The sequence below is a fragment of the Methyloversatilis sp. RAC08 genome, assembly GCF_001713355.1.
In the GTDB taxonomy this organism is placed as follows: Bacteria; Pseudomonadota; Gammaproteobacteria; order Burkholderiales; family Rhodocyclaceae; genus Methyloversatilis.
In genome coordinates this window covers 3,470,511-3,527,735 of the sequence record NZ_CP016448.1, presented here as the reverse complement: position 1 = coordinate 3,527,735, position 57,225 = coordinate 3,470,511, and the positions used below count along the sequence as shown (strand labels likewise).

The 57,225-nt window shown below is 62.8% G+C and carries 53 protein-coding genes and 1 pseudogene (2 of these 54 running past the window's edge); 6 read left to right on the top strand and 48 right to left on the bottom strand.

Annotation, left to right across the window (positions count from 1 at the left end; translation table 11 throughout):
- The 6 genes from BSY238_RS16005 to BSY238_RS15980 form a co-directional block, all read right to left on the bottom strand.
- A protein-coding gene (locus BSY238_RS16005) for an EAL domain-containing protein (RefSeq protein WP_069040022.1) crosses the window boundary here: on the bottom strand, positions 1–1,210 show its start. It extends 2,138 nt beyond the left edge of the window; the window shows 1,210 of its 3,348 coding nt (coding positions 1–1,210); it begins with the start codon at positions 1,208–1,210; its stop codon lies beyond the left edge, outside the window.
- A complete protein-coding gene (locus tag BSY238_RS16000; RefSeq protein WP_069040021.1) occupies positions 1,210–1,653 on the bottom strand; it encodes a response regulator in 444 nt (147 codons plus the stop codon). Before BSY238_RS16000 ends, BSY238_RS16005 begins: the two co-directional genes overlap by 1 nt.
- Positions 1,650–4,670, bottom strand: coding sequence for a PAS domain S-box protein (locus BSY238_RS15995; protein WP_223300173.1), 3,021 nt, complete (start codon positions 4,668–4,670; stop codon positions 1,650–1,652). Before BSY238_RS15995 ends, BSY238_RS16000 begins: the two co-directional genes overlap by 4 nt.
- Entirely contained in the window at positions 4,667–5,602 is a 936-nt protein-coding gene (locus BSY238_RS15990) for an ABC transporter substrate-binding protein (protein WP_223300172.1), read from the bottom strand. The genes BSY238_RS15995 and BSY238_RS15990 overlap by 4 nt, the downstream gene beginning before the upstream one ends.
- 146 nt (positions 5,603–5,748) lie before the next feature.
- A complete protein-coding gene (locus BSY238_RS15985; RefSeq protein ID WP_069040019.1) occupies positions 5,749–9,036 on the bottom strand; it encodes a PAS domain S-box protein in 3,288 nt (1,095 codons plus the stop codon).
- Positions 9,020–10,141: a response regulator gene (locus tag BSY238_RS15980; RefSeq protein ID WP_083224075.1), complete on the bottom strand. Its 1,122-nt coding sequence runs from the start codon at positions 10,139–10,141 to the stop codon at positions 9,020–9,022. The genes BSY238_RS15985 and BSY238_RS15980 overlap by 17 nt, the downstream gene beginning before the upstream one ends.
- 368 nt (positions 10,142–10,509) lie before the next feature.
- Here BSY238_RS15980 and BSY238_RS15975 point away from each other — a divergent pair, with 368 nt between their 5' ends.
- Entirely contained in the window at positions 10,510–11,511 is a 1,002-nt protein-coding gene (locus tag BSY238_RS15975) for a PEP-CTERM sorting domain-containing protein (protein WP_069040018.1), read from the top strand.
- Positions 11,512–11,610: 99 nt separating this feature from the next.
- Here BSY238_RS15975 and BSY238_RS15970 read toward each other — a convergent pair whose 3' ends face one another.
- The 11 genes from BSY238_RS15970 to BSY238_RS15925 all read right to left on the bottom strand — a co-directional run bounded on the left by BSY238_RS15970 (position 11,611) and on the right by BSY238_RS15925 (position 21,878).
- Entirely contained in the window at positions 11,611–12,393 is a 783-nt protein-coding gene (locus BSY238_RS15970) for a 3-hydroxybutyrate dehydrogenase (RefSeq protein WP_069040017.1), read from the bottom strand.
- 40 nt (positions 12,394–12,433) lie between these two features.
- Positions 12,434–12,946, bottom strand: coding sequence for a nucleotidyl transferase AbiEii/AbiGii toxin family protein (locus BSY238_RS15965; RefSeq protein ID WP_236952601.1), 513 nt, complete (start codon positions 12,944–12,946; stop codon positions 12,434–12,436).
- A 34-nt stretch (positions 12,947–12,980) separates the two neighbouring features.
- Entirely contained in the window at positions 12,981–13,802 is an 822-nt protein-coding gene (locus BSY238_RS15960) for a type IV toxin-antitoxin system AbiEi family antitoxin domain-containing protein (protein ID WP_069040016.1), read from the bottom strand.
- Between the two features lie 85 nt (positions 13,803–13,887).
- Entirely contained in the window at positions 13,888–14,106 is a 219-nt protein-coding gene (locus BSY238_RS18195; protein WP_083224074.1) for a hypothetical protein, read from the bottom strand.
- A 36-nt stretch (positions 14,107–14,142) separates the two neighbouring features.
- Positions 14,143–15,039, bottom strand: a complete 897-nt coding sequence (locus tag BSY238_RS15955) for a hypothetical protein (RefSeq protein ID WP_069040015.1) — start codon at positions 15,037–15,039, stop codon at positions 14,143–14,145.
- A complete protein-coding gene (locus BSY238_RS15950) occupies positions 15,039–16,136 on the bottom strand; it encodes a hypothetical protein (protein ID WP_069040014.1) in 1,098 nt (365 codons plus the stop codon). Before BSY238_RS15950 ends, BSY238_RS15955 begins: the two co-directional genes overlap by 1 nt.
- 709 nt (positions 16,137–16,845) lie before the next feature.
- The gene (locus BSY238_RS15945; RefSeq protein WP_069040013.1) at positions 16,846–17,655 is read right to left on the bottom strand and encodes an abortive infection family protein; all 810 of its coding nucleotides are present in this window, start codon (positions 17,653–17,655) and stop codon (positions 16,846–16,848) included.
- 19 nt (positions 17,656–17,674) lie between these two features.
- The gene (locus BSY238_RS15940) at positions 17,675–19,636 is read right to left on the bottom strand and encodes a DUF3732 domain-containing protein (RefSeq protein WP_069040012.1); all 1,962 of its coding nucleotides are present in this window, start codon (positions 19,634–19,636) and stop codon (positions 17,675–17,677) included.
- Positions 19,633–20,121, bottom strand: coding sequence for a three component ABC system middle component (locus tag BSY238_RS15935; protein WP_069040011.1), 489 nt, complete (start codon positions 20,119–20,121; stop codon positions 19,633–19,635). Before BSY238_RS15935 ends, BSY238_RS15940 begins: the two co-directional genes overlap by 4 nt.
- Positions 20,118–21,341 (bottom strand): ABC-three component system protein, encoded by a 1,224-nt coding sequence (locus tag BSY238_RS15930; protein WP_069040010.1) that lies wholly within the window; start codon positions 21,339–21,341, stop codon positions 20,118–20,120. The genes BSY238_RS15935 and BSY238_RS15930 overlap by 4 nt, the downstream gene beginning before the upstream one ends.
- A 306-nt stretch (positions 21,342–21,647) precedes the next feature.
- Positions 21,648–21,878 carry a hypothetical protein gene (locus BSY238_RS15925; RefSeq protein WP_223300170.1) on the bottom strand — a complete coding sequence of 77 codons (231 nt, stop codon included), beginning with the start codon at positions 21,876–21,878 and terminating at the stop codon, positions 21,648–21,650.
- Positions 21,879–21,963: 85 nt separating this feature from the next.
- Here BSY238_RS15925 and BSY238_RS15920 point away from each other — a divergent pair.
- Positions 21,964–23,493, top strand: a pseudogene (locus BSY238_RS15920) (IS3 family transposase).
- A gap of 234 nt (positions 23,494–23,727) precedes the next feature.
- Here the strand turns inward: BSY238_RS15920 and BSY238_RS18840 are convergent.
- A complete protein-coding gene (locus BSY238_RS18840) occupies positions 23,728–24,186 on the bottom strand; it encodes a tyrosine-type recombinase/integrase (RefSeq protein ID WP_223300169.1) in 459 nt (152 codons plus the stop codon).
- A 299-nt stretch (positions 24,187–24,485) separates the two neighbouring features.
- On the opposite strand from BSY238_RS18840, the gene BSY238_RS18450 reads away from it, so the two are divergent.
- Positions 24,486–24,704, top strand: coding sequence for a hypothetical protein (locus BSY238_RS18450; RefSeq protein ID WP_150123959.1), 219 nt, complete (start codon positions 24,486–24,488; stop codon positions 24,702–24,704).
- Positions 24,705–24,728: 24 nt separating this feature from the next.
- Here the strand turns inward: BSY238_RS18450 and guaA are convergent, their stop codons facing one another.
- Positions 24,729–26,333: a glutamine-hydrolyzing GMP synthase gene (guaA, locus tag BSY238_RS15910; RefSeq protein ID WP_069040008.1), complete on the bottom strand. Its 1,605-nt coding sequence runs from the start codon at positions 26,331–26,333 to the stop codon at positions 24,729–24,731.
- 126 nt (positions 26,334–26,459) lie between these two features.
- The gene (gene guaB / locus BSY238_RS15905; RefSeq protein ID WP_069040007.1) at positions 26,460–27,920 is read right to left on the bottom strand and encodes an IMP dehydrogenase; all 1,461 of its coding nucleotides are present in this window, start codon (positions 27,918–27,920) and stop codon (positions 26,460–26,462) included.
- A gap of 116 nt (positions 27,921–28,036) precedes the next feature.
- Between guaB and BSY238_RS15900 the strand changes: the two genes are divergently transcribed.
- Complete coding sequence (locus BSY238_RS15900) at positions 28,037–28,477, top strand: DUF4124 domain-containing protein (protein WP_069040006.1); 441 nt, start codon at positions 28,037–28,039, stop codon at positions 28,475–28,477.
- 34 nt (positions 28,478–28,511) lie between these two features.
- Here the strand turns inward: BSY238_RS15900 and BSY238_RS15895 are convergent, their stop codons facing one another.
- Entirely contained in the window at positions 28,512–28,847 is a 336-nt protein-coding gene (locus tag BSY238_RS15895; RefSeq protein ID WP_069040005.1) for an RnfH family protein, read from the bottom strand.
- A 1-nt stretch (position 28,848) separates the two neighbouring features.
- Positions 28,849–29,289, bottom strand: a complete 441-nt coding sequence (locus tag BSY238_RS15890) for a type II toxin-antitoxin system RatA family toxin (RefSeq protein WP_069040004.1) — start codon at positions 29,287–29,289, stop codon at positions 28,849–28,851.
- A 102-nt stretch (positions 29,290–29,391) separates the two neighbouring features.
- Here BSY238_RS15890 and smpB point away from each other — a divergent pair, with 102 nt between their 5' ends.
- Complete coding sequence (gene smpB / locus BSY238_RS15885) at positions 29,392–29,838, top strand: SsrA-binding protein SmpB (RefSeq protein ID WP_069040003.1); 447 nt, start codon at positions 29,392–29,394, stop codon at positions 29,836–29,838.
- 163 nt (positions 29,839–30,001) lie between these two features.
- The gene (folK, locus tag BSY238_RS15880) at positions 30,002–30,550 is read left to right on the top strand and encodes a 2-amino-4-hydroxy-6-hydroxymethyldihydropteridine diphosphokinase (RefSeq protein ID WP_069040002.1); all 549 of its coding nucleotides are present in this window, start codon (positions 30,002–30,004) and stop codon (positions 30,548–30,550) included.
- Between the two features lie 2 nt (positions 30,551–30,552).
- Here folK and BSY238_RS15875 read toward each other — a convergent pair whose 3' ends face one another.
- From BSY238_RS15875 to BSY238_RS15750, 26 genes are all read right to left on the bottom strand, one after another.
- The gene (locus tag BSY238_RS15875) at positions 30,553–31,101 is read right to left on the bottom strand and encodes an NUDIX domain-containing protein (RefSeq protein ID WP_069040001.1); all 549 of its coding nucleotides are present in this window, start codon (positions 31,099–31,101) and stop codon (positions 30,553–30,555) included.
- Positions 31,101–32,582, bottom strand: coding sequence for an NADH-quinone oxidoreductase subunit NuoN (gene nuoN, locus BSY238_RS15870; protein ID WP_069040000.1), 1,482 nt, complete (start codon positions 32,580–32,582; stop codon positions 31,101–31,103). The genes BSY238_RS15875 and nuoN overlap by 1 nt, the downstream gene beginning before the upstream one ends.
- Positions 32,583–32,594: 12 nt before the next feature.
- Entirely contained in the window at positions 32,595–34,073 is a 1,479-nt protein-coding gene (locus BSY238_RS15865) for an NADH-quinone oxidoreductase subunit M (protein ID WP_069039999.1), read from the bottom strand.
- Between the two features lie 103 nt (positions 34,074–34,176).
- On the bottom strand, positions 34,177–36,264 hold the full coding sequence (nuoL, locus tag BSY238_RS15860) for an NADH-quinone oxidoreductase subunit L (protein WP_069040742.1): 2,088 nt from the start codon (positions 36,262–36,264) through the stop codon (positions 34,177–34,179).
- Between the two features lie 5 nt (positions 36,265–36,269).
- Positions 36,270–36,590 carry an NADH-quinone oxidoreductase subunit NuoK gene (gene nuoK, locus BSY238_RS15855; protein WP_069039998.1) on the bottom strand — a complete coding sequence of 107 codons (321 nt, stop codon included), beginning with the start codon at positions 36,588–36,590 and terminating at the stop codon, positions 36,270–36,272.
- Between the two features lie 17 nt (positions 36,591–36,607).
- Positions 36,608–37,210, bottom strand: coding sequence for an NADH-quinone oxidoreductase subunit J (locus tag BSY238_RS15850; RefSeq protein WP_069040741.1), 603 nt, complete (start codon positions 37,208–37,210; stop codon positions 36,608–36,610).
- Between the two features lie 70 nt (positions 37,211–37,280).
- Complete coding sequence (gene nuoI, locus BSY238_RS15845) at positions 37,281–37,769, bottom strand: NADH-quinone oxidoreductase subunit NuoI (protein WP_069039997.1); 489 nt, start codon at positions 37,767–37,769, stop codon at positions 37,281–37,283.
- A gap of 10 nt (positions 37,770–37,779) precedes the next feature.
- The gene (gene nuoH / locus BSY238_RS15840; RefSeq protein ID WP_069039996.1) at positions 37,780–38,847 is read right to left on the bottom strand and encodes an NADH-quinone oxidoreductase subunit NuoH; all 1,068 of its coding nucleotides are present in this window, start codon (positions 38,845–38,847) and stop codon (positions 37,780–37,782) included.
- Positions 38,847–41,174, bottom strand: coding sequence for an NADH-quinone oxidoreductase subunit NuoG (gene nuoG, locus BSY238_RS15835; RefSeq protein ID WP_069039995.1), 2,328 nt, complete (start codon positions 41,172–41,174; stop codon positions 38,847–38,849). The genes nuoH and nuoG overlap by 1 nt, the downstream gene beginning before the upstream one ends.
- Entirely contained in the window at positions 41,168–42,502 is a 1,335-nt protein-coding gene (nuoF, locus tag BSY238_RS15830) for an NADH-quinone oxidoreductase subunit NuoF (protein WP_069039994.1), read from the bottom strand. Before nuoF ends, nuoG begins: the two co-directional genes overlap by 7 nt.
- Positions 42,499–42,981: an NADH-quinone oxidoreductase subunit NuoE gene (gene nuoE, locus BSY238_RS15825; RefSeq protein WP_069039993.1), complete on the bottom strand. Its 483-nt coding sequence runs from the start codon at positions 42,979–42,981 to the stop codon at positions 42,499–42,501. Before nuoE ends, nuoF begins: the two co-directional genes overlap by 4 nt.
- 33 nt (positions 42,982–43,014) lie before the next feature.
- A complete protein-coding gene (locus BSY238_RS15820) occupies positions 43,015–44,268 on the bottom strand; it encodes an NADH-quinone oxidoreductase subunit D (protein WP_069039992.1) in 1,254 nt (417 codons plus the stop codon).
- A complete protein-coding gene (locus BSY238_RS15815) occupies positions 44,261–44,863 on the bottom strand; it encodes an NADH-quinone oxidoreductase subunit C (protein ID WP_069040740.1) in 603 nt (200 codons plus the stop codon). Before BSY238_RS15815 ends, BSY238_RS15820 begins: the two co-directional genes overlap by 8 nt.
- Before the next feature lie 5 nt (positions 44,864–44,868).
- A complete protein-coding gene (locus tag BSY238_RS15810) occupies positions 44,869–45,345 on the bottom strand; it encodes a NuoB/complex I 20 kDa subunit family protein (RefSeq protein WP_018411439.1) in 477 nt (158 codons plus the stop codon).
- 51 nt (positions 45,346–45,396) lie between these two features.
- Positions 45,397–45,753 carry an NADH-quinone oxidoreductase subunit A gene (locus BSY238_RS15805; protein WP_069039991.1) on the bottom strand — a complete coding sequence of 119 codons (357 nt, stop codon included), beginning with the start codon at positions 45,751–45,753 and terminating at the stop codon, positions 45,397–45,399.
- A 146-nt stretch (positions 45,754–45,899) separates the two neighbouring features.
- Positions 45,900–46,265, bottom strand: coding sequence for a preprotein translocase subunit SecG (gene secG, locus BSY238_RS15800; RefSeq protein ID WP_069039990.1), 366 nt, complete (start codon positions 46,263–46,265; stop codon positions 45,900–45,902).
- Between the two features lie 9 nt (positions 46,266–46,274).
- A complete protein-coding gene (gene tpiA / locus BSY238_RS15795) occupies positions 46,275–47,030 on the bottom strand; it encodes a triose-phosphate isomerase (protein WP_083224073.1) in 756 nt (251 codons plus the stop codon).
- A 91-nt stretch (positions 47,031–47,121) separates the two neighbouring features.
- Positions 47,122–47,907 carry a phosphate ABC transporter ATP-binding protein PstB gene (pstB, locus tag BSY238_RS15790; RefSeq protein ID WP_069039989.1) on the bottom strand — a complete coding sequence of 262 codons (786 nt, stop codon included), beginning with the start codon at positions 47,905–47,907 and terminating at the stop codon, positions 47,122–47,124.
- 34 nt (positions 47,908–47,941) lie between these two features.
- Positions 47,942–48,865 (bottom strand): phosphate ABC transporter permease PstA, encoded by a 924-nt coding sequence (pstA, locus tag BSY238_RS15785; RefSeq protein WP_069039988.1) that lies wholly within the window; start codon positions 48,863–48,865, stop codon positions 47,942–47,944.
- A 3-nt stretch (positions 48,866–48,868) separates the two neighbouring features.
- Positions 48,869–49,825: a phosphate ABC transporter permease subunit PstC gene (gene pstC / locus BSY238_RS15780; RefSeq protein ID WP_069039987.1), complete on the bottom strand. Its 957-nt coding sequence runs from the start codon at positions 49,823–49,825 to the stop codon at positions 48,869–48,871.
- A gap of 91 nt (positions 49,826–49,916) precedes the next feature.
- The gene (locus BSY238_RS15775) at positions 49,917–50,915 is read right to left on the bottom strand and encodes a PstS family phosphate ABC transporter substrate-binding protein (protein ID WP_069039986.1); all 999 of its coding nucleotides are present in this window, start codon (positions 50,913–50,915) and stop codon (positions 49,917–49,919) included.
- A gap of 113 nt (positions 50,916–51,028) precedes the next feature.
- Positions 51,029–52,300, bottom strand: a complete 1,272-nt coding sequence (locus BSY238_RS15770; protein WP_069039985.1) for an O-acetylhomoserine aminocarboxypropyltransferase/cysteine synthase family protein — start codon at positions 52,298–52,300, stop codon at positions 51,029–51,031.
- A gap of 135 nt (positions 52,301–52,435) precedes the next feature.
- Positions 52,436–53,791 (bottom strand): phosphoglucosamine mutase, encoded by a 1,356-nt coding sequence (glmM, locus tag BSY238_RS15765; RefSeq protein WP_069039984.1) that lies wholly within the window; start codon positions 53,789–53,791, stop codon positions 52,436–52,438.
- Positions 53,792–53,804: 13 nt separating this feature from the next.
- Positions 53,805–54,662, bottom strand: a complete 858-nt coding sequence (gene folP, locus BSY238_RS15760; RefSeq protein WP_069039983.1) for a dihydropteroate synthase — start codon at positions 54,660–54,662, stop codon at positions 53,805–53,807.
- 61 nt (positions 54,663–54,723) lie between these two features.
- Positions 54,724–56,610 (bottom strand): ATP-dependent zinc metalloprotease FtsH, encoded by a 1,887-nt coding sequence (ftsH, locus tag BSY238_RS15755; RefSeq protein ID WP_069039982.1) that lies wholly within the window; start codon positions 56,608–56,610, stop codon positions 54,724–54,726.
- A gap of 103 nt (positions 56,611–56,713) precedes the next feature.
- On the bottom strand, positions 56,714–57,225 hold the 3' portion of the coding sequence (locus tag BSY238_RS15750) for an RlmE family RNA methyltransferase (RefSeq protein WP_069039981.1). It continues 121 nt past the right edge of the window; 512 of the gene's 633 nt are visible here — the last part of the coding sequence; its start codon lies beyond the right edge, outside the window — the gene reads right to left on this strand; it ends in the stop codon at positions 56,714–56,716.

Below are 57,225 nucleotides of genomic sequence, written 5' to 3'. Positions count from 1 at the left end.
CTTCGGCACGCGCCTCGCCGATCAGCGCGACGCGCTTGTCGGCGCTGACATCGGTCCAGGAGCCCACGAATTCGGCACCGGAATCACCGCTCTGGCCAACCCGTCGCAACTCGTCGCGGACCCAGATTTCGCTGCCGTCACGCCGCCGGAATCGATATTCGAGGCTGAGCTGTCCGTCCAGCAGGAGACCTTCGGAGCGCGCCAGCGCTGTATTCCGGTCCTGCGCATGAAGGCCGGCCTGCCACCAGCCTGGCGCCAGTACTTCGGCCACCGTATAGCCAAGAATGCGGGTCACGTTTTCGCTGACCCATGACGACTGGTACTCGCCGTCCTGCTCGCGCAGGCTGTAGACGATGGTCGGACTGGCCGCGAGCAGTTGCGACATGCGCTGGTTGGTGGCGTTGAGACGTTCGCTCTCAAGCACCAGCTCGGCCCGGCGATGGACTTTCTCCAGCGTGGCCGGCAGCTCGAACAGATAGCCGGGATGCTTGACCAGATAGTCGTCGACACCCAGATGCAAGGCGCTGGATGCCAGCTGCTCGCTGTCCTGACCCGCCAACATGACGATGGGGAGGGACAGCTGGCGCTCGCTGCGGATCAGCTTCACGAGGTCGAGCCCTGTCGTTTCATCGGGCAGCGCGTCGATCAGCAGCACGTCGAAAGTCGCTTCGGCTTCCGGGCCGGCTTGCAGCCGGCTGATCACCGCATCGGTGCCGCCGGTGCTTTCCAGCCGGATCTGCGGCGCATGCTTGAGGAGGTGACCGCGCATCAGTTCCACATCTTCAAGGCTCGATTCGGCGCACAGCACGCGGATCGGCCGGTCGCACCGCGCCGACATCGAACGGTGCCTGAGCAAGGCGGCGTCAAGCACGCGCGGCAACCGTTCGAGGTAGGAGCCGGACTTGATGAGGTAGTCGTCGGCACCCGCCTTCAGCGCGGCAATCGCCGAACTGCCGTCGCCCGACCCGGTCAGCACCACCACCGCGACCGGCAGGGCGTGTTCCCTGATGTGAGCCAGCAATTCGAGCCCGCTGCCGTCGGGCAGCTTGAGGTCGGTCAGCAGCAGGTCGACACCAGCCCGGGCGAGACGCTGACGCGCGTCCTCCAGCGTGGGCACGATTTCTATGTCAAGTACGCTGCCGCTGCGGCGCAGCGCACGCTGCGTCAGATCGGCATCAAATTCCGAATCTTCTGCGTAGAGGATGCGCATCAGATCGGCGGCTGGTTGAGTTCGAACCAGTATCGTCCGATCTGGCCCGCCGCTTCGACGAAACGATCAAAATCCACCGGCTTGACGATGAAGGAATTGACGCCCAGCGAATAGGCATCGAGCAGGTCACGGTGTTCCGCCGACGAACTCAGCATCACCACCGGAATGCTGCGATGCACCGGATGGCGCTTCAGCTGGCGCAGCACCTCGAAGCCATTGACGCCCGGCAGGTTGATGTCGAGCAGGATCAGCGCAGGCGGCGGCTCGCCCTTGTCCCAGCGCTGCATGAAATCGAGCGCCGTTTCGCCATCCCGCGCCACGCTGACCGGACCGGCCAGCGGGTCGCGCGCGAAGGCGCGGCAGGTCAGATCGATATCGACCGGGTTGTCTTCGACCAGCAGGATGGGCGGGGCCGCTGACGGCTGACGGGTCGCGAGATTCATGCCGGAAACTCCAGATGGAAGGTGGCACCCTCGCCCGGTGCGCTTTCTGCCCAGACGCGGCCGTCCATGCGCTGCATGGCCTTGCGCACCAGCGCAAGGCCCACCCCGGTGCCCGAGAAATCTTCGTTGCGGTGCAGGCGCTGGAAGATTTCGAATATCCGCTCGTGGTATTTCATGTCGAAGCCGATGCCGTTGTCGCGCATGCTCAGATGCGCGCGCCCGTCCTGCACGACCGCATGCAGCGTGACGATGGCCGGATCGGCATCGCGACTGAACTTCAGCGCGTTGTCCAGCAGGTTGCGAAGCACCATTTCGACTCCCTGATGATCGGCTCGTACGGTAATGGACGGTACCTCACCCACGATCTGCACCGAAGCCGCTGCGATTTCGTCGCTGCGACGGTTCAGCACACTGCGCATGACCTCGCCGAGGTCGACCCGGCTCGCCTCGAGCGAACGCCGCTCCATGCGCGAGTAGGCCAGCAGATCCTCGATCAGGGCATGCATCTGGCGTGTGCCGTTGCGAATGTTGGCGAGGAAGCGCTGCCCCTGTTCGTCCAGGCGGTCGCCGTAATCCTCGAGCAGGATCTTGCTGTAGCCATCGATGCCGCGCAAGGGCGCCTTCAGGTCATGCGACACGGCGTACGAGAAGGATTCCAGCTCCTTCATCGCATCGGACAGCGCCTGCGTGCGCTCGGCGACACGCTGTTCGAGGTCACGGTTGAGCTCGCGCAGGGTGTCCTGCGTTTGACGAAACTCGGTGATGTCGCGGGCGATGCCGAGCACACCGACCAACGTGCCGCCGGCATCGTGCATCGGCGTCTTGATGGTTTGCAGCAGCACCCGCTGCCCGGTGTCCTGCATGGTCACCCATTCTTCGTTCACGCTTTTCTGACCGGAGCGCATCGCGCGTTCGTCATGGCTGCGGAAGAAGTCGGCCTCTTCCTTGCTGAACACGTCGTAATCGGTCCGGCCGAGCAGTTCGGCTTCGGCCCGGCAGCACAGACGCTCGAACTGCCGATTGCAAGACAGAAAAATGCCCTCCGGAGATTTGAGCCACACCAGATCCGGCAGCGTGGCAAACAGCGTCCGCAGGTGGGTACGCTCCTGCTCGACCGCAAGTTCGGCCTTGCGGCGAGCGGTGATGTCGACGTCCATGCAGACCATGATCGGTTCCTTGTCCAGCCCGGGGATGCTGAACAGCGTCGCTTCGATCCAGCGCGGCGAGCCGTCGCGATGTCGGACCAGATACTCGGACGGTCCGATCGACTGTCCGCTGTGCACGATCTGCGCAAACGAGTCGCGGAAAGCGTCGGCCTCTTCCTGCGTGTGCATCAGGGTGTCGATGCCGCGCCCGATCGCCTCGTCCGGATGCCAGCCGTACAGCCGGGTCGACCCACTGTTCCAGTACAGCACACGGCCTTGTGCGTCGAACCACTGAACCGCCACATTCGGTGCCTGTTCCAGCGTCGCGCGCAGGCGCTCCTCGGACGCGCGCAAGGCCTGCTCGGCTTCGAACTGATACGTGACGTCGAGCAGCGTTCCGACGTACGTAATGACGCCTCCGTCATCGTCAGGCACCATTTGCACGCTGGGCCGCAGGTGGCGCACAGGCCCGATATCCGGCGAAGTGCGATAGACATGGAGCGGCACTTCGGTCGCGCCCTGTGCGAGCAGGCCCATCACGCCAGCCACCCGATCACGGTCATCCGGGTGCAGCCTGTTCAGGAACTGTTCGGGTTCGGGAACGCCATCAGCTGGATCGAGACCGAAAAACGCATGCATCTGCTCCGACCACCAGCCCCCGCCGCTGGCCACATGAAACTCCCAACTGCCCAGGCCCGCGATGTGCTCGGCTGCGCTCAGGCGGTTCCGCTCCAGCTTGAGCGCCTGTTCCGCCTCGCGCCGCGCCGTGATGTCCTGGATGACCGCGAGGTGGTAGTCCGGTTCGGCTCCGGGCGCCCACAGCGGCGACACGCTCAGCGCGACCCAGATGACGCGACCGTCCTTGTGGAACACCCGCTTCTCGATCGAGAACTCGCGGATCTCACCGCTCTTTAGCGAGTCGAGCAGCGCCAGATTGCGCGGGAGATCCTCCGGATGCGTGACACGCATGACATCCAGGCTACGCATTTCAGCGTCGTCGTAGCCCATGATTTCGCGGTATTTGCGGTTCGCCGACATGAAGTGGCCGAGACGGCTGTCGATGCGCGCCACACCCACGCCCACCTGTTCGTACATCGCGCGGAACAGCCGCTCGCTGTCCAGCAACGCAGCATGCTGCGCCTGCAGCCGCACCGCCATGTCATTGAATGCGGAACCGATCTCCGCAAGTTCGTCGCGCCCGCCGAGATCGACGCGGGTGTCGAGCCGGCCCTGTCCGAACGCCCGCGCAGCGTTGGTCAGCTGCGCAGCGCGACGGAACCAGATCAGGTGCAGGAACAGCGACAGCAGCAAGGACCAGCACAGGATCAGCACCGCATGCCGCCACAGTTCGACCCGGCTGGCATGCAGTCGCTGACTGAACGGCTGGGTGAGGTCCGACCGCACGAAAAGCTGGTGGCCGCCTTCAAGTGCCATCAGGCCGGTCAGCGCGGTGCGCGAGGCATCCACCTGCACCAGCAGCGAGTTGTCGGGCGCGCGCGGCGCATCCAGCAGCGCCGCGCCGCCGCGTGTGTCGGCCGCGAGGATGTCCGACAGCGACTGCCCCAGGTCGGCACGCGCAAGCGAGCCGATGACGCGCCCGCCCGGGGCGGTCAGGTAGGCGTGCGTCAGGTGTGGACGCAGGCCCAGTTCGGCGACGGCACGGCGCAGCTGCAACGGCCTGTTCTGCACGATGAGCTGATCCAGATTCGACTGTTCGATGCCCAGCCGCTCGACCAGCAGCTGTTGCTGCTCCTGTTCCACGCGCAGGCGGTAGTCCGCCCGCTGCAGCATGTGGTCGAGACCGACCATCACCAGCGCCACCACGGTGATGAGCAGCGGCACCAGCGTGCGGGCGGGCAGGCGCAGCGTCATGGCCGTTGCCTCGCCGCCAGAACATCCGCCGCAACGCGGCCGTCGAACAATTTTGTCCAGTCGGGCTCAGCCATCACGCGCTGACTGGCCTTCAGGTCGGCCATCAGCTGTCCGAGCGCCAGCACGCGGGCCTCGGGCACCGCATCGAACAGCACCACGCTGTCTTCCAGCGCCAGCAGGCGGACCTGGCCAAGTGCGCGAAGGTAGGACGACGTGTCCAGATCGGTGCCGGCCGCCAGCGTGCCCGCGGCCGCCTCCGGCTGCGCCAGCAGCGCCAGCCGGCCGTCCTCGAAGGCGCGCAGCAGGGCGCGTGCCTGGGCTGGCCGGGCACCCAGCGCGTCACTGCGGATCACCAGCACGTCGACCACCTCGCCCGGCATGTCGGCGCTGTCGAGCAGCACGCGGTAACCGGCTGCCACGAGGCTGGACAGGACTGGCTCGAAGGTGATGACCGCATCGACACGACCGCGTGTCAGCGCAGCCTCGTGTTCGACCACCGGCAGCATGAAGAGCGACAGCGCATCGCGCTGCAGGCCGCCCGCTTCGAGCAGGCGCTGCAACATGACGTCGGCCAGCGCGCCGTTTTCCATGCCGATGCGCGCACCTTTCAGTGCAGCAGCACTCGCGAAACCTGGCTGCGCGACCACCGCGTCGGCCCCCTTCGACAGGCTGAGGATGGCCATGACCTTGATGTCCACGCCCGAACTTGCCAGTTCGATCGCTTCCGCCAGCGTCAGGCCGGCCGCGTCAAGCAGCCCGTTGCGCAGCTGCCGCGCACTTTCGCTGCTCGATTCGAGTTCGACGATGCGCAGGTCGGCCGGATCGGTCAGACCGCGCTCGCGCGCCAGAATGAGCGGATCGTAGCCCAGCCATGGATTGAGGCCGACCCGCAACGGCAGGTCTGGCGGCCCGCTGCATGCAGCGAGCGCCATGCAGGCAACCAGCAGAATGATGGATCGAGACACTACGCGAAGGCGCATTTCGGAACGGGCAGTTTGCTGGCCAGGAAGAGAGGGATGGCTTACAAATTCTTACGTTGGACAGGTCACAGTGTGCCGCGTTTCCTGCAATTTGCCACTCAGGCCGGGTTGCGTTGGCTCAATTTCTGCGCCGTCAGCAATGCGGCGTCGTAATCGAACGCAGACAGCTCGCGCAGCAGGCGTCGTCCGGGCTCGCCCAGTGCATCGATCACCGACGACGATTCCCGCGCCAGCACGCGGGCTCGCGTGTCACCCGCTTCAAGCAAGGGCAGCAGAATCTCGAGCAGGCCGCGCAGCGCCTCCGGGTCGGGGTCGCCCGCCGATTCGACAGGTGCTGCAGGCGCACCGCGCGGCCCGCGCGCATCGAGCCAGCGCAGCAACATGCCGTAGAAATCGACCGGTTCGACCGGCTTGGAAATGAAATCGTCCATGCCGGCATCGGCACAGGTGCGCCGGTCTTCATCGAAGGCATTGGCGGTCATGGCGAGGATGGGCACAGCGCTCCAGCCGGGCAACCGGCGCAGGCGGCGCGTTGCCTCGACACCGTCCATGCGCGGCATCTGCATGTCCATCAGCACCAGGTCGTAGCGCGTTTCGCGCCCCCGCTCCACAGCCTGGACGCCGTCCTCGGCAATATCGGCGACCAGGCCGGCTTCCTCCAGCAGGGCCAGGGCCACCTCGCGATTGATGGGGTTGTCTTCGACCAGCAGGATGCGCGCATCGGCATAGCGCGTGCGCAAGCGTGCCGCGGCATCGTCCGGCTTTTCGCTCGCCGCGGGCGCAGAAGTCTGGCCGCGGTGCAGCGCCAGCCGGGCGGTGAACCAGAATGTGCTGCCCTGGCCCGGTTCGCTGGTCGCTCCGGCGTCGCCACCCATCAATCGGGCCAGCTGGCGCGTGATCGCAAGACCGAGGCCGGTGCCGCCGTAACGGCGGGTGGTGGATGCGTCGGCCTGTTCGAAAGTGCGGAACAGCCGTCCGAGCTCCGCCGGTGCAACGCCGACACCGGTATCGCTGACCTCGAACCGGATCATCACCGTGCCGTCGACCTGTTCGGCGCCCTCGTCCACCGGGTGGGCGGTCAGCGTGATGCCGCCACGCTCGGTGAACTTCACTGCATTGCTGAGATAGTTGAGCAGGGCCTGACGCAGGCGGATCACGTCGCCGACCAGCAGCGGCGGCACGCCTTCGCTGCTGACGTGCAGGTAAAGACCGCGTTCGAGCACGCGCTCGAGCAGCATGGAGCGCATCTGGTCGAGCAGCGAATCGATGCAGAACTCCACCGCTTCGAGCTTGAGCTTGTCGGCGTCGATCTTCGACAGATCGAGCACGTCGTCGATGATGTGGCGCAGATGGCTGGCCGCATCTTCGATCTTGGTCAGCCGCTCGCGCTGCACGGCATCGAGCCCGGAACGCGACACCAGATGGGCGAGGCCGATGATGGCGTTCATCGGCGTGCGGATTTCATGGCTCATGTTCGCGAAGAACAGGCTTTTCGACCGGTTGGCCGCTTCGGCAACCTCTTTCGCGAGCGCCAGTTCCGAAGTGCGGCTGAGCACCAGTTCCTCCAGCCGGTTGCGGTGGCGCTGCAGTTCTTCCTCCATGCGCTTGCGTTCGGAAATGTCCTGGGCGACGGTGACGTAGTGGCTGATGTGCCCGTCCGGCTGACGGATCGGCGTCATGCCCAGGAATTCGAGCGCTTCCCGTCCATCCGCGCGACGCACCGTGAATTCCCCCTGCCAGGCCCGCCCCTCGTCAAGTGCCAGCCACATCGCGCGCGTCTGGTGCGCGTCATCTTGATCGGACGGCAGGTACAGCGTACGCAGGTCGCGCCCGATCAACGCGCGGCGCCCGAGCCCTGACAGTTTCAGGTAGGCGTCATTCACATAGGTGACACGCCCGGCCGAATCGGTGATGACGATGCCGGCAGGATTCTGCTCGACCGCCTGCGACAGCATGTGGATCGACTGTTCTGCCTGCTTGCGGTCGGTCACGTCCTGCAGCGTGCCGCGCAGGCGAACCACCCGGCTGCCGTCGCTGACCGGGGAACCGACAGCCCGCACCCACTTGCGGCGACCGGTCGCGCTGGTCATTTCCAGTTCCAGATCATAGGGCTGCGCCGTGTCGATCGCCGAGCGGATGGCCGATTCGAGGCGGCGGCGATGCTCGCCGTCGAAGCGTTCAAGACCGTTCGCCAGCGTAGCTTCGTCGCCCGGAGCGATGTCGTGGATGCGCATCACCTCGTCGGTCGACGTGACCCGCCCGCTCGCCACGTCCAGTGACCAGGCACCGATATGTGCCATTTCGCCCATTTCGCGCAGCAGCTCCTCCCTCTCCTTGAGGGCGCTGGCAGCCACCGTGCGCTCGGTGATGTCGGCCAGGATGCAGTGCGTGCGCACGAAACGCTTCCTGGCATCTGTCTGCACCCGACCCACCAGCCACGCGACCACCTCATGGCCGTCCCGATGCTGCAGGTGCACTTCGCGCTGAACATGCCCCTGCTGCAGAAAGGCGGCGAAGCTGCGCGCGAAGCCGTCGCGTGCCGAGGGCGCCCAGAAATCACTGAAACACCGGCCCATCAGCGCCTCGGGCGCATGGCCGATCAGGTCGCACAGCACCGGATTGACATCGATGAAACGGCCTTCGCCGTCCAGTGACTGATAGGCTACCGGCGACTGTTCGAACAACGAGCGGAAGCGGTGTTCGCTGTCGCGCAGCGCGTCTTCGGTGCGGATGCGGTCGGTGATGTCGCGTGCCACACCATACAGCCCGATCACGCGGCCTTCGGCATCGTGCATCGGCCCCTTGGTGCTGAGGAAGACACGTTCGCCATCGGCGGTGAGCAGCCGCTCCTCGAATCGTATGACCCGATTTTCCTGCATCACCCGGCGGTCGTTCTCAATGACCTGACGCGCTTCGACCGGCGGGTGCACCGAATGGTCGTCGCGACCGAGCACGGCGGCTTCGGTCGTATTCAGCAGACGACAGGATTCCGGATTGAACAGCACATAGCGCCCGTCGGTGTCCTTGGCGAACATCGGGTCGGACGAACTGCTGACGAAGGAATCGAGCAGCGCCATGGCCTGCCGGCGCTCGGTCTGCAGCCGCATTTCGCGTTCGAGAACGTCCAAAGTCTGGCTGACCAGGCGGCGCATCAGCAGATACAGCGCCCCGGTCGTGACGGTGACGAAGAACCACCCCTTCAGAATGCTGAAGCGGGTGCGCACGGCGCCATCGGGCGTGACCATTTCAAGCGCCTGGTCGGACAGCAGTATCCACAGCCCCGACACGATCAGATAGCCGAGCACGACGTTGAGCACGCCCCGACTGGCGCGCTGTCGGGCCAGGGCCAGGTCCTGCCGCACCACCTGGTCAGCGACTGTCGGCATGACGCTGTGCGATGTCGACGAAGTCGTCGTAACGGGCGACGAAAGCGTCCGCTACGTCCGGATCGAAGTGGGTGCCGCGTCCGGCGACGATTTCGCGCTTCACCCGGTCGGCCGGGAAGGACGCCTTGTACACGCGACAGGTGCTCAGCGCATCGAATACATCGGCCAGCGCCATCAGGCGGGCCGATACCGGTATCGCCTCACCGGCCAGCGCGTCCGGATAGCCGCTGCCATCCCAGTGCTCGTGGTGCCAGTGCGCGATTTCCTTGGCCAGCGACAGAAAGCCGAGCGGTGCGTCGTCCGCTGACCCACTGCTTTCGCGCTCGGCCCGGTCGATCGCCTGCGCACCGAGCAGGGCGTGCGTCTTCATCACCGTCCATTCGTCCGCATCGAGCTTGCCGCGCTTGTGCAGGATATGGTCGGGAATGCCGACCTTGCCGATGTCGTGCAGCGGTGCCGAACGCGCCAGCAGATTGATGTAGGCCGGCGTCAGCGTGAGTGCGAAGCGGGGATGCGTGGAAAGCTGTTCGGCCAGAACGCGCACGTAGATCTGCGTGCGCAGGATGTGCGCACCGGTCTCCTGGTCGCGCGTTTCGGCCAGTTCGGCCAGCGCGCGGATGCTGACCGCCTGGATGCGGTCATTTTCGGTCATCCGCCGCGCAACCTCCTGCTCCAGCCAGGTGTTCTGGTCACGCAGCAGGTCGCGCGCCATCCTGGCCTGAAGCTGGGTGCGCACGCGTGCCAGCACGACCAGCGGCTTGAGCGGCTTGGCGATGTAGTCGACCGCACCGCGCGCCAGGCCGGCCTCTTCGTCGCCCGCGCCGGCAAGTGCGGTGACGAAAATGACCGGGATGTCGCGTGTTGCCGGGTCGGCACGCAGCGCGTCGAGCACGGCATAGCCATCCATGCCGGGCATCATGACGTCGAGCAGGATCAGTGATGGCGCATCCGCGTCCTGCGCAAGCCGCAGCGCCGAGCGCCCGTTGTTTGCCGCCTTCACGCGATACCCCGCCGAGCGCAGCAGGCCATCCAGCACTTCAAGGTTTTCCGGCATGTCGTCGACGATCAGGATGCTTTTCGCATCCGGTGCACCTGTTTCGCTCATGTGACAGGCAATGATGTGACAGGCTGGCTAGCTTGCACCGCGATGGCGCCGGTACGCAACCCGAAATCCGCCGGGAAACCCGTAGTTTTCCTTTTTTACAGAAAACGATTGCCCGACACGACAGCATGGCAGTGCCCTGCACGAGCCGGGCCGGGCCGACCGGTGCGCGGGGTGTCGGAACGCTTTACAGCGGACCGCCTGCTTGACGGCATTACAAATTCCCTCGTACGCAAAGCATTGAAAACCATGGCTGGCCGGCACGCCTGGCGCACATCTTGCTGCAGGGCGGACGTCGCCCGCAGATGCATGACTGCCGCGCCCAAGCCAGGTTTCTGCCCCCGCATGGATCAAACAAAAGGAGCTTTCCAATGGTTTCCCGACGCCCCTCCCTGCATCTGACCGGCCTGCTGATCGCGCTGGCCGTCATCCCGTTTTCCGCCAGTGCCGCAACGCTGGTGCAGCGCGGCCCTGACACGGCGCCCGGCACGGTCCAGACGGTGCTCGGCAGCGGACTGCAGTCGCTCAATCTCGACGGCACGCCATTCATGTCCGCAGGCGGGGTCACCATCGTGTCGAAGTCCCAGGCCAATGACAGCGACGGTGTCATCCGCGTATTCAGCGAAGTCGATTCGCGCGGTGTGCCGGGCATTCCGGATGCCCTGATCGGCAATGCCCTCGGTCAGGTGCAAACGACGGCAGCGGTGGTCGGCGATGTAGCGGGGGGCGCGGTCGATGTGACCTTCGTGTTCAACTTCGACGGCGCCTTTCACACCTACAGCGGCAATGTGTTTCACCTGCTGGGGGCGACGCTGACCGTCGCCCTGCCCTCTTCGACGGTGGCATTCACCAATGTCGAATACGCCGCAGCGATGGATTTCCGCACCGACCTGCTCGATGCCGAGGCGGTCAACGTGTCCGGCAGCACCGTCAAGCGCTACTTCGAGCCCGGCTTCGTGCAGGTGGTCGAGGATTACGACGGCGCGAGCTACACGGTCGGCAGCCAGGCCATGGACAACGTCGCAGGCGAACTGCGACTGACGATGAGCCTCCTTCCGGGCCAGAACTTCCAGCTGATCGCCAACCTGTTCACCCAGGTTTCGCCCGAGCCGCTGATTCCGGTCAGCGGACCGCTCGATTACAGCCAGTCGTGGGGCGCGGTCGACGGCTTCAATACCGGCACGCTGAGCATCCTGCTGCCGCAGGGCTATGCGCTGACCGGCGACGCCGGCCTGCTGACCAACCCCGCCGTCACGGCGCCGATCCCGGAGCCGGGCACCTGGGCGATGCTGCTGGCGGGACTGATGACGCTGTGGAGTGCGGGCGCGCTGCGCACGCGGTCACGGCGCTCCTTGAGCCCGGGCCATCGCTGAACCGGAGTCGCCGCACACAGGCCGGGTCTGCATTGCGCATCGATCGGCAACGAACGCTTTCTACGCTGGCGTCACCGGGTCAGCGCGCCCGCCGAGCGCTCAATGCGCCGTCCAGCCGCCATCCACGGGAAGCACAGCGCCGGTGATCGAGGCGGCATCGTCGCTGCACAGGAAGCACGTCAGCGCAGCGACCTGCTCGACCGTCACGAACTTCTTGGTCGGCTGTACCGCCAGCAGCACGTCGCGGACGACCGCCTCGACGCTGATGCCGCGAGCCTTGGCGGTGTCCGGGATCTGCGCGTCGATCAGCGGGGTCCGCACGTAGCCCGGGGCGACCGCATTGACGGTGATGCCTGCTTCGGCCACTTCGAGCGCCACCGACTTGGTGAGCCCGGCCACGCCGTGCTTGGCCGCGACGTAGGCCGACTTGTAAGGACTGGCCACCAGCGCATGCGCGGAGGCGATGTTGACGATGCGGCCGAAACCCCGGCTCTTCATGGCCGGCAATGCAAGCCGCGTGGTGTGGAAGACGGCCGTCAGGTTGATCGCGAGAATGGCATCCCACTGTTCGACCGGAAACTCATCCACCGGCGCCACATGCTGAACACCCGCATTGTTGATCAGCAGATCGATGCAGCCGAACTCCGCCAGCGCCCCGGCCATCATGGCCTCGATCGCTTCGGGCCAGCGCATGTCCGCACCGTCGTAGCGGACCCGGACGCCGTAACGCTCGGCGAATTCGTCCTTCAGACGGTCCATCGCGGCCGGATCGCCGAAGCCATGGAGAATCACGTTGGCGCCCTGCGCAGCCAGGCCGTGAGCGATGCCCAGGCCGATGCCCGAAGTGGAGCCGGTAACGAGTGCGGTCTTGTCCTTAAGCATGGCGTGGGTGTCCCGGTGAAGTGAAAGAAACGTGCGCCGGTCAGGCGACACTTGAGGCTACGCTGGCGCGTGCCTTCTGGGATACAAGTAAGTAGGAGGCCTGAGCTTCACGCTGGCCTGTCCGATCACCCTGTGCCGGTCGGCACAAGGCCATCATCCTGCAATCCATGTCTTGGTCTCCGATGCGAAATCGCGCCCTGGGACGCACCACCATGTTACGCACGGGATGCACCGAACCGCGCATGACCGGCGTTGTCTCGATCTGCACACGCGCACGACCGCGACTGGCCACCAGGCGCGTGACGCCTGCACCCTCGCCTGCTGACAACTGCACCTGCAATTGCAGGGGCCGAGCGCGCAGACTGTCGGCCAGCCGCCCGAGCGCTTCGGCGATCAGCATTGCGTCTTCGACATAGTCATTCACCGGCAACCAGGCCAGATCAATATCTACCGACAACCGCGGCAGGTCGTGCTCGAACAGATTGATGGCCGTACCGCCCTTGAGCGCGAATCGCGGCTCCTGTGCCAGCACCGGAAGGATTTCGACCAGCAACCGGACCCGGTCGTTATAGCGCCGGTCCCACCGATCAAGCCAGGTGCTCATCGAGATCTCCCGGCAAGGTGATGTGGTAGGTCGGATGCAGGCGACCGCCAGGCACCAGCGCGCGCTTTCCCCGGCCCAGATCGACGCCCTCCAGCGGCACATGCGGCAGCCACGCATGCCGATGGCGCTCGGCCAGCGCCAGGAAAACCCGTTTGGCCTTGATGCTGCGGCAGTGACGCAGCAGCAGACCAACCCGCTGCGGCCGCAGCGTAGTCATGGCCTGCATCAGCGCATCGGCCTCGTAGACCGACGTTGCATCCGCGATGCCATCGCACAGCTCCAGCATGGCGCGCTCGGGCGTAGAGCAGACGAGCGCGCCGGTGCCCGGTGCGGCCTGATGCCACGCCAGCCCCTGCCCGGACAGCGCCTCCTCGGACACTTGCGCTGCGAACGACACCAGCGGCAGATCGAACGCCCCCTTGCCCAGGAATTCGAAACGCTGCGCCAACGGCAGCTTGCCAAGCCAACCCGGTGGCCGCTCCGGCCCATACAGCGTGATTGTTCCGGCATCGCCCAGACGCAGGTAGTGCTCATGCCCCTGCAGGCTCAGCGCGAAGCGGCCGCCGACATGCAGCGGCATCTCCTCACCGACCTGCAAGCTGCGCACCACACCCTCCCACTGCAGGTGGCCGCCCTTGCGCAGGTAGACGCCGCGTACCGGCGACACCAGCCAGCCGCTGCCCACATAGCGCGCGACGAGGCTGTTGGAGTAGCCATGCGCCCGCAGCCAGCGACTCGATATCAGGCGCGTGTCGCTCAGTTCAGCCAGCAGGCGGTTCAATTTTCCTGACTTTTGATCACTCATGGTGCTCAAAATACAGGCTTAGTGAACTTTCGCCAATGCCTGAAGGTTTGGTCACTAGTAAAAATGATCACTCATAGTGATCTTTTTAAAACGACAATAAACCACACGCGGCGTATCGGTGGAGGCCTGACTTAACCCGACGGGCTCCGCGAAAAACGGGGCGATTCAGCTTGTCGCTGCCGGGCGGGAAGATGCCGGCTGGTTCACCCGCTCCGACCAGCAAGCCAATCCGTTTCCGCCCCTGGGCAATGATCTGCCGCAGACTGGCCATGTATTGATCGGGATTGTGGATGCTGACTGTCATGGGCTACTCCTCTTATGCGTTCTTCTACTTGATCGTTTATCCGATTCGAGCAAGGAGTTGCTCAATCAAATCGCTCGCCTGCCGCTGCCGCAACGCCCTCGCCTCACGCTGCTCCGGCTCATCGTCCTCACCCAGCTCGAACTTGGCTACCGATACTGGGCCGTCCTTTCGATAGCCCTCGGTCTTTTCGTCGCCCGCGAAGCGGCTGCGCAGGGTCGCCAGCGAGGCTTCGACCACGGCACTGTGTTTGCCTGCAACCTCCTGACGAAAAGCCGCGGCTGCCGCGTCCAACCCTTCGGGTGCGTGCTCGATGCAATAGATCAGGTCATGCGCATCCTTGCGCTCGAAGCGCTGATCGAACGCAAACGACTTCAAGCACGTAAAACTGACCAGGTTGGCGTGCTTGACCTTCTCGGTTGCCACGCCGTTGCCGCCAAGCAGTTCGGCCTGGATCTCGGTGACCTGATGGAGGTCAAAGACGATCGACGAATGCGGGATGTTTAACGCCGAGATCGTGCCCTCGGTCGGCAGCGGCTGCACCTTGCCGCCGGCGATATCAGGTGCATCTGCGAGCAACTCCAACACCATAAGTGCACCGTGTTCGGTGCGAGCTTGCCAACGCCAGGAGAGCTTCTTACCGGCGTCATTTTCGGCGCGCTCGAAGCCCATCTTCTTGAGGTTGTCCTCTAGCGTGTGATACGCCTCGGTGTCAGCGAGGATCTGCAGGTCGATCACGATGTCGACATCGAGGGTGCCCGCATGCGCTGGGACTGCGGGCGGTCGAGCGGCGACCAGGTACCTCGGGGTGAGGCCGCCGACCAGGTAGACCGAGTCCTTCCACGGCCCCAGTCCGCGCAGCAACGTCACGAGGACGCGTTCGCAATCGAGCGTGTACCGGTCGCTGTAGCCGTCGAGCGTTGCGGGTTTGGCCATCAGAAGCCGATCCTTTCCTTGCGTAGGTGCTCGGCCATTTCCTTGGAGCGGCCTTCACCGCGCAGCAGATCGAGATAGACCTGTACCGGGCTGGCCAGCCATATGCCGCCGACTCGTTCGCGAAAGAGCAAGTCGCCGGGCGACTTAGCTTCGATGATGGCCAGGTTGGCGCCTTCGTCGACCACACGTGCGCCCAGTTCACCCATGGCCGCATCGGCGTTGGAGCCGCTCAGCAGCCGGGCGCGCACCTGGGAAACGCCGGAGAGGAATGGGGAATAGCGCTGTGCCGCGGCTTCGTGACTGATCGCGTATCCGGCTTCATGGGCGTCGAAGACTTCGCCGACCCGCTCCAGCAACTGGTCCGCTTTAGTGCCCGGCACGTAATAGCGACGAAGGTTCGCGGGGCGGATCGATGCGAGTTGCTTCACCCAAGCATCCAGCAGAGCTGCGGGCTCGCGAAGATGGCGTTCCTTGCTCGGCCCTTGCCCGCGCGACACCAGCCAGTCGAAACGCTCAAGCTCCGTCAGCACCTGGGAGGCTGTGGCAGGTGACACCATTGCCCGTTGGGCCAGTTCCTTTACGCCGAACCAGTCCTGATGTTGGGCCAGCACGGCGTGAAGCACTTGCGCGCGTCGCCCGGAAAACAGGGACCGAACCGACTTTGCGAGGGTCTTTGGCGGAGGCTTGTCGATGTAGAAGTAGGCCCCCGGCGCAGGCAAATACATGCTGCCGCCGCTGTCGTAGTACCCGACGTGCTCATCTCTGAGCAGTTCCTTGGCGCCGGGGGAGATGGACTCGGCGACCAGTAGTGACAGTGGTTCCTTGCCGTGCCCCCTGAGCCGGCCGTAGCTGGCCTCTCGGAGCTGCCAGATCATCTGCCGAACGTCTCGCGGATACACAGCCTTCTTGGCCTCCACCAGCAGGATGAAGGACTTGCCCGCTACCTGCAGGTCGATCTGCGCGTCATGCCTGCGATCGGCGGTCGAACCGATAGGCTCCAAATGATCCAGGTCTGCATGCACCTCCGGCAGCTCTCGGAGGGCGTCGAGGAACTGCGTGATCAGCTGCCGTTCGGTCAGAGAAGACTCGAGCATCATGGGTCTAGCGGTTGTTTACTGTGCAGTAAATAAGCCGATTTTAGTGAACATTCGGCGTTTCGACAATATTTACTGCGCAGTGAATAAAGCGCTGCTGCTCTACGAGACCATGTCGAAGCGCCTGGACTTCCCCAAGCGTCACCCGGCATGGCCGGGTCGCGCTGTCGTGCTGCGCATCGAACCGCCCATGGCGTCTCGCCCCTTCGGCTCCCATCGCTGACGCCTTCGCGCGAGCCCGCGCTGCGCTTGCCAATCCGGCAACGGAGCGTGGCGGGTGGGCTAGCTTGCTGTTCCCTTCTACTTACCGAGTCGTGAAGGTCTGATACAGGCGCACGTCACTCCCATTCCATCATCAACAGGCCGTCCAAGCCCGCATGGTTAAAGGACTTGGCTGTGATCAACATGGGTCTGTACCGTCGCTTTTACCGTCAGGAACGCAGATCTTTTGCTGGCGCGGGAGATGGAGCGATTTGCGGGGAAGCGACGTTTTTGACTTCATCATCAATCCAGCCAAAAGATACCGAAGAACGTCGCAGCTTGTCATTACTAGGTGTCATTTTCTGCTCGAATCTCGCGTGTGGCGCCAGCGAGACCCAGGTAACTCAGGTAACGCGATCAACTGCCCTTGAACCAGATCCTCTGTTGACGTCGACGGCACCAGCTGCTCACATGGCGTCCGCCTAATCCATTGCCCTGTGCCGCTGGCCGTTCAAACCCTCCGAATCGCGCCGAGCCAGCGCTCCATCACGAAAATCACGACGGTGTGCGATGCATAGACAGCCAAACGCGCCTCAGACGCCACGATTCTGGGCGGCTCGACGCCGCGTCCATGTGCCGACCCAATGTGAGTCCTGTAAGCGCCAACGCCATCGACGATGGAAGCAAGGCCTTGCAAGATTCTTTTTTGGTCATCTTGCAGGGTGCGATCAATGTTCAGGCCAAGATGCTGCTGCACCACTTTCCAAAGCGGGCCGATGGTCTGAACGGTTGGCATGTCCAACTGGCGCGTCTCGATGTAGGTCTTGCACAGCGCTTCAATGATGGCACTGGATGCCGTGATCGCCGCGTGCGGATCGCGATCAACTTGGGAGATGGCACGTTCGAACTCTGCTTCGATGGACGAAAAGTCGCCCGCCTTGAAAAAATCTGCGAGTGACTTTGCAGCCGGGCTCGCCCCTCCCAGAGTGATGAACCCGTTCATCTGATAGGTCAACTGGTTCTTGGCCAAGCTGGCTCGGATGCGCTCCTGGCCGGGGCCAATCTTCTGATCCCAGTCGTTGGGCTCCAGGTCCATGAACTTCTGGATGACCTGGCCAAGCACTCGCATGGGATCGGCGGTGGGATCATCGTTGCAGCGTCGAAGCCAACTGCTGCACTTCGTTTCGCAGTTTCCTTCGGGCACGCCTCCCGGAGCACCACTCTCCATAAACAGGGAGTTCAGTGTCGAGTGGCTGTAGTAGTGCTCGGCGAGAACAGACGAAACGGCACCAATGACGGAGTTCGGAATCTTGGTCGTCATGCCTCTTCCCTACTTCTGGTCACGACGATGACCGTGGCAGCAAAGGCCAGTCTTCCGGTACCAGTGCTGGAGGCTTCGTCCAAGGCTGCTCAACCAAAGCATCCTGGAACCATTGATCTCGAAGGTTCGCGTGTTCGGTCACGATGAGTTGAAAGCCAGGCACGTCATCCTGCGTGAATTTCAGCAACAGTTCGAATAATCGGCGCACCGCCGCCAGATCGGCGTCCGCTTCCGTTTTCTGAACAGACCCATCTGCTTCCTGATAGACCTTCTCCGACGGGAAATAAACCTGGGTTGGCTGGTCAATGAGCAGAAACTGAGGAATCGGGCAGTTATTCTCCGCGGCGAAGAGATGCAGAGCCAACAATGCCGAGAGGTGATATGCCAGATGATTCTCACCGCCGCCGGTTCGACTCATCGGTACCGGACGATCTGGACGATCAAAGACGATGGTGAGATGGTTGAGATCGAGCCGTGCGGGGAAGGCACTGAACTCCGCTTCGAAGGTCTGGATGTAGCGTGACACCTGCGCCGAGATGTTGTTCAAGATGGAAATCAGTCGGTCATGGCTGTCGTCGGCGCCAACTTTTTTCTCCAGTTCTTCGACCTTGAACTTAAGGCGGCGCTGCTCTGCCTCACGCGAGGCAAGCTCCGCATTGGGGACGAGGTTCTCTAGAAACAGGCTAACGCGACCAACAACCCGTGCAGCCGCATTGTTGCGCGTCCCCATTTGCGCAATCACTTCATTCGCGGCGATCGCCGCTGATAGTTCGGCTTCCTTGCTCTTGATCGCGTCTACGACTTCTCGCACCTTGTCATCCTGTTCGGCCAGGTAAGCCTCCAGCTTGGGGCGTTGCCCGGCCACGATGCTCATCTCCTCATCGAGCGTCGTCAGTTCGTTGAGAAGCATTTTCGCGACAGGAGACTCCAAGGCCAAATTCGCTTCGCAGAATGGCCATTGCCATTCACCCGTCTCAGGGTTTTTGGGAAGAGCTTTGATGGAAGCGAGCCGATCTTTCTGCTCGAGCGCCTCGCTCTCAAAACCGCCGGCCTGCTTCGAAAACTGGCGAGCGGCATCAATCTTGGACTGAACCTCGCGTCGATCCTTGCGTAGCTGGCCGATCTCCTCTTCGAGCCGAGAAATTCGGTGACCGTCGTCCTCGGGAATCGAGGCTGGCTTCCATTCCAAGGCAGTACGCAAGGCGTCGATCACACCATCAGCCCCCGCCTGTTGGTTCTCCAGCCCAATGATGCCGACTGTCTTGGCCTCCGAGAAAAGACCGATGCCCTTTTGCTGGGACGTGTCTATGTCGTCGCGGGCTTGCTCCAGTAGCTTGGCGTTGAGCTTCAGTTCCCGCTGGGCAGCGCGCAGCTTGACTTCCAGTTCGTACCGATCACTGGAAGAAATGCCAAGAAGTATCGGCAACGTGTCGCGGATTGCCTGTGGCTGAAACCCTTCATTCTGGCGATAGAAAAGCTGATCCTTGTTCGCGACAATGCCTTGCTTCTGGAAGAGGTAGTAGTAGGTGTGTTTGACGTTCGCGTCATAGCTCTCTCGGCTATGCTCAATCGCGACATCGGTTCGATTTTCAGGAATGCCGAGCAACCGTGACAGCAGTGCAACCACCGCATCGTCATCGGTATTGACCACCAGATCCTTGAAATCAGGGGCTGCCAGCTGACTTCCCCGTCGCTGCATGGCGGTGCTACAACTCGTCCCACCAGCTGTTGGCGTGGGCTTCGCGATCAAAACCTGTTCCTGGGGGAACTGATAGATCACAGCGAACCAAGCCACTTTGTCGCGAATGATGCCTTCGGGGACATTGAAGGTCGAGCGCCCCATGCAGTATTCAACAATCTCAGAGAGTGCTGATTTTCCGGTGGAGGAGCGCCCGGTGATGACGTTCAGGCCATCCACCTTGAACTGAAGATCTCGACGCTGGCCGTCGTGGCTGTAGATATGAATCGACTTGATCTTCATGGGCGTATTCCAAAGGTCGTGTACACCGTCACGCGGTCTGCGATGCGGGCAAATTCTTTTCCAACGATGCGTGCCACACGCTGGCAGGAAACCGATTCGTCAGTCCCTGTCACCGACTTTCGAACCCGGCCCGGTACGGTCTTCAACCGGCCATCCTGCGATACGACAAAACATCCCCGCTCCATCAGCAAGCCGAAAGCCTCCAGTGCGAATGGCAACATGTCGCTGGTCCGCGCGGCGAAGCCGACCAGTAGCTGAGGATTCTTCTCGACGATTTTCAGCAGATAGCTGCGAGAGTTTCCCGCGATCACTTGACGAGCGTCTTTCTGCAGACACAGCGGTAACACGAGCAGTGCGAGAGAAAATGGCATGCCATCTGGGTTCTCTTCCTCATAGCCCAGCAATGCTCTGAACAACACAAGGCCACAGAAGGCGGGATTGAAAAGATTTCTGACTTCGAATGGCCGTTGATCCCATCGTTTCATTCCACAGCTCCCAACACCTGACGGACACGATCAAGGAAGCGGGGATGCCAGTACACCCTTGGAAGCGGCCGGCTGTTTGCAAGAATATGAAATCCTCCACGGACCACGTAGGGTTCCGTCACGCGCTCCCTGATGCGAAGGCTGCTGCTGTTGCCACTCTCCAGGTCAACCCAGCGATACAGTGCTTTGCCTGCGTCCAGAAGAACCGCATCGGCGCTTTCTTCATCGAGTTCTTCGAACACCACGTCCCGATAGCGGCTCCATTCATCGACAAGGCGGTCTTCGTACTCTTCCATTTCCCCCGAAATCAGGAGGCTCTCGCGAGCCCAGGAAGATCGCTGCTCGAAAGCCCGGTAGTAATCGAGGATAGCGTTGCGGATGCGGTTGGAGGCAACACCAATTTCTCGCAGTTGCACAACGAAAAGCCGTGGATCGTTGTCTGCGTCGATTTCTCCAGCCGGCACCTTCCCTCTGAATGTGATCGGGAGGTTGTCTGATTTGTACTCCTCGGCAAATGAGGAAAGCTTGTCTGAGACCTCGTAGCCGAAGATTGGCTCGGTGCGCTTTCCGACCAGCAGATTGACGATGGTGTCATTCCACCAACCTTCGAGACGCTCAAAGATGGCATCTCGGTTGTCACGTTGGATGCTTCGCATGTGCTGGTCTTTGATGATTGATGGCACATCCTCGATGCGAGGTCCGCCATCAAAGATCACGATGCGCGAGAGAAAATCTTCTTGCTCGTCGTCGTTGAGCTTGTGAAACTCTTCGGCGATTGAACTGATGAGTTTCGATTCGGTCTTGGCAAGGACATCGGACGCGATTTTTGACAGCGACGTAGCCTCGCTGCTTTCCGAAGGCGCTTCCAACAGGAAGCGCTGCAAGAAGGACGTGCTTGAAACAGTGCCGGTCGAAAACAAAAAGAAGCGAAGGCTGGCCTCGCTACGTCCATCGCGGTTGTAGCGGACCAGCCAGATACGGACGGACTTCCAGAAATCCGTGGACAGGTCCGTCAGGCGATCGCCGACCCCTTTGTGCTTGAGAGAGGCCAGGGTCTTGACACCATCCTTGTCGATGAAGTCAAGGTCATCGTCCTTTTCAATCAGGATCGACGTACTTTCCGGCAGTTGCAAAAGCTTCAGCAGACCGAAGCGAGGCTGATAGATGTATCCCAAGCCTTGCTCGCCCGCGGCGTATTGATCGGCGGAAGCCTCGGCCATACTCAAGTCCCCATGTCGATTTTTCTGTCAATTGAACTGCCGGTGGCACTTTCTCTAAGAGGGTAAGCCAGCCATCGACACATCCGTGATGTCTCGCTGAGCTGTCACTGACTGGGGCCTTGTCCCCTTACGCCGCATGCCCTGCGGCGACCCCTGAAGAATAGTAACAAAAAGATTTTTCGGTCCCCAGGCGCATCAGCTCGGGCACAGACAATTGAATTTGACGGAGCCGAACTGTGTACCCGAGCGGCGCGCCGTCGGGCTCGGGGGCTGCCGGGCTTTCATCGCGATGCAGCGCCAATAGAACTAAACCTTCCAGTGGGTCTGGTAGTTGGGGCCGTCAGAAAGAGGCTTCGCGCTCGGCGGGAAGACTTGAATGGTCAACGGGATGGGGAAATCGGCGCCGATGATCGCAGCCTCTCCGGGCTTCAGATTGGGCAGAAACGAAGATGCCGATCGGTCGATTTCGCCGCATGCGCGTTCGACAACCTCGCGGTCCCGATCATTTGTGAGGCGATGCACCACGAGTGTTCCCATCTGACTCAGAACACTATTGACGACCACCCAGAATTGACCCACTGGGGGGGCGGACGAATTCTTGGACTACCTTGGAGGGTAGTTCATGTATTCATACGAGGACCGGCTTCGGGCCGTGCAGCTCTACATCAAGCTGGGCAAGCGGGTCGGCTTGACCATTCATCAGCTCGGCTACCCGACGAAGAACGCGCTCAAGAGCTGGTATCGCGAGTACGAGCAGCGACTCGACTTGCCCGCCGGCTACGTTCGCCCGCCGAGATACTCGCAGGCGCACAAGGAGCGAGCCGTCGAGCACTACCTGGAGCACGGCGGCTGCATCGCGGCCACGATTAAGGCGCTGGGCTATCCCTCGAGGTCGTTGCTCTCTGCATGGCTCCAAGAAATGCATCCGCACAGTCGCACGCGCGCCGTTGGTCGATCCCCGGCGCTGACGCCTGAAGCGAAGCAGTCCGTTGTCATCGCCTTGTGTATGCGACCAGCAAGCGCACAGGCTGTGGCTGATGATCTAGGCGTGTCTCGGGGATCACTGTACAAGTGGGCGAATCAGTTACTCGGCCACGAAGCATCCGCACCCATGAAGCACCAGCAAGAAGCCCCGGCAGATTCTGATCGCACCGAACTGCAACAGCAGCTTGAGACGCTTCAGCGAGACATCAGGCGCCTGCAGTTCGAGAAGGACGTGCTGAAGAAGGCGAACGAACTCCTAAAAAAAGAACTGGGCATCGACCTGCAGCACCTGACGAATCGGGAGAAGACGCAGCTGGTTGATGCCTTGAAACAGGCCTACACGCTGTCTGAACTGCTCTGCGAAGTAGGCTTGCCACGCAGCTCCTACTTCTACCATCGGGCCCGCCTCCAGGTGGCCGACAAGTACGCCGAGGTACGTCAGTCCATGACGGACATCTTCGAGCGCAACTACCGCTGCTACGGATACCGGCGTATCAAGGCCTCCTTGAGCGTTCAGTCCGTCAACATCTCGGAGAAGGTCGTGCGGCGCCTGATGAAGCACGAGTGCCTGGTTGCCGCGACGAGCAAGCGTCGTCGATACGGCTCGTACATGGGCGAGATCAGTCCGGCACCCGAGAACCTGCTCAACCGCGACTTCAGCGCCGGTGCACCGAACGAGAAGTGGCTGACCGACATCACCGAGTTCCAGATCCCGGCGGGCAAGGTGTATCTGTCGCCAATCATCGATTGCTTCGATGGCATGGTCGTCAGTTGGTCCATCGGCACGCGACCGGACGCCGAATTGGTCAACACGATGCTGGACGCCGCCATCGAAAGGTTGCTGCCAGCGACGATCGCCCTCTGGTGCATTCCGATCGTGGCGGCCACTATCGGTGGCCAGGCTGGCTGAGCCGGATCGCTGAGGCGAAGCTGGTTCGCTCGATGTCGAGAAAGGGGGGGCTCGCCAGACAACGCCGCATGCGAGGGCTTCTTCGGTCGTATGAAGACCGAAATGTTCTTCCAGCGCGATTGATTATCGACGACCATCAACGAGTTCGTTGTGGCCTTGGACGCCTACATCCGTTGGTACAACGAAGCGCGGATCAAGATTTCACTCGGCGGCCTTAGCCCCGTCGGGTACCGCAGGAGCCTGGGGATCGCGGCTTAATCCGTCCAAGAATTCGTCCGCACCCCCCCCTGCCCTGCGGTCCTGGCGTCTCGCCCCCTTCGGGCTTCCATCGTTCCCTCGCTCCGCTCGGCTGACGCCTTCGGCCCGGCTTCCAGCTTCGGGCCTGCGCGCTTCGCTTGCGTGCGGTCGGCACAAGAGGATGGCCATTGCTAGTCCATCCGACTTCCCTGAACGCATCACCTTGCGCCCCTTCACCCGTGACTCCGAAATCGTCTAGGTCACGTTCTCGAAATCAACCTCGGTCCACCAAGTCGCTTCGATCAGTACGCTCTTGCGCACCAGCGTCAGCACGATCATGCGCAACGCCAGGCGGATGGTCGGATATATCACCACCGACTCCATCTGCCGATACAACAAGCGGATCTCCATCGGTGACATCCCCCGTTCCTTGAGCACGAAGGTCTCGATGGGAGCCGCGCCAATGCCGTCAGCCGGGTTGTCCTCCTCCTCGCCCCGCAGGATAGCGAAGGCATCGATCTGCTTCACGATGTCGCGGACATGCAAGACGGTGGCAGGTGCGCCAAGCGCCTTTCCCTTGCCACGCAAGGCGGGGAGGTCATCGGCGCCGGTATCGTTGAGCAGCCGGTTCTTGAACGCCGGCAGGATTTCCCGATCGAGGGTTCTCTTGCGCGTCGCGCGCGTATGTCGCCCATTTTTTCGCTGGCAAGCCATCGGGCGGTCATTCAGCCGAAGTTCTTGCAGCCGTCAACCGGCGATGCTCGCGTTGTTTCTCGTGCGCCGGGGACTTGCCTTGGGCGCCGGCCTTCTTGGCGTCGCCCAATTTTTCACGTGCCGAGGCCAGCGAGATGCCCGCTTTCCCTTAACGGCCGATGGTCAGAGTTTCCTGCCGGCCATTGAGACGACAATCGTAACGGAAGGCGACGGTACCGACGGGCGATACCGACTCGCACATGCCATCTCAGTCGGAATCCTAGCAAGTCAATGACTTAGGATTGAGGTCGCGTAACGCGATGTCGGTAAGCATCGAGGTTTTTCCCCCTGTTCCTGACGGCTTTTTCCGTCAAGTGCCAGGAGACCTGCTTATGGCTGGAAAGCCGCATGAAACAGGCTTTTCAGAGGAGATACATACCGTCGAAGACCTGTTTGGTCTCGATAGTAAACGGGAGATTCTTCATCCGACCGTCAGTTCTACCGCCAACCTGAGTGAGGTGCTGGCCGGCGATAGTTGACGATAGTCCCCAGAAAACGTCAATTCACTCCCACTCAATCGTCGCCGGCGGCTTGCCCGAAATGTCGTACACCACCCGATTGATGCCGCGCACCTCGTTGATGATGCGGTTGCTGGTGCGGCCGAGCAGGCTGTGCGGCAGCTCGGCCCAGTGGGCGGTCATGAAGTCCTGCGTCTGCACGGCGCGCAGCGCGACGACCCACTCGTAGGTGCGGCCGTCGCCCATGACGCCGACCGACTTCACCGGCAGGAACACCGCGAAGGCCTGGCTGGTGAGGTCGTACCAGCTCTTGCCGCTGGCCGGGTCGATGGTGTTGCGCAGTTCTTCGATGAAGATGGCGTCGGCGCGGCGCAGCAGGTCGGCGTACTCGCGGTGGATTTCGCCGAGTATGCGTACACCCAGGCCCGGGCCGGGGAAGGGGTGGCGATACACCATGTCGCGCGGCAAGCCGAGGGCCACGCCCAGTTCGCGCACTTCGTCCTTGAACAGTTCGCGCAGCGGCTCGAGCAGCTTGAGGCCGAGCTTTTCCGGCAGGCCGCCGACGTTGTGGTGCGACTTGATCACGGTCGCCTTCTTGCTCTTGGCGCCGCCGGACTCGATCACGTCCGGGTAGATGGTGCCCTGGGCGAGGAAGGACGCGCCTTTGTGTCCGTCGCCGCCCGCCTTCAGCTTCGCCGCCTCGGCCTTGAACACTTCGACGAATTCGCGGCCGATGATCTTGCGCTTGGCTTCCGGATCGCTGACGCCCTTCAGGTGACCGAGGAACTGGTCGGACGCATCGACGTGGATCACCCGTGCGTGCAGCCGGCCGACGAACATGTCCATCACCATCTGGCCTTCATTGAGGCGCAGCAGGCCGTGATCGACGAATACGCAGGTGAGCTGGTCGCCGATCGCGCGGTGGATCAGCGCCGCCGCGACCGATGAATCGACGCCGCCGGACAGGCCCAGGATGACTTCTTCGTCGCCGACCTGTTCGCGGATGCGCGCGACCGCCTCTTCGATGTAGTCGCCCATGATCCAGTCGGCGGCGCAGCCGCAGACGTCGATGACGAACTTGCGCAGGATGTCGGCGCCGCGCGCCGTGTGCGTCACTTCGGGGTGGAACTGCACGCCATAGAAACGGCGGTCTTCGTCGGCCATGCCGGCGATCGGGCAGCTGTCGGTGGACGCCATCAGCTTGAAGCCGGGCGGCAACTCGGTCACCTTGTCGCCGTGGCTCATCCACACCTTGAGCATGCCGTGGCCCTGCTCGGTGCGGAAATCCTCGATGCCGTCGAGCAACTTCGTGTGGCCGCGCGCGCGCACCTCGGCGTAGCCGAATTCGCGCACCGTGCCCGCCTCGACCCGCCCGCCCAGCTGCTGCGCCATGGTCTGCATGCCGTAGCAGATGCCCAGCACCGGCACGCCCAGCTCGAAAACCGCCTGCGGCGCGCGGTCGGTCTCTTCCTCATAGGCCGACATGTGGCTGCCGGACAGGATGACGCCCTGCGCACCGAAGCCGCGCACGAAGTCGTCGCTGACATCGGCCGGGTGGATTTCACAATAGACATGCGCTTCGCGCACACGGCGCGCGATGAGCTGGGTGACCTGGGAGCCGAAATCGAGGATGAGGATCTTGTTGTGCATTTCAGACCAGATGCAAGATTCAAGTGACAAGATTGAAGAAAAAACGGCAGGTCACGCGACCCGCCGGGAAATGGCACGACTCAGTTTGCAAGGCGCATCTTGCGACTTGCATCTTGAAACTTGCATCTATTCAACGTGATAGTTCGGCGCTTCCTTGGTGATCTGCACGTCGTGCACATGCGACTCGCGGATGCCGGCCGACGTGATTTCGACGAACTGCGCGGTGCTGCGCATCTGGTCAACCGTCGAGCAGCCGCAATAGCCCATCGACGCGCGCAGACCGCCCATCAGCTGGGTGATCACATTGACCACCGGGCCCTTGTAGGGCACACGGCCTTCGACGCCTTCGGGCACCAGCTTGTCGGCGTTCGACGCCGGATCCTGGAAGTAGCGGTCGGCTGCACCCTGCTGCATCGCGCCCAGCGAACCCATGCCACGGTAGGACTTGTACGAGCGGCCCTGGAACAGTTCGATTTCGCCCGGTGCCTCTTCGGTGCCGGCCAGCAGCCCGCCCAGCATGACTGCGTTGGCGCCGGCGGCGATGGCTTTCGAAATATCGCCGGAGTAGCGGATGCCGCCATCGGCGATCATCGGTACATCGGTCGACGCCAGCGCGGTCGCCACGTTGTCGATCGCGGTGATCTGCGGCACGCCGACACCGGCGACGATGCGCGTGGTGCAGATCGAGCCTGGGCCGATGCCGACCTTGACGCCGTCGGCCCCCGCGTCGACCAGCGCGCGAGCCGCGTCGGCTGTGGCGATGTTGCCGCCGATCACGTCCAGATGCGGAAAGGTGCGCTTGACCCAGCGCACGCGGTCGAGCACGCCCTGCGAGTGACCGTGCGCCGTATCGACGACGATCACGTCAACGCCGGCTTCGGCCAGCGCCGCAGCGCGCTCTTCGGTGCCTTCGCCGACGCCGATGGCCGCGCCGACGCGCAGCCGGCCATGCGGGTCTTTGGCGGCCAGCGGGTGTTCGGTCGACTTCAGCATGTCCTTGACCGTGATCAGGCCGCGCAGCGTGTCGTTTTCGCCCAGCACCAGCACGCGTTCGAGGCGGTTGCGGTGCATCAGCGTGCGCGCTTCGTCGAGCGAAGCGCCTTCATGCACGAAGATCAGGCGTTCGCGCGGCGTCATGATGCGCGCCACCGGCTGGTCGAGATTGGTTTCGAAACGCAGGTCGCGGTTGGTCACGATGCCCACCACACGCGGGCCGTCGAGCACCGGAAAACCGGAAATGCGGTGACTGCGTGTCAACCCGAGCAGCTCGCGAACCGTCATGTCCGGAGAGATGGTGATCGGATCCTTCAGCACGCCGGCTTCGAACCGTTTCACCTTCGACACTTCAGCCGCCTGCATTTTGGCCGTCATGTTCTTGTGAATGATGCCGAGGCCGCCTTCCTGTGCCAGCGCGATCGCAAGACGCGCTTCGCTGACGGTGTCCATCGCGGCCGACAGCAGGGGGAGATTGACGTGGATGTTGCGGGAAATACGGGTACTGAGGCTTACATCGCGTGGCAGAACACTCGAATGTGCCGGCACGAGCAGCACATCATCGAAGGTCAGCGCCTTCTGGATAACACGCATGACTACTTTCCAATCTGTCAAAAACGTATTATACGCCGCTCGACGCAGCTGGCTGCAGCAGGCGCCTGCGGCGATCACCGCATTGCCTTCACTCATTCCGGGCAGGAGTTTCTGACGTGTATTTCCGACTAGTCCTGATCGCCCTGACGTGCTTTCCGCTGCTCGCGACTGCACAGGTCTATCAATACAAGGATGCAAAAGGCAATCCGGTGTTTTCGGACAGCCCGCCGCCGGGTGCGAACGCGATCCGCAAGGACGTGAAGGTCGCACCTCCCTCAGCCGACACGTCCAACGGCAACCTGCAGGAAAAGCTGCAGGGCTTCCAGCAGCGACGCGAAGCCGCCGCGGCAGAGGAATCCAAGGCGGCCAAGGAAAGAGCAGAGAAGGAAAAGGCCGACGCCAACTGCACGCGCGCCCGCAACAAGCTGGCGGCGCTGCAATCCGGTCAGCGCATCGTGCGCTACAACGCGCAGGGCGAACGCGAATTCATCGACGACGCGACGCGGGCGACGGAAACCGCCGAAGCACAGCAGTCGGTGTCGGAGTGGTGCAGGTAGCGGTACAGGTCATGCGGCGTGCCGGAGGCGGCGCTCAGGCAGCCGGCTCTGCCTCGCCACCCCGCTCGCCACCGCCCTTCTTCAGCACCTTGCCTTCGGCTGCGCGCTGACGGCGCACTTCCTTCGGATCGGCGATCAGCGCGCGGTAGATTTCCACCCGGTCACGATCGCGCAGCAACTGATCCGGCTTGACCAGCTTCGCGAACACCCCCAGCTTGTTGCGCGCGAGATCGATGTCCGGATACTTCTGCAGCAGGCCGGACGCTTCGACCGCCTGCACGGCAGTGGCCCCTTCGGGCAATTCGATGGTCACGAGGTCCTGCCGCTCGGGCAAGGCGTAAATGACCTGGACGCGGATGCTTGCACTCACGTCAGGCCACCTTTCCGTAGATGCGGTCCGCCTGCTTCACGAAAGCCTCGACGAACGTATTGGCGATATGACTGAACACCGGGCCGACCACCTTTTCGATCAGGCGACTGGAAAACTCGTAACGCAGGTTGAATTCGATCTTGCATGCCGCATCGCCCAGCTGCGTGAAGGCCCAGGTGCCGTCGAGCGACTTGAAGGGCCCTTCGACCAGCCGTATGGTCATGCTGTGCGGGAAGATCTTGGCGTTGGCGGTCGCGAAATGCGCCTTCACGCCGTGGTAGTTGATGTCGATGCGCGCACGCGTCAGCGTATCGGTGCGTTCGATGACTTCACTGCCGCCGCACCAGGGCAGGAACTCGGGGTAATGCTCGACACCGTCGACCAGCCTGAACATCTGTTCCGCGCTGCGCTCGATGAGCACGGTTTTTCGGACTTCGGCCATGTCTTCAGAAGGTAAAATCGCAATTCTAGCTGTGCGGCGTCCTCTCGCGCAGCCTCTCGTTCAAGCCACTGCAGCAGATTCCCCGGTCACCGGTTACCCGACATGAGCATCGCCGAAAACAAGAAAGCGTTTCACGACTACTTCATCGAAGAACGCTTCGAGGCCGGACTGGTGCTGGAAGGCTGGGAGGTCAAGGCCATCCGCGCCGGCCGCACGCAGCTGAAGGAAGCCTATGTCGTGCTGAAGGGCGAAGAGGTGTTCGTGATCGGCATGCATGTATCGCCACTGCTGTCTGCGTCGACCCACATCCATCCGGACGCGACGCGCAGCCGCAAGCTGTTGCTGCACGCCGAACAGATCAGCAAGCTGATCGGCCTGGTCGAGCGCGCCGGCTACACGCTGGTGCCGCTGAACCTGCACTACACCCGCGGCCGCATCAAGCTGGAAATCGGGCTGGCCAAGGGCAAGAAGCAGTTCGACAAGCGCGAAACCGAGAAGGAACGCGACTGGGAGCGAGAAAAGGCGCGCCTGATGCGCTCGCGCGTGTGACACCACGGCGGCGGTGCGCCTGTTCGGTGGCAGGCTGATCCGCACGCCGGCTTCAGCGCCCCGGCGCCGGAGCAGCCTGGTGTCGCCGCGGGTGAGCCAGCCGGGCTGCAGCACGCAGCGGTGCTAAAGTCCGTCGATACGTTGAACCTGAAAAGAACACGCCATGAGCCGCGACAGCATTGCCCACATCGGTCTGGGCAGCAATCTCGCCGATCCGGAAGCGCAGGTGCTGGCCGCCTTCGATGAAATCGCCGCCACCCCCGGCATCACGCTGGAGCGTCGTTCGTCGCTGTACCGCACGGCGCCGATCGGCTACGACAACCAGCCCGACTTCATCAACGCCATTGCGCGTGTGCGCACGACACTCGAACCACAGGCGCTGCTGGATGCACTGCTCGGCATCGAACGCACGCACGGTCGCGTGCGTGAGTTCCTGAACGCGCCGCGCACCCTCGATCTGGACGTACTGCTGTACGACGACCGGCAGATCAGCACCGACACGCTGAACGTGCCGCATCCGCGCGCGCACCTGCGTGCCTTCGTACTGCTGCCGCTGCTGGAAGTGTCACCCGAGCTGGAGATTCCGGGACTGGGTCCGGCAAGTGCGTTTCTGGCGCACTGCCAGGATCAGCCGATATCGCGCATTGCCGATGCGATGATGGTGCGGCTTGCCGTCGGCAGCGTGGTGCCGACCGCCGCTCAGGGTTTCTGACCTCAGAACCCCTGCCTGAACACCCGCTGGGCCCAGATCAGGGCCGACAGCGTCTTGGCATCCGTCAGTTCGCCGCGCCAGACAGCCGACATCGCGGCTTCCAGCGACAGCGGAATCACTTCCAGAAACTCGCCTGCGTCAAGATTGGCGCCGACATGGCGCAGACCACGCGCGAGGAAGATTTCTATCCGTTCGTCCGAGTAGCCGATGCACGGATGCATCGTGCCCAGATGCGACCATTCGTCGGCTTCGTAACCGGTTTCCTCGCGCAGTTCGCGCACAGCCGTCTGCTCGGGCGGCTCGCCCGGATCGATCTTGCCGGCGGGAAATTCGATGAAGGTGCAGCGCGGGCCGTAGCGGAACTGGCGCTCGAACAGCATGTTGCCGTCCGGCAGCACCGCGATGATCACCACCGCCCCGGGGTGGCGGATGTATTCGCGCACCGCCTGCGTGCCATCCGGCAGCGCCACCTGATCCTGATAAACCTTGAGCAGCACGCCGTCGTACACCTGACGACTGTCCACCGTGGTTTCGATCAGGGGATCCTTCATTACTTCAGCGTCTGCCCCAGTGCGGAGGCACACAGCGAAAGCAGGGACTGCGGCATCAGGCCGATCAGCGCGATCGCGAGTGCATTGACCGACAGCAGCGCGCGCATTTCGGTCGATGCCACGATGGGTGCTTCATCCTGCGGCGCATCGAAGTACATCAGCTTGACGACGCGCAGATAGAAATAGGCACCGATCAGCGACATCATCACCGCGAACACGGCGACGTACAGATAACCCGCTGCGACGACCGCCTGCAGCACGGCCAGCTTGGCGAAGAAGCCGATGAAGAACGGGATGCCGGCCATCGAGAACATGACCATCATCATCACCGCGGCGAACCACGGGCTGCGCTTGTTCAGCCCCTTCAGGTCGTCCAGTTCCTCGGCTTCGACCCCGGCACGGGTCAGCAGCAGCAGCACGCCGAAGGCGGCGGCGCTCATCAGCACATAGGCGATGGTGTAGAACATCGCGCTGCCGAAGGCGTACGAAAGATGGATGTCGCCGGACGCGCGCAGCTCGATGACGCCGCTGACCAGACCGAGCAGCATGAAGCCCATGTGCGAAATGGTCGAATAGGCCAGCATGCGCTTCAGATTGGTCTGTGCGATGGCGACGATGTTGCCGAGCGCGATCGACAGCACCGCCAGCAGCATCAGCATCTGCTGCCATTCATCGGCCAGCGTCGGCAGTCCGTCGACCAGCAGGCGGATCGCCATCGCGAAACCGGCCAGCTTGGGCGCCGAACCGATCAGCAGCGTGATCGGCGTCGGCGCACCGTGATAGACGTCGGGAATCCACATGTGGAACGGCACGGCGCCGATCTTGAACGCGAGGCCGGCGACCAGGAACACGAGGCCGAAGCGCAGCACTTCCATATTGGTGGTCGGGTCGGACAGCTTGCGCGCGATGGCCGATATCTCGAGCGTGCCGGTCGCGCCATACACCATCGACATGCCGTAGAGCAGCAGGCCCGAAGACAGCGCACCGAGCACGAAGTACTTCATCGCCGCTTCGGTCGAACGCGCCGAGTCTCGATCAAGCGCCACCAGCGCATACAGCGCGAGCGACAGCAGTTCGAGGCCGAGATAGAGCGTCAGGAAGTGATTGGCGGAAATCATCACCTGCATGCCCAGCGTGGCGAACAGCACGAGCAGGTAGTACTCGCCGCGTTCCATGCCGCGCACTTCGAGGTAACCGCGGCTGTAGATGACGACTGCGAACACCGTCAGATACAGGCAGCTCTTCAGCACGTCGGACAGCCGATCGTCGACGAACATGCCGCTGAAGGTCAGCGTCGTGTCCGCTCCGGCCGTCGCGACCTGGATGACGAAGGCGCCGACCAGTGTGCTCAGCGTGAGGATGTAGGGCAGCCAGTTCTGGCGCTCGGACTTGAACAGGTCGGCGAGCAACACGACGCAGGCCATCACCAGCACGAAGATTTCGGCCGATGCGGGATAGAGGTCAGGCAGTGGGAAGTTCATTCTGTGTGTCCGTCAGAGCTTGCCAACGGCAACGTGTCCCAGCAGCTGGTTCACGGTCGCGTGCATGATTTCAGTCACCGGTTGCGGCCAGATGCCCATGGCCAGGGTGCATGCGGCAAGAACGCCGAGGATCAGCATTTCGCGGGCGTTGATGTCTTTCAGTTCGGCAACATGGCTGTTGGCGACCGCGCCGAAGATGACGCGCTTGTACATCCACAGCGTGTAGGCCGCGCCCAGGATCAGCGTGGTGGCGGCGGCGAAACCGGTCCAGAAGTTGAACTGCAGCGCGCCGAGCACCACCATGAATTCGCCGACGAAACCGGACGTCGCCGGCAGACCGGCGTTGGCCATCGCGAACAGCAGGAAGAAGGCGGCAAACTTGGGCATGGTGTTCACGACGCCGCCGTAGTCACCGATGTTGCGGGTGTGCATGCGGTCGTACAGCACGCCGATGCACAGGAACATCGCTGCCGAAACGAAGCCGTGCGAAATCATCTGCACCAGCGCGCCCTCTACACCAAGCGGATTGAAGATGAAAAAGCCCAGCGTGACGAAACCCATGTGCGAAATCGACGAGTACGCGACCAGCTTCTTCATGTCGGTCTGCGCCAGCGCAACCAGCCCGATGTAGATCACCGCGATCAGTGACAGACCGATGACGATGGGCGCGAAGTGGGTTGCTGCATCCGGCACGATGGGCAGCGAGAAGCGCAGGAAACCATAGGCGCCCAGCTTCAGGCCGATCGCCGCCAGCACCGCCGAACCGCCGGTCGGCGCCTCGACGTGGGCGTCCGGCAGCCAGGTATGCACCGGCCACATCGGCACCTTCACCGCAAAGCTCGCGAAGAAGGCCCAGAAGATCAGCGATTGCGCCGCCATCGCCAGCGGCTCGCGGTGCCAGTCGAGGATGCCGAAGCTGCCGCTCTTGTGGAACAGGTAGAGCAGTGCGATCAGCATCAGCAGCGAGCCGAGCAGCGTGTAGAGGAAGAACTTGAACGCGGCGTAGACGCGGTTCTTGCCGCCCCAGATGCCGATCACCAGGTAGAGCGGGATCAGCGACGATTCGAAGAAGACGTAGAACAGGATGCCGTCGAGCGACGAGAAGATGCCGTTCAGCAGGCCCGACATGATCAGGAAGGCCGCGTTGTACTGCGACACCTTGGTTTCGATCACCTGCCAGCCCGCCATGATCACCAGCAGCGTGATGAAGCTGTTCAGGATGACGAAAGGCATCGAAATGCCGTCGACACCGAGGTGGTAGTTGATGTTGTAGTCGCGCACCCACGGCATCAGCTCGACGAACTGCATCGACGCACTCGATGGATCGAAGCCGGTGTAGAGCGGAATCGTGATCAGGAAGCCGAAGATCGCGGTCACCAGCGCGATCAGCTTCGAGAACGCGACGTTGCGGCCATCGCCGCTGGCCAGCACCAGCAGGCCGCCAGCAATCGGCAACCAGATGGCGAGACTGAGAAGGGGAATATCGGTCATTTCTTTATTTGTCTGGCTTGCTCAACGACCGGTCCGGCCGGCTGTGCAGAAGCACTCCCTTGAATCACACGCAGCAGGCGGCAGCTGCACCGCCCGCACCCCATCACTTGAAGCCCAGCCTCCACAGCAGCAACAGGCAGACGCCGATCACCATTGCAAAAGCGTAGCGGTAGATGTAACCGGTCTGGATGCCACGCGCCAGGCGCGCGAAGGCGCCGACGGCCGAAGCGGAGCCATTGACCAGCACGCCGTCGATCACGGTGCGATCACCGGCGGCCCACAGTCCGCGGCCGAGCGCACGCGCGCCGCCGGCAAACACCACTTCGTTGAACTTGTCGAAGTAGTACTTGTTTTCGAGCAGCGTGTTGATCGGGCGGAAGATCGGCGCGACGCGACCCGGCAGCGACGGCATCGCGATGTACATGATCCAGGCCAGTACCACGCCACCCAGAGCCAGCCAGAAAGGCAGCGCGGTCACACCATGCAGTGCCATGCCGGTCGCGGTGGTGAAGTGCTTGCCAAGTTCGGCCAGCGTGTCGTGTTGCGGCAGCACTTCGACGACGCCGGAGAACCAGTCGCCGAACAGCATGGGCTGCACCGTCCAGAAGCCGATGCCGACCGACGGAATCGCCAGCAGCACCAGCGGCAGCCACACCACCCAGGGTGACTCGTGCGGCTTTTCGCCCGGTGCCAGGCCGTGGTGTTCATCGGCGTGATCGTCGTCGTGCGCCGCGTGATCGTCACCGTGAGCCGCATGGGCGTGATCATCCTTCGCGGCGTGCGCCGCCTTCGCGTCGTGCGCAGGCGCGTCGTGATGGTCGTGATGCGCCTTGCCGAAGTTTTCCGGACCGTGGAATACGCGGAAGTACATCCGGAACGAATAGAAGGCGGTCACGAACACACCGGCGACGACGCAGAAGTAGGCATAGCCCGCACCGGGGATGGTCGAGAAATGCACCGCCTCGATGATGGAATCCTTCGAGTAGAAGCCGGACAGGAAGGGCACGCCGATCAGCGCGAGCGAACCGAGCAGCGACGTGAACCAGGTGATCGGCATGTACTTCCACAGGCCGCCCATGTTGCGCATGTCCTGATCGTGGTGCATGCCCATGATGACCGAGCCGGCACCGAGGAACAGCAGCGCCTTGAAGAAGGCGTGCGTCATCAGGTGGAACACCGCCGCCGAGTAGGCCGACACACCGAGCGCCACCGTCATGTAGCCGAGCTGCGACAGCGTCGAGTACGCGACCACGCGCTTGATGTCGTTCTGGATGATGCCGAGGAAGCCCATGAACAGCGCCGTCGTCGCGCCGATCACCAGCACGAAGGACAGTGCGGTCTCCGACAGCTCGAACAGCGGCGACATGCGGGTCACCATGAAGATGCCGGCCGTCACCATCGTCGCCGCGTGGATCAGCGCGGAAATCGGCGTCGGGCCTTCCATCGAATCCGGCAGCCAGACGTGCAGCGGAACCTGGGCCGACTTGCCCATCGCGCCGATGAACAGGCAGATGCACACGGCCGTCAGCAGCGGCCAGTCGGTGCCGGCCACCGTCATCGCGACCAGTTCCTCGCGCTTGGCGAACACTTCGGCGTAGTTGAGCGTGCCGGCGTAGGCGGCGATCAGGCCGATGCCCAGCAGGAAGCCGAAATCGCCGACGCGATTCACCAGGAAGGCCTTCAGGTTGGCGTAGATCGCGGTCGGGCGCTTGAACCAGAAGCCGATCAGCAGGTAGGACACCAGACCGACCGCCTCCCAGCCGAAGAACAGCTGCACGAAGTTGTTGCTCATGACGAGCATCAGCATCGAGAAGGTGAACAGCGAAATGTAGGAGAAGAAGCGGTTGTAGCCGGGGTCTTCCGCCATGTAGCCGATGGTGTAGAGGTGCACCATCAGCGACACGAAATTGACGACCAGCATCATCATCACGGTGAGCTTGTCGATCTGGAAACCGATTTCCATCGTCAGGCTGCCGCTGGTCGCCCAGGTGTAGAGCGCACCGTTGAAACTGTTGCCGGCCTGCACGTCCTGGAAGATGACCCACGACGCGACCAGCGACACCGCGACGCCGAGGATGGTGACGCTGTGTGCCACCCAGCGCGGGATGACGCGGCAGAACAGACCGGCGATGATCGCGCCGATCAGCGGTGCGAGCGGGACGAGCAGATAGAGCTTTTGCATCGAGGTCATGTCGCTCAACCTTTCAGGCTGTCGAGATCATCGACGTGGATGGTGTTCAGGTTGCGGAACAGCACCACGAGGATGGCCAGCCCGATCGCGGATTCCGCGGCGGCTACGGTGAGGATGAAGAAAACGAAGATCTGGCCGGACGGGTCGCCCAGGTAATGCGAGAAGGCGACGAAATTCATGTTCACCGCCAGCAGCATCAGTTCGATCGCCATCAGCAGCACGATGAGGTTCTTCCGGTTCAGGAAGATGCCGACGACGCTGATCGCGAACAGCAGCGCACCGAGCACCAGGAAGTGGGACAGCGATAGGGAGAGCAGTGATGTCATGTCGTGCGCTTCGTTTCTCAGTCTTTTTCGGCCGGCATCGACACCAGGCGGATGCGGTCCTCGCGGCGCACCGCGATCTGCTTCGCCGGGTCCTGGAACTTGGTGTCCTTGCGCTTGCGCATCGTCAGCGCGATGGCGGCGATGATGGCCACCAGCAGGATGACCGCCGCCAGCTCGAACGGATACACGTACTCGGTATAGATGAGCCGGCCCAGTTCCTTGGTGTTGCTGTAGTCGGCCGCCGGGGCTTCCGGCGCCGGCGCTCCGGCCGCCGAGAAGTAGCGTGCGCCGAGCACCGCGACCATTTCGGCCAGCATCAGGCCGGCGACGATCAGGCCGGGCACCAGATTTGCCCAAAAGCCTTCGCGCAGGCGCTCGATGTTGATGTCCAGCATCATCACGACGAACAGGAACAGCACCATCACCGCACCTACATAGACCAGCACCAGCGCGATGGCGAGAAACTCGGCGCGCAGCAGCATCCACACGCCACCCGCCGTGAAGAAGGCCAGCACGAGATAGAGCGCCGCGTGCACCGGGTTGCGCGCGGTGATCACGCGCAGCGACGCCAGCACCAGAATCGTGGCGAGAAAGTAGAAGACTGCAGTATGGAAATCCATCATCTATATATGTCGTTTTTATCCGTTCCCTGAAGTACCGCCCGCGCAACGGCGCGCGGACCGGCACCCGTCAGCGGTATTTCGCGTCCGCTTCCCTGTCGCTGGCGATCTGGCCTTCATAGCGGTCACCGACCGCGAGCAGCATCTGCTTGGTGTAGTAAAGGTCGCCGCGCTTCTCGCCGTGGTACTCGAGCACGCGCGTTTCGACGATGGCATCGACCGGACAGGCTTCTTCGCAGAAACCGCAGAAGATGCACTTGGTCAGATCGATGTCGTAGCGCGTGGTACGACGCGTGCCGTCGTCGCGCTGGTCGGATTCGATCGTGATGGCCATTGCAGGGCACACCGCTTCGCACAGCTTGCACGCGATGCAGCGCTCTTCGCCGTTGGGGTAGCGGCGCAGAGCGTGCAGGCCGCGGAAACGCGGCGACTGCGGCGTCTTCTCTTCCGGAAACTGGATGGTGATCTTGCGTGCGAACAGGTGACGGCCGGTCAGCGCCATGCCCTTCAGCAGTTCGGTCAGCATCAGACCGCCAAACATGTCTTTCATCGATCCCATGACGCGTCCTTCACTTCCAGATCGACAGCGGGGACATCATCCAGCCGCCGATGAACACGAGCCACACGATGGTGACGGGAATGAACACCTTCCAGCCCAGACGCATGATCTGGTCGTAGCGATAGCGCGGAAACGTCGCACGCAGCCACAGGAAGAAGAACAGGCAGAACGAGGTCTTGGCGGCGAGCCAGAAGATGCCGTCAGGCAGGAAACCCACCGGCGACAGCCAGCCGCCAAGGAACATGATCGACGTGAGGCAGGCGATCAGGATCATGTTCGCGTATTCGGCCAGGAAGAACAGCGCGAACGCCATGCCCGAATACTCGATCATGTGACCGGCCACGATTTCCGACTCGCCTTCGACGACGTCGAACGGCGAGCGATTCGTTTCCGCCACGCCGGCAATGAAGTAGACGACGAACATCGGCAGCAGCGGCAGCCAGTTCCACGACAGCACACCGACACCCATGTCGGCGAACATGCCCTCGCCCTGCCCGCGCACGATGTCCGACAGGTTCAGGCTCTGCGACACCATCAGCACGGTCACCAGCGCAAAGCCCATGGCGATTTCGTAGCTGACGATCTGCGCGGCGGAACGCAGGCTGCCGAGGAAGGCGTACTTCGAATTCGACGCCCAGCCGGCGATGATGACGCCGTACACCCCCATCGACGTGATGGCCATGATGTACAGCAGGCCGGCATTGATGTCGGCCAGCACCATGCCTTCACTGAACGGAATCACCGCCCAGGCGGCCAGCGAAGGCGCAAGGGCGAGCACCGGAGCCAGCACGAACAGCATCTTGCTCGATGCCGACGGCAGCACGATTTCCTTGAACAGCAGCTTCAGGCCGTCGGCGATCGGCTGCGCCAGACCGCCCAGAAACTTGATGCCGAAGAAGGTGACGCGGTTCGGGCCGTTGCGCACCTGCATCCAGCCGATGATCTTGCGCTCGGCCAGCGTCAGGTAGGCGACACAGCCGAGCAGCGGCAGGATGATCGCGAAGATCTTGACCACGGTCCATACCGGCAGCCAGGCGGCGCCGAGCAGGTCCTGCACGGGTTGCAGCAGCGCGTCCATTACACGGCCTCCGCTGTCAGGGTGCCGGTCAGGCTGCCCAGTGCCGCCGTCTGCGGCCAGCCGGCCGCCACGCGGACGCAATCGGCCGGCACCGTGTCATCGAGCGCCAGATCCAGTTCGCAGGACGACGCCGCGCCGTGCAGGCGTACCCGCTTGCCTGGCGCCAGACCGAACTGCGCAGCCGTTGCGCTGTGCATGCGGGCAACCGGCACGGCGGAGTCGCGTGCGGCAGCCAGTGCGGGCGCACGACGCACCGTGGCGTCATTGCGGTAGATCGGGAAGTCAGCCACGCGCTGCAGCCCGTCCGGCGACGCGGTGCTCGCCAGACTGACGCCCGTCGCCACATTGCCCAGCGCCGCATCGGGCAGCCAGCCGGTTGCGCCGGACAGCGCCTTGTCGCGCACGGCTTCCGAGGTGTCGAAATCGAAACCCGGCAATTCGAGCAGGCTGCCGAGCACACGCAACACCTTCCACGCCGGACGGCTGTCGCCCCTGGGGCGCACGACGGCATGGAAACTCTGGATGCGGCCTTCGCAGCTCACGTAGGTGCCGGAGGTTTCGGTGAAGGGCGAAATCGGCAGCAGGCAGTCGGCGTAATCCAGGCCGGTCTTGAACGGCGACATCACGATCACCGTATCGGCTGCCCGCAGCGCGGCAAGTGCGGCGGGCGGATTCGCCGAATCCACTTCCGGTTCGGTATTGAGCAGCACCACGGCGTGCAGACCGGCCGCGAGCATGTCGTGCGCATTCAGGCCCGATTGCGCGCCCACTACCTGAGCGCCGACACTGTTGGCCGCTTCGACCAGATAGCCGAACTGTGCGCCGGTGATGTCGGCCAGTGCCTGCGCCAATATATGAAGCTCGGCGGCATTGCTCGCCTGCTGCACGACCGAGCCGAGGAAAATCGCGCGACCGCCCTCGCCTTCGTCAATGAGGCTTTGTGCAATGCGCAGCCCGCCATCCGTCACCGGGCCGGCTTCGACACCAGCCGGCACGGCAACGCTGCGGATCTGCGCTGCGGCGCGCACCAGCGCGGCCAGTTCGGCAGCCATCGCCGACGGCGCGACGGTGATGCGTTCGTACAGCGTCATCAGCCAGTCGCTGCCATCGACACCCAGTGCGCTGACGTGGGTACCGTGACGCGCGGCCTGACGCAGACGCTGGGCGATCAGCGGGTGATCCTTGCGCAGGAAGCTGCCGACCACCAGTGCGGCGTCGAGCTTCGACACGTCGGCGATCTTCATGCCCAGCCAGGGTGCGCCGGAAAGCTTGCCGTCGAGCGAAAAATCACTCTGGCGCAGGCGGTGATCGATGTTGCCCCCGAGCCCGCGTGCCAGCTGGCCGGCGAGATACAGTTCTTCGGTGGTCGAATACGGAGCGGCCAGCACGCCGATCTTGCCGGCGCCATGGTCGCGCGCCACACGACGCAGCCCGTTGGCAACGTATTCAAGCGCGGTCTGCCAATCGACTTCCAGCCACTGACCATCCTGCTTGATCATCGGCTTCGTCAGGCGCTGATCGCCGTTCAGCGCTTCATACGAGAAGCGGTCGCGATCGGAAATCCAGCACTCGTTGACCTCTTCGTTCTCCAGCGGCAGCACGCGCATGACCTGATCATGCTTGACCTGCACCACCAGATTGGTACCGAGGCTGTCGTGCGGACTCACCGTCTTGCGACGGGACAGTTCCCAGGTGCGGGCCGAATAGCGGAACGGCTTGGAGGTCAGCGCGCCGACCGGGCACAGATCGATCATGTTGCCGGACAGCTCGGAATCGACCGTGTGGCCGACGAAGGCCATGATTTCCGAATGCTCGCCGCGGTTCGCCATGCCCAGTTCCATGACACCGGCGATTTCCTGTCCGAAACGCACACAGCGCGTGCAGTGGATGCAGCGCGTCATGTCGGTCGAAATCAGCGGGCCGAGGTTCTTGTTGAACACGACGCGCTTTTCTTCCTGATAGCGCGACGCCGATGCGCCGTAGCCCACTGCCAGATCCTGCAACTGGCACTCGCCGCCCTGATCGCAGATCGGGCAGTCGAGCGGGTGGTTGATCAGCAGAAACTCCATCACGCCCTTCTGCGCGGTGATGGCCTGATCCGAATGCGTCTGCACCTTCATGCCGTTGGTGACCGGCGTGGCACACGCCGGCAGCGGCTTGGGCGCGCGCTCGACCTGCACCAGGCACATGCGGCAATTGGCGGCGATGGACAGCTTCTTGTGATAGCAGAAATGCGGGATGTGCACGCCCAGACGGTTGGCGGCGTCCATCACCGTGCTGCCGTCCGGCACTTCCAGCTTCTGGCCGTCGATTTCGATCTCTAGCATGCTGCGTGGTCCACGTAGATACGGCTGCCTTCGCGCTGCACGTCGACCGGGACGAGGCAGCGCTTGTGTTCGATGTGATATTCGAACTCGGAGCGGAAATGCTTGATGAAGCTCTTGACCGGCAGCGCCGCCGCGTCGCCCAGGGCGCAGATGGTGCGGCCGGCGATGTTGGTGGCGACGTTGTCGAGTACATCGAGGTCGTCCGGACGGCCCTGACCGTGCTCGATCCGGTGCACCATGCGGTACAGCCAGCCGGTGCCTTCGCGGCACGGCGTGCATTGGCCGCACGATTCCTCGTGATAGAAATAGGACAGGCGCTCGAGCGACTTCACCATGCAGGCACTTTCGTCGATCACGATGACCGCGCCTGAACCCAGCATCGAACCTGCCTTGGCGATGGCGTCGTAATCCATCGTGCAGTCCATCATGACGTCGGCCGGCAGCACCGGTGCGGATGAACCGCCCGGAATGACCGCCTTGAGCTTGCGCCCGCCGCGCATGCCGCCGCACATGTCGAGCAATGTGGCGAACGGCGTGCCGAGCGGAATCTCATACACGCCCGGACGATTGACGTGACCGGACACCGAGAATATCTTGGTGCCGCCGTTGTTCGGCTTGCCCAGCGCGAGGAAAGCCTCGCCGCTGTTCGCAATGATCCAGGGGATCGCGGCAAACGTTTCGGTGTTGTTGATCGTCGTCGGCTTGCCGTAAAGACCGTGACTGGCCGGGAACGGCGGCTTGAAACGCGGCTGCCCCTTCTTGCCTTCGATCGATTCGAGCAATGCGGTTTCTTCGCCGCAGATGTAGGCGCCCCAGCCGTGGTGCGCGAACAGCTCGAAGTCGAAGCCCTTGCCCATGATGTTCCTGCCGAGGAAACCGGCGGCGCGCGCTTCGGCCAGCGCCTCCTCGAAGCGGGTGTACAAGGTCCACACTTCGCCGTGGATGTAGTTGTAGCCGCGGCTGCAACCCATCGCGTATCCGGCGATGATCATGCCTTCGATGACCATGTGCGGGTTGTAGCGCAGCAGGTCGCGGTCCTTGAACGTTCCCGGTTCGCCCTCGTCGGAATTGCACACGACGTATTTGTCCATCGGGAACTGGCGCGGCATGAAGCTCCACTTCAGGCCCGTCGGGAAACCTGCGCCGCCGCGGCCGCGCAGGTCGGATTTCTTCACTTCGGCGATGACCTGTTCCTGCGTCATGCCGGTTTCGAGAATCTTGCGCAGGGCAGCGTAACCGCCGCGCTTCACGTAGTCGGCCAGACCCCAGGTCCGGTCGCCATCCAGCCCTGCGAGCAGGATCACGGGCAGTTCGGTCGCGGCATTCATTTGAGTTCGTCCAGCAGTGCGTCGATGCGTTCGCGGGTCATCCAGCTGCACAGGCGCGTGTTGTTGACGATGATGGCCGGCGCGTCACCGCAAACGCCCATGCACTCGCCTTCCTTCAGCGTGAAGCGGCCATCCGGTGTCGTTTCGTTGAAGCCGATGCCGAGCTTTTCCTTCACGTATTCGGCCGCCTGCTCGCCACCCGACAGCGCACAGGGCAGATTGGTGCAGACCGTGACCTTCCAGCGGCCGACCGGCTTGACGTCATACATGTTGTAGAAGGTCGCCACTTCCATCGCCGCCATCGGCGGGATGCGCAGATGCTGCGCCACCGCTTCGATCGCGTCCGGCGACAGCCAGCCGTTCTGTTCCTGCGCAATGCGCAGGCCGGCCATGACCGCCGAAATGGCCTGGCCTTCGGGGTACTTCGCGACTTCGCGGTCAATCGCCGCGCACGACGCTTCAGTCAGCGTGAAAGTCATTCTGTCCATGCTCATCGATCACTCATCGATCTCTTACCGGTCTATCTCGCCGAACACGATGTCCATCGTGCCGATGATGGCGACCACGTCGGAAATCATGTGGCCGCGCGACATTTCATCCATCGCGGCCAGATGCGCAAAACCGGGGGCGCGAATCTTCAGCCGGTAGGGTTTGTTCGCGCCGTCGGACACCGCATAGATGCCGAACTCGCCCTTCGGGTGTTCCACCGCCGCGTAGCATTCGCCTTCCGGTACGTGGATGCCTTCGGTGAACAACTTGAAGTGGTGGATCAGCTCTTCCATATTGCCCTTCATCGCTTCGCGCGACGGCGGTGCCACCTTGTGGTTCTCGGTGATGACCGGGCCGGGATTGACGCGCAGCCAGTCGATGCACTGACGGATGATGCGATTCGACTGGCGCATTTCCTCGATGCGCACCAGGTAGCGGTCGTAGCTGTCGCCATTGGTGCCGATCGGGATGTCGAAATCCATGCGGTCATACACTTCATACGGCTGCTTCTTGCGCAGATCCCAGGCGATGCCCGAACCACGCAGCATCGGGCCGGTGAAACCGAGTGCCTTGGCACGTTCCGGCGTCACGATGCCGATGTCGACCAGACGCTGCTTCCAGATGCGGTTGTCGGTCAGCAGGGTTTCGTACTCATCGACATAGCGCGGGAAGCGGTCGGTGAAGTCCTGCAGGAAGTCGAGCATCGAGCCGCTGCGGTTCTCGTTCAGCCGCTTGATGGCATCGGCATTCTTGAACTTGTTCAGTTCGTACTTCGGCATCGAATCCGGCAGATCGCGATAGACGCCGCCCGGCCGATAGTAGGCGGCATGCAGACGCGCGCCGGATACGGCCTCATAGGCGTCCATCAGGTCTTCGCGCTCGCGGAACGCGTACAGGAACACCGTCATCGCACCGACGTCGAGCGCATGCGCGCCCAGCCACAGCAGGTGGTTCAGGATGCGCGTGATTTCGTCGAACATGACGCGGATGTACTGCGCACGTTCCGGCACCTCGAGCTGCAGCAGCTTCTCGATCGCCATGCAGTAGGCGTGCTCGTTGCACATCATCGACACGTAGTCGAGCCGGTCCATGTACGGCACGCTCTGGATCCAGGTGCGCGTTTCGGCGAGCTTTTCGGTGCCGCGATGCAACAGGCCGATGTGCGGATCGGCGCGCTGCACGACTTCGCCGTCGAGTTCGAGCACCAGACGCAGCACACCGTGAGCCGCCGGATGCTGCGGCCCGAAATTCATCGTGTAGTTGCGGATTTCAGCCATGACCGACGTCCCCGTAATGCTCTTCGCGCACGACGCGCGGCGTGACTTCGCGCGGTGCGATGCTGACCGGCTGATAGATGACGCGCTTCTGGTCGGGGTCGTAGCGCATTTCGACATGACCGGAAATCGGGAAATCCTTGCGGAACGGATGGCCGACAAAACCGTAATCGGTCAGCAGGCGGCGCAGGTCGCCGTGGCCGGTGAACATGATGCCGAACAGGTCGAACGCCTCGCGCTCGAACCAGTTGGCCGCCGGCCAGATGTCGTTGACCGACGCGATCACCGGAAAATCTTCGTCCTGGATCAGCGCGCGCAGGCGCAGGCGCAGGTTGGACGCCACCGACATCAGGTGGCACACCACCGCATAGCGCGCACCTGAAGAGCGTGTCGCATGCGTCGAATAGTCGATGCCGCACAGGTCGATCAGTTGTTCGAACGGCACGTCTGCGTGGTCGCGCAGCGCAAGCGCCATGTCGTGATAGTCGGCGGAACCGACTTCCAGTGTCAGTTCGCCGAGCGCGGACGTCGTTGTCCGGATGCGTTCGCCGAACTGCGCGAGCAATGTCTCGCGCAGGGATTCAAGCCGTGAGCTCATGATGTTCAACGCGCGATCGTGCTGGTGCGGCGAATCTTGTTCTGCAGTTGCACCAGACCGTAAATCAACGCCTCGGCTGTCGGAGGACAGCCCGGCACATAGACATCCACCGGCACGATGCGATCACAGCCGCGCACCACGGAATAGGAGTAATGGTAGTAACCGCCACCGTTGGCGCATGACCCCATGGACAGCACCCAGCGCGGCTCGGGCATTTGGTCATACACACGACGCAGCGCCGGGGCCATCTTGTTGCACAGCGTGCCGGCGACGATCATCAGATCGGACTGGCGCGGGCTGGGACGGAACACGATGCCGAAGCGGTCAAGGTCGTAGCGCGACGCACCGGCCTGCATCATTTCGACGGCACAACAGGCCAGACCGAAGGTCATCGGCCACAGCGAGCCCGTGCGCGTCCAGTTGATCAGCTTGTCCAGCTGCGTCGTGACGAAGCCTTCCTGCAGTACACCTTCAATGCTCATCGCTCAATCCGTCGAAAAAACTGCAAGTACCGGGGGGAACAGCCAGCGTGTTCATTCCCAGTCTAGTGCGCCCTTCTTCCATTCGTAGACAAACCCCACAACGAGGATGCCGAGGAAGATCATCATCGCCACGAAACCGAACATGCCGATCTCTTCGAGCACGATGGCCCACGGGAAGAGAAAGGCGATTTCAAGGTCGAACAGGATGAACAGAATGGCCACGAGGTAATAGCGGACGTCGAACTTCATCCGCGTATCTTCGAACGCTTCGAAGCCACATTCGTAGGGGGACAGCTTTTCGGGGTCGGGGCGACTGGGCCCGACGAGCTTGCCGGCGAGCATCGGCACGAAACCGAAGGCGACGCCGATCAGGATGAACAGAAGGACCGGGAAATATTCGATCAACATGACGGGTTGTTCATGCGTAAAAACAGTTCCGGCGACACGGCGAGTAGTCCGGGGCCGGCATCGACACAGGGGCGGATGAACCCTGCATCACGTTGCACTGCAGCGTGAAACGCGCGGAGTATAGCGCGTTTCACATCAGCCGAAACCTACTTGGGAATATCGGCAGCCTTCGAATCGGGATTCTGCACTTCGGGCGCCTGAGGCGCGGCCGGCACGGCAGGAACCGTCACCCCCTTGGCTGCGTCGATGACCGAACTGGCGCCGGAGCGCGGCTGGTTGGTCGCAATGTAGCTCAAGCCGAGGCTGGTGCAGAAAAACACTGCCGCCAGCGCACCGGTGGCACGGCTGAGGAAGTTGGCCGAACCGGACGAGCCGAACAGGCTGCCCGACGCACCACCGCCGAACGCGGCCCCCATGTCTGCGCCCTTGCCATGCTGCAACAGCACAAGAACGATCACCGCAATGCCGACCAGAACGTGGACCGAAAGTACGACTGAAAAAACGATGCCCATCAAATCACCTCAGGATGCAGCAGCAGCTGCAACGATGGCGAGGAAATCCCCCGCCACCAGCGCCGCGCCGCCAATAAGACCGCCGTCAATATCAGGCTGGCTGAAAAGTTCGGCTGCGTTTTGCGGCTTGACACTGCCGCCATAAAGAATCGATGTGCGCGCTGCGACTGCCGAACCGCACAGTGCTTCAAGGCGCGCACGAATGAAGGCGTGTACCGCCTGCGCCTGCGCCGGCGTGGCCGTCACGCCGGTGCCGATGGCCCACACGGGCTCGTAGGCGATCACGCAGCGCGCCAGGGCCTCGCTTCCGATGCGCTCATGGACCGCAATGAGCTGCCGCTCGACCACCGACTCGGTCACGGCACGTTCGCGCTCGTCCAGTGTTTCGCCGACGCAAACAATCGGAATCAGGCCGGATGCCAGCGCGCTTTCTGTCTTGGCGGCGACCAGTTCGTCGCTCTCGCCGTACAGCGCACGCCGCTCGGAGTGGCCCACGAGTACGTATTGACAGTGGAAATCCGCCAGCATCGCGCCCGATACTTCGCCCGTGTAGGCGCCGTTTTTCAGATGCTCGCTCAGGTTCTGGGCACCCCAGCCGACATGGGACCCCGCAAGCAGTTCGGCCGCCTGTTGCAGATAGGGGTACGGCACGCAGACCACCACCGGGAAGCCCGGGGCCGGCGCATTGCGCAAGGCCTTGAGCAGATCGGCGTTCGCCGCCTGCGAGCCATGCATCTTCCAGTTGCCTACGACCAGTGTTCGCATCGCCGCCACAGTCACCTGCCAAAAGCAAAACCGCGGATTCTAGCGCATGGCCGCGCAAAAATCCGGGGTTCGCACGTCTGGCAGCAGCAGGTCAGCCGAATCGACCGGTGATGTAGTCCTCGGTTTCCTTGCGCTGCGGCTTGATGAATATCTGGTCGGTCAGGCCGAATTCCATCAGTTCGCCCATGAACATGTAGGCGGTGTAGTCGCTGACGCGCGCCGCCTGCTGCATGTTGTGCGTCACGATCAGGATGGTCACCTTGTCCTTCAGTTCGGTCACCAGTTCCTCGATGCTGGCGGTGGCGATCGGGTCCAGCGCCGATGTGGGTTCATCGAACAGGATGATTTCCGGGTCGGTCGCCAGTGCGCGCGCGATGCACAGCCGCTGCTGCTGACCACCGGACAGATTGGCGCCCAGCTCGTTCAGGCGGTTCTTGACCTCTTCCCACAGTGCCGCGCCGCGCAGCGCTTCTTCGACCCGCTCGTCGATCACCGAACGACGCTTTTCGCCGCGTACGCGCAGGCCGTAGGCGACATTCTCGTAAATCGACTTGGGAAACGGATTCGGCTTCTGGAACACCATGCTGATGCGCATGCGCACCTCGATCGGATCGACTTCCTGGTCGAGAAGATTGGTGTTGTCCGGATGCAGCAGGATCTTGCCGTCGTAGCGGTTGCCGGGATACAGGTCGTGCATGCGGTTGAAGCAGCGCAGCAGCGTCGACTTGCCGCAACCCGACGGGCCGATCAGCGCCGTCACCTTCTTTTCATGCACCGGCATGTTGATGCCCTTGAGGGCATGAAAGGCACCGTAGTGAAAATCGAGGTTCTGCACCTCGGCCTTGATGGCGATTTTTGCGTCGGTCACGGTATTCATGTCGGATCTCTCAGAATGCAGGGGGCGAAGCCGCTTACCACTTGATGTTGCGGCGCAGACGGTAGCGCAGCCAGATTGCAGTGCCGTTCATGGCCAGCGTCATCAGCACCAGCACGAATCCGGCGGCGGCTGCGTTGGCCTGGAAGGCGGCTTCCGGGCGCGATGTCCAGTTGAACATCTGGATCGGCATCACCGTGAAGGGTGCGAACAGCCAGTCGAAGTTGATGTAGGGCGCAACCTCGCCGATCGGCGACGGCGGCAGGAAAGCGATGAAGGTCAATGCGCCGATCGTGATGATGGGCGCGGTTTCACCGATCGCGCGCGCCATGCCGATGATGATGCCGGTCAGGATGCCGGCGCTCGAATACGGCAGGATGTGGTCCTTTACCGTCTGCCAGGTCGTCGCGCCGCAGGCATACGAGCCTTCACGCACCATCTGCGGAATGGCACGGATCGATTCGCGGGTTGCCACAATGACGACAGGCAGAATCAGCAAGCCCAATGTCAGGCCGGCCGACAGCACGCTCTGGCCAAAACCGAACTTGTAGACGAACAAGCCGAGCGCCAGCAGGCCATAGACGATGGACGGCACGCCGGCGAGGTTGGTCACATTGATTTCGATGATGTCGGTCACCCAGTTCTTCGGCGCGTACTCTTCCAGATAGATGCCGGCGGCGACTCCCAGCGGCACGGCAGACATCGCGGTCACGAGCATGACCAGGATGGTGCCGACCCACGCCGACAGGATGCCGGCGCTGCCCGCACGGCGCGACGGGAAGTTCGTCATGAAATCGTAGTCGAGGCGTTCCCACCCTTTCATCGCCATGTCCGCAAACAGCGCAGTGAAGGTGAGCACGCCGACCATCAGGGCGAGCACACCGATCAGCCCGAACAGCAGGTCCCAGCGCTTGTGGCGCGTGATGATGGCCCGGATGGCCTGGATATCCTGTTGATTCATCGCTCAGTACACCTCACGGAAGCGCTTGCGCAGGTAGTAGCCAAGCAGGTTGAAACACAGGGTCAGCAACATCAGCATCAGGCCGGCGGCAAAGATCGTCTGGTAGCCGATCGAGCCGTGCGGCAGGTCACCCAGCGCCACCTGCACGATGTAGGACGTGATGGTCGCGCCCGGTTCGGTCGGATTCAGCGTGAGATTCGGCTGCATGCCGGCCGCGACGGCAAGAATCATCGTTTCGCCAACCGCGCGCGAAATGCCGAGGATGTAGGCCGAAGCGATGCCGGACGTCGCCGCCGGCACCACGGTGCGCAGCGCAGTCTGCAGACGCGTGGCGCCCATGGCATACGAACCTTCGCGCAGGCTCATCGGTACCGCGCGCATCGCGTCTTCCGACAGCGAACTGACGTAGGGAATGATCATGATGCCCATGACCAGACCTGCCGACAGCAGGCTGAAGCCGGGAAGTTCCGGGAAGAATATCTGCAGTATCGGCGTGACCACGGTCAGCGCGAAGTAGCCATAGACGATGGTCGGAACGCCGCCGAGCAGTTCGAGGAAAGGCTTGGCTATTTCGCGCGTCCGGAATGACGCGAATTCAGACAGGTAGATCGCGATGATGGTACCCAGCGGCAAAGCCACCGCCAGGGCGACAAAAGAACTGGTGAGCGTGCCCGACAGCAGCACCATGATGCCGTAGTGGGCATCGTCGAACAGCGGGGTCCATTGCGTGTCGGTCAGGAAGTCCCACAGCGACACGTGTTCGAACAGCATCAGCGACTCGCTGACGAGCACATAGACGATGGCGATCGTCGTGATCACTGACACCGACGCGGCCGCGAACAGGACGAATTCGATCAGCCTTTCCTTGACGTGACGGGATGCGCGCTTGCGCAGGCGGTCGCTGACCGTATCGGGCGCACTCGACAAAGGTGCTGACATGGGCGGGGCGTTGGCGGACATTTGGGGCGCTCATTCTATCGGCCGCGGGCAGTTGCGGCGACTGGACAGCAAAAAGCCCCGGACTTGCGCCCGGGGCATCTCTGCGCCTGCTTTATTCCTTCGGATCGCGCTTGAGCAGTTCCGACACCGTTACGCCCACTTCGGCCACACCACCGAAGGCAGTGCCGGTGCGCTTCTTGGTGAAGTTGTCGAGCGCGTGCTTGTAGTCGGCCTTGGTCAGCGGCACGTACTTCACTTCCTTCACCAGTTCTTCGCTTTCGTTGAGGTAGAACTCGACGAATTCCTTGATCTCCGGGCGGCTGATTTCGGCCGCATTCACGTAGATGAAGATCGGGCGCGACAACGGCTGGTAATCACCGGCGATCACCGCTTCGAGTGACGGCAGAACCGGCTTGCCGGTCTTCGGATTGACGATGGGGACAGCCTTCAGCTTGTCCTGGTTTTCCGCGTAGTAGGCATAACCGAAGTAGCCGATCGCATTCACGTCGCGCGACACGCCCTGCACCAGCACATTGTCGTCTTCCGAGGCGGTGAAGTCGCCGCGGCTGGATTTCGACTTGCCGACGATGGCTTCAGTGAAGTAGTCGAAAGTACCCGAGTCGGCGCCCGCGCCGAACAGCTTCATCGGCGCATCCGGCCAGGCCGGATTGACCTGGTTCCACTTGGTGATCTTGCCCTGGGCAGACGGCTCCCACATCTTCTTCAGCTCTTCGACGGTCGCCTGCTTCAGGAAGGTGTTCTTCGGGTTCATCACGACAGTCAGCGCGTCGAAGGCGACCGGCAGTTCAACATACTTGATGCCGGCGGCCTTGCAGTCCGCCATTTCCTTTTCGAGGATCGGGCGCGACGCGTTCTGGATCGCGGTTTCGCCGCGGCAGAACTTCTTGAAACCGCCACCGGTGCCGGAAATGCCGACCGTGACTTGAACCTTGCCCTTCTTGGCCTTCTGGAATTCTTCGGCAACCGCTTCGGTCACCGGAAATACGGTGCTGGAACCGTCAATCTTGATCAACTCCTGAGCCAGAGCCGAGCCGGAAGCGAACAGAGCGCCAAGGGCGGCGGTCAGGGTGGCGATCTTGCGTACGTTCATCAGTAGTCTCCGTAGGGTGTCATCGTTTTCGATGCGACCTGCGCAGTCTATGAAGACTTTGTTACAGCCATGTGAAGGTGTAACAATTCATCGAACCACCCTTCCGACCGTCATCAGACCGTCTGCAGCGCCTGTTCCAGATCCTCCACGATGTCGTCGATGTGCTCGATGCCGATCGACAGGCGCACCATGTCTTCCGACACGCCAGCCCGCTTCAGTTCGTCCGGCGACAGCTGGCGATGAGTGGTCGAGGCCGGATGGCAGGCCAGCGATTTGGCGTCGCCGATATTGACCAGGCGGGTGATCAGCTTGAGCGCGTCCTGGAAGCGCGCGCCGGCCTCACGGCCTCCCTTGACGCCGAAGGTGAGCAGACCGGACGCCTTGCCACCGAAATAGCGCTGCACCAGACCATGGCTCGGATGCTCAGGCAGCCCCGCGTAATTGACCCATTCGACCTTGGGATGCGCCTGGAGATGACGGGCCACCGCGGTGGCGTTCTCGCAGTGTCGTTCCATGCGCAGACCCAGTGTTTCGAGTCCCTGCAGGATCAGAAAACTGTTGAATGGCGAGATCGCTGCGCCCATGTTGCGCAGCGGCACCGTGCGTGCCCGGCCGATGTAGGCCGCCGGCCCCAGCGCCTCGGTGTAGATCACGCCGTGATAGCTCACTTCCGGCTCGTTCAGCCGGCGAAAGCGCGCCTTGTGCTCGGTCCACGGGAAACGGCCGCCGTCGACGATGATGCCGCCGATGCTGGTGCCGTGACCGCCCATGTATTTGGTCAGTGAATGCACGACGATGTCGGCGCCGTGCTCGATCGGCCGTGTCAGCCAGGGCGACGGCACGGTGTTGTCGACGATCAGCGGCACGCCGGCGCGGTGCGCCACGTCGGCGAAGGCCGCGAAGTCGACCACGTTGCCGAGCGGATTGCCGATCGACTCGCAGAATACCGCCTTGGTGCGCGCATCGATCTTCGCCGCCGCCGAGGCCGGATCGGCCGCATCGACGAAGCGCACCTCGATGCCGTACTGCGGCAGCGTGTGCGCGAACAGATTGTAGGTGCCGCCATACAGCGCCGAGGTGGCGACGATGTTGTCGCCCGCTTCGGCGATGGTCATGATCGCGTAGGTGATCGCCGCCTGGCCTGAGGCCAGCGCCAGCGCCCCGATGCCGCCCTCGAGCGCGGCGACGCGCTGCTCCAGCACATCGCTGGTCGGGTTCATGATGCGGGTGTAGATGTTGCCCTTCACCTTGAGATCGAACAGGTCGGCCCCGTGCTGGGTGTCGTCAAAGGCGTAGCTGGTGGTCTGATAGATCGGCACCGCCACCGCCTTGGTGGTGGGGTCCGGCGAATAGCCGGCGTGAATGGCGAGCGTGTCGAGACGCATGGTCGTGTCCTCCCTGACGTTAAGGGCGGAAATCTACACGCGACGGGCATCATGCACAAAAGCGGTGCAGCAAAAACAAAATGCCGCCCCGCAGGAGCGGAGGCGGCATTTCCGGATGAAGACCGCTCTGCGTCGTCAGGCAGCCATCGCGGATCTGACGACTTCGGCCAGGCGCATCGCGAGCCGACCGACTTCCGCCGCATCCTGCCCTTCGACCATGACGCGCAACAATGGCTCGGTGCCCGACGGACGCAGCAGCACGCGACCACGCTGGGCCAGTTCACCTTCGACTTCGATGCGCGTCTGATCGATGATCGGCGCCTTGGACCAGTCGAATCCCGGGCGCAGCTTCACATTGACGAGCTTCTGCGGATAGAGCTTCAGTCCGGAGCAGGCCTGATCGAGACTCACGTCCTGCGAGCGCAGCGCCGCCAGCACCTGCAGTGCCGCGACGATGCCGTCACCCGTCGTATGGCGATCGAGGTCGATGATGTGACCCGAATTCTCGCCACCCAGGCGCCAGCCCTGCTTGTGCAGCGCTTCCAGCACGTAGCGGTCGCCGACCTTGGCGCGGGCCAGACCGACACCCATTTCGTGCAGTGCGTGCTCCAGCGCCAGATTGGTCATCAGCGTGCCGACCACACCGTTCAGCCGGCCTTCGCGCAGCCGCTGGCCGGCGATCACGTACAGCAGTTCGTCACCATCGTAGATGCGACCGGAAGCGTCGCACATCATCAGGCGGTCGGCGTCGCCGTCCAGCGCGATGCCGATATCCGCACCGAAAGTGCGGACCGCCTCCGACAGCGATGCCGGCGCCGTGGCACCCACGCCGTCATTGATGTTCATGCCGTTCGGGCTGCAGCCGACGCACACGACCTCGGCACCCAGTTCGTGGAACACCTTGGGCGCGATCGAATACGCTGCACCGTGCGCGCAGTCGAGCGCGATCTTCAGCCCGCGCAGATCGAGTTCGGTCGGGAAGGTGCTCTTGCAGAATTCGATGTAACGGCCCGGCGCATCCTCGATGCGGCGCGCCTTGCCCAGTCGCGACGACTCCATGCAGCCCATCGGTTCGTCGAGCAGTGCCTCGATCTGCAGTTCGACCTCGTCGGGCAACTTGGTGCCGCGCGCGGAGAAGAACTTGATTCCGTTATCTTCGAACGGGTTGTGCGAGGCGCTGATCACGACGCCTGCCTGCAGGCGCAGCGCACGTGTCAGATAGGCGACGGCCGGTGTCGGCACCACCTTGGCCAGCATGGTGTCGACCCCGGCTGCAGCAAAGCCTGCTTCCAGGGCGGCTTCGAGCATGTAGCCCGACACCCGCGTGTCCTTGCCGATCAGCACCGCCGGGTGCTCACCGGCTGGCAGGTGTTCGGTGGCCACCAGCACGCGTCCGGCTGCATAGCCAAGCCGCATCACGAAATCGGGGGTGATCGGCGCCTGACCGACACGGCCACGCACGCCATCAGTACCGAAATAACGTCTCGACATCTTGTTCGTCTCCTCAAGGGCGGTCCGGGAAAACCCCTGCGACCTGCCAGACAGCCAGCGCATCGCGCGTCGCCGCCACATCGTGTACCCGTACCATCCATGCACCCCGCGCAACGGACGCAAGCGCCGCCGCCACACTGGCAGCCACGCGATCCGTGACCGGACGCCCGGTCAGCCGCCCCAGCACGGATTTGCGGGACAGGCCGACCAGCAACGGGTAACCGCATCCGGCCAGATCGGTCAGCCCCCGGATCAATTCGAGGTTGTGCGCCGAGGTCTTGCCGAAACCGAAACCCGGATCGAGCATGATGCGCGACCGGTCAACGCCCGCATCCTGCGCCCGCCGGGCGCTTTGCAGAAGGAAATCAGTCACCTCACGGCATACATCGGCATAACTCGGCGAAAGCTGCATGGTTTGCGGCGTGCCCTGCATGTGCATGATGCAAACACCGGCATCGGTCGCCGCGACAACGTCCAGCGCGCCGGATGCGCGCAGGCCGTTGATGTCATTGACCAGCGACGCGCCCGCGGCCAGAGCCGCCCGCATCACCTCCGGTTTCCAGGTGTCGATCGACAGCGGCACGCCCAGGCCGGACAGCGCTTCGATGACCGGTACGACCCGACTCAGCTCTTCTTGCGCAGATACCGGATCGGAGCCCGGACGGGTGGATTCGCCACCGATATCCAGCACATCGGCGCCATCGGCGATGAACTGTCGAGCCTGCGCCACGGCGCGTTCAAGGTCGAAGGCCACGCCGTCGCCCGAGAATGAATCCGGCGTGGCATTGACGATGCCCATGATCAGCGGGCGGTCGAGCGGAAGGCGGTAGTCACCGCAGTGAAAGCTTCGGGCGGCAGAAGGTGCGTTCATGGCGCTCACAAAAGAAAACCGGAGGCATCAGCCTCCGGTCGGGGTTGCAGCGCAGCGCCGGTCAGGCCGGCGCGGCGGCACTCGGGGCAGCGCCCGGCGTATTGCTGTCGGCCGACGGCTTCGGCGGACGCGACGTGGGCTTCGGCGGGCGGACCGGCCGGCTGTTCATCACGTCATCGATCTGGTCGGCGTCGATGGTTTCGAAGTCCAGCAGCGCCTGGGTCATCGCCTCGACCTTGTCGCGGTTCTCCTCGAGCAGGCGTCGCGCTTCGGCGTAACGATCATCGATGATGCGGCGGATTTCGGCATCGACGCGCTGCATGGTCGTTTCCGACATATTGCGGTGGGTGGCCATCGAACGGCCTAGGAACACCTCGCCCTCTTCCTCGCCGTACACCATGGCGCCCATCAGATCCGACATGCCCCATTGCGTCACCATCCTGCGGGCCAGATCGGTCGCGCGCTGGAAGTCGTTCGCCGCCCCGTTGGTCATCTGGTGCATGAATATCTCTTCCGCGATGCGCCCCGCCAGCATCATCGAAATGAGCTGCAGGCAGTATTCCTTGTCGTAGCTGTAGCGGTCCTTTTCGGGCAGCGACATCGTCACGCCCAGCGCACGACCACGCGGGATGATCGTCACCTTGTGGACCGGATCGCACTTGGGCAGCAGCATGCCGACGACGGCGTGGCCGGACTCGTGATAGGCGGTGTTCCGCTTTTCTTCCTCGTCCATGACCATGGTGCGGCGCTCGGCACCCATGATGATCTTGTCCTTGGCGCGCTCGAAATCTTCCATGTCGACCACGCGCTTGTTGCCGCGCGCAGCGAACAGCGCCGCCTCATTGACAAGGTTGGCCAGGTCGGCGCCGGAGAAACCCGGCGTACCGCGGGCGATGATTTCCGCCTTGACGTCCGGTGCGAGCGGTACCTTGCGCATGTGCACCGCAAGAATCTGTTCGCGACCGCGGATATCCGGCAGCGGCACCACCACCTGACGGTCGAAGCGGCCCGGGCGCAGCAGCGCGGGATCGAGCACGTCCGGCCGGTTGGTCGCAGCGATCACGATGATGCCGGTCTGACCTTCGAAGCCGTCCATTTCGACCAGCAACTGGTTCAGCGTCTGTTCGCGCTCGTCGTTGCCGCCGCCCATGCCGGCACCGCGCTGACGACCGACCGCATCGATTTCATCGATGAAGATGATGCAGGGCGCCTGCTTCTTGGCCTGTTCGAACATGTCGCGTACGCGTGCCGCGCCCACGCCAACGAACATTTCAACGAAATCCGAACCGGAAATCGAGAAGAAGGGCACCTTCGCTTCTCCGGCGATCGCCTTCGCAAGCAATGTCTTGCCGGTACCCGGTGACCCCACGAGCAGGACGCCCTTCGGAATGCGGCCGCCCAGTTTCTGGAATTTCGACGGATCGCGCAGGAATTCGACCAGTTCGACCACTTCCTCCTTCGCCTCGTCGCAGCCCGCGACATCGACGAAAGTGATGGTATTGGTCGATTCATCGAGCAGCCTGGCCTTCGACTTGCCGAACGAGAACGCGCCACCACGGCCGCCACCCTGCATCTGACGCATGAAGAAGATCCAGACGCCGATCAGCAGCAGCATCGGGAACCACGACACGAAAATGCTCATCAGGAAGCTCTGTTCTTCCTCCGGCTTCGCGACCACCTTGACATTGCTCTTCAGCAGATCGCTGACCAGCCAGATGTCCTGCGGCGGTGCGTAGGAGGTGATGCGCTTGCCATCCACGGTCGCCGCATTCAGCGTCCGGCCCTGGATTTCAACCTTTGCAATGCGCCCTGCCTTGACCTCGTCAAGGAATTCGGAGTATTCGACCGTGCCCTGTGCAGTCTGGCGCTGGTTGAACTGGTTGAAAACCGTCATCAGCACGATGCCGATCACGAGCCAGATTGCTAGATTTTTGAACATGTTGTTCAAGGCAGTTCCTCAGTATCACGATGGCCGGGGAACCGGCCGGATCAATGCAGCAACAGACAGACCAGACAACGCGCTTTATGTTCCGGGTCCGGGGCACGACTTTTCAGGCAGACGGCTCGCCGCGCCTGCCGCGACACAGAAGATACACCTCTGCACTGCGGTCGCGCGAACTGTCAGGTTTTCGCACGGACACGGTATCGAAAAGCTGTTCCATGTCGCGCCGCAGCGCGTCGAAGCCGGTGCCCTGGAACACCTTGACGAGCATGTCACCGCCGCTCTTCAGGTACTCGCGCGAAAACTCCAGCGCCAGTTCCAGCAGGTGGATCGAACGGGCCTGATCGGTCAGCGCTATTCCGGTCAGATTGGGGGCCATGTCCGACAATACAAGCCCGACTGGCCGACCGTCCAGTGCAGTCACCAGCTGGCCGAGCGTATCGTCTTCGCGAAAGTCACCCTGGATGAAATGAACACCGGTCACGGGCTCCATCGGCAACAGGTCGAGCGCGATCACGCGACCACCCGGCAAGGTCTTCTTCGCCGCCACCTGCGACCAGCCGCCGGGCGTGCTGCCCAGATCGACCACCACCTTGCCGGGGCCGAGCAGGCGGTCGCGCT

Bases quoted from the DNA above. Each gene is read 5' to 3' on its own strand.
- BSY238_RS16000 (WP_069040021.1), bottom strand. From the start codon at position 1,653: ATGAATCTCGCGACCCGTCAGCCGTCAGCGGCCCCGCCCATCCTGCTG.
- BSY238_RS15995 (WP_223300173.1), bottom strand. From the start codon at position 4,670: ATGACGCTGCGCCTGCCCGCCCGCACGCTGGTGCCGCTGCTCATCACC.
- BSY238_RS15990 (WP_223300172.1), bottom strand. From the start codon at position 5,602: ATGGCGCTCGCTGCATGCAGCGGGCCGCCAGACCTGCCGTTGCGGGTC.
- BSY238_RS15985 (WP_069040019.1), bottom strand. From the start codon at position 9,036: ATGCCGACAGTCGCTGACCAGGTGGTGCGGCAGGACCTGGCCCTGGCC.
- BSY238_RS15980 (WP_083224075.1), bottom strand. From the start codon at position 10,141: ATGAGCGAAACAGGTGCACCGGATGCGAAAAGCATCCTGATCGTCGAC.
- BSY238_RS15975 (WP_069040018.1), top strand. From the start codon at position 10,510: ATGGTTTCCCGACGCCCCTCCCTGCATCTGACCGGCCTGCTGATCGCG.
- BSY238_RS15970 (WP_069040017.1), bottom strand. From the start codon at position 12,393: ATGCTTAAGGACAAGACCGCACTCGTTACCGGCTCCACTTCGGGCATC.
- BSY238_RS15960 (WP_069040016.1), bottom strand. From the start codon at position 13,802: ATGAGTGATCAAAAGTCAGGAAAATTGAACCGCCTGCTGGCTGAACTG.
- BSY238_RS18195 (WP_083224074.1), bottom strand. From the start codon at position 14,106: ATGACAGTCAGCATCCACAATCCCGATCAATACATGGCCAGTCTGCGG.
- BSY238_RS15955 (WP_069040015.1), bottom strand. From the start codon at position 15,039: ATGGCCAAACCCGCAACGCTCGACGGCTACAGCGACCGGTACACGCTC.
- BSY238_RS15950 (WP_069040014.1), bottom strand. From the start codon at position 16,136: ATGATGCTCGAGTCTTCTCTGACCGAACGGCAGCTGATCACGCAGTTC.
- BSY238_RS15945 (WP_069040013.1), bottom strand. From the start codon at position 17,655: ATGACGACCAAGATTCCGAACTCCGTCATTGGTGCCGTTTCGTCTGTT.
- BSY238_RS15940 (WP_069040012.1), bottom strand. From the start codon at position 19,636: ATGAAGATCAAGTCGATTCATATCTACAGCCACGACGGCCAGCGTCGA.
- BSY238_RS15935 (WP_069040011.1), bottom strand. From the start codon at position 20,121: ATGAAACGATGGGATCAACGGCCATTCGAAGTCAGAAATCTTTTCAAT.
- BSY238_RS15930 (WP_069040010.1), bottom strand. From the start codon at position 21,341: ATGGCCGAGGCTTCCGCCGATCAATACGCCGCGGGCGAGCAAGGCTTG.
- BSY238_RS15925 (WP_223300170.1), bottom strand. From the start codon at position 21,878: ATGGGAACACTCGTGGTGCATCGCCTCACAAATGATCGGGACCGCGAG.
- BSY238_RS18840 (WP_223300169.1), bottom strand. From the start codon at position 24,186: ATGGCTTGCCAGCGAAAAAATGGGCGACATACGCGCGCGACGCGCAAG.
- BSY238_RS18450 (WP_150123959.1), top strand. From the start codon at position 24,486: ATGTCGGTAAGCATCGAGGTTTTTCCCCCTGTTCCTGACGGCTTTTTC.
- guaA (WP_069040008.1), bottom strand. From the start codon at position 26,333: ATGCACAACAAGATCCTCATCCTCGATTTCGGCTCCCAGGTCACCCAG.
- guaB (WP_069040007.1), bottom strand. From the start codon at position 27,920: ATGCGTGTTATCCAGAAGGCGCTGACCTTCGATGATGTGCTGCTCGTG.
- BSY238_RS15890 (WP_069040004.1), bottom strand. From the start codon at position 29,289: ATGGCCGAAGTCCGAAAAACCGTGCTCATCGAGCGCAGCGCGGAACAG.
- smpB (WP_069040003.1), top strand. From the start codon at position 29,392: ATGAGCATCGCCGAAAACAAGAAAGCGTTTCACGACTACTTCATCGAA.
- folK (WP_069040002.1), top strand. From the start codon at position 30,002: ATGAGCCGCGACAGCATTGCCCACATCGGTCTGGGCAGCAATCTCGCC.
- BSY238_RS15875 (WP_069040001.1), bottom strand. From the start codon at position 31,101: ATGAAGGATCCCCTGATCGAAACCACGGTGGACAGTCGTCAGGTGTAC.
- nuoN (WP_069040000.1), bottom strand. From the start codon at position 32,582: ATGAACTTCCCACTGCCTGACCTCTATCCCGCATCGGCCGAAATCTTC.
- BSY238_RS15865 (WP_069039999.1), bottom strand. From the start codon at position 34,073: ATGACCGATATTCCCCTTCTCAGTCTCGCCATCTGGTTGCCGATTGCT.
- nuoL (WP_069040742.1), bottom strand. From the start codon at position 36,264: ATGACCTCGATGCAAAAGCTCTATCTGCTCGTCCCGCTCGCACCGCTG.
- nuoK (WP_069039998.1), bottom strand. From the start codon at position 36,590: ATGACATCACTGCTCTCCCTATCGCTGTCCCACTTCCTGGTGCTCGGT.
- BSY238_RS15850 (WP_069040741.1), bottom strand. From the start codon at position 37,210: ATGGATTTCCATACTGCAGTCTTCTACTTTCTCGCCACGATTCTGGTG.
- nuoI (WP_069039997.1), bottom strand. From the start codon at position 37,769: ATGGGATCGATGAAAGACATGTTTGGCGGTCTGATGCTGACCGAACTG.
- nuoH (WP_069039996.1), bottom strand. From the start codon at position 38,847: ATGGACGCGCTGCTGCAACCCGTGCAGGACCTGCTCGGCGCCGCCTGG.
- nuoG (WP_069039995.1), bottom strand. From the start codon at position 41,174: ATGCTAGAGATCGAAATCGACGGCCAGAAGCTGGAAGTGCCGGACGGC.
- nuoF (WP_069039994.1), bottom strand. From the start codon at position 42,502: ATGAATGCCGCGACCGAACTGCCCGTGATCCTGCTCGCAGGGCTGGAT.
- nuoE (WP_069039993.1), bottom strand. From the start codon at position 42,981: ATGACTTTCACGCTGACTGAAGCGTCGTGCGCGGCGATTGACCGCGAA.
- BSY238_RS15820 (WP_069039992.1), bottom strand. From the start codon at position 44,268: ATGGCTGAAATCCGCAACTACACGATGAATTTCGGGCCGCAGCATCCG.
- BSY238_RS15815 (WP_069040740.1), bottom strand. From the start codon at position 44,863: ATGAGCTCACGGCTTGAATCCCTGCGCGAGACATTGCTCGCGCAGTTC.
- BSY238_RS15810 (WP_018411439.1), bottom strand. From the start codon at position 45,345: ATGAGCATTGAAGGTGTACTGCAGGAAGGCTTCGTCACGACGCAGCTG.
- BSY238_RS15805 (WP_069039991.1), bottom strand. From the start codon at position 45,753: ATGTTGATCGAATATTTCCCGGTCCTTCTGTTCATCCTGATCGGCGTC.
- secG (WP_069039990.1), bottom strand. From the start codon at position 46,265: ATGGGCATCGTTTTTTCAGTCGTACTTTCGGTCCACGTTCTGGTCGGC.
- tpiA (WP_083224073.1), bottom strand. From the start codon at position 47,030: ATGCGAACACTGGTCGTAGGCAACTGGAAGATGCATGGCTCGCAGGCG.
- pstB (WP_069039989.1), bottom strand. From the start codon at position 47,907: ATGAATACCGTGACCGACGCAAAAATCGCCATCAAGGCCGAGGTGCAG.
- pstA (WP_069039988.1), bottom strand. From the start codon at position 48,865: ATGAATCAACAGGATATCCAGGCCATCCGGGCCATCATCACGCGCCAC.
- pstC (WP_069039987.1), bottom strand. From the start codon at position 49,825: ATGTCCGCCAACGCCCCGCCCATGTCAGCACCTTTGTCGAGTGCGCCC.
- BSY238_RS15775 (WP_069039986.1), bottom strand. From the start codon at position 50,915: ATGAACGTACGCAAGATCGCCACCCTGACCGCCGCCCTTGGCGCTCTG.
- BSY238_RS15770 (WP_069039985.1), bottom strand. From the start codon at position 52,300: ATGCGTCTCGACACGCTCGCCATTCACGCCGGCTATTCGCCGGACCCC.
- glmM (WP_069039984.1), bottom strand. From the start codon at position 53,791: ATGTCGAGACGTTATTTCGGTACTGATGGCGTGCGTGGCCGTGTCGGT.
- folP (WP_069039983.1), bottom strand. From the start codon at position 54,662: ATGAACGCACCTTCTGCCGCCCGAAGCTTTCACTGCGGTGACTACCGC.